Source organism: Mucilaginibacter sp. Mucisp86 (genome assembly GCF_047324315.1).
Taxonomy (GTDB): Bacteria; Bacteroidota; Bacteroidia; order Sphingobacteriales; family Sphingobacteriaceae; genus Mucilaginibacter.
Window position 1 is genome coordinate 288,358 of sequence record NZ_CP168503.1, and the last position, 57,671, is coordinate 346,028.

Annotated in this window: 51 protein-coding genes, 2 tRNA genes and 1 pseudogene (1 of these 54 running past the window's edge); 39 read left to right on the forward strand and 15 right to left on the reverse strand. The window is 41.1% G+C overall.

The window, feature by feature from the left end; translation table 11 throughout:
* The 21 genes from ACEN9X_RS01100 to ACEN9X_RS01200 all read left to right on the forward strand — a co-directional run.
* Positions 1-493: the final stretch of a DegT/DnrJ/EryC1/StrS family aminotransferase gene (locus ACEN9X_RS01100; RefSeq protein ID WP_413668651.1), read on the forward strand. The gene continues 752 nt to the left of window position 1, outside the view; the window shows 493 of its 1,245 coding nt (coding positions 753-1,245); the start codon falls outside the window, past its left edge; it ends in the stop codon at positions 491-493.
* Positions 494-502: 9 nt separating this feature from the next.
* A complete protein-coding gene (locus tag ACEN9X_RS01105; protein WP_413668652.1) occupies positions 503-1,093 on the forward strand; it encodes a sugar transferase in 591 nt (196 codons plus the stop codon).
* An 84-nt stretch (positions 1,094-1,177) separates the two neighbouring features.
* Positions 1,178-2,335, forward strand: coding sequence for an O-antigen ligase family protein (locus ACEN9X_RS01110; protein WP_413668653.1), 1,158 nt, complete (start codon positions 1,178-1,180; stop codon positions 2,333-2,335).
* Between the two features lie 25 nt (positions 2,336-2,360).
* Positions 2,361-3,422, forward strand: a complete 1,062-nt coding sequence (locus ACEN9X_RS01115) for a glycosyltransferase (protein WP_413668654.1) — start codon at positions 2,361-2,363, stop codon at positions 3,420-3,422.
* 30 nt (positions 3,423-3,452) lie between these two features.
* The gene (asnB, locus tag ACEN9X_RS01120) at positions 3,453-5,294 is read left to right on the forward strand and encodes an asparagine synthase (glutamine-hydrolyzing) (RefSeq protein ID WP_413668655.1); all 1,842 of its coding nucleotides are present in this window, start codon (positions 3,453-3,455) and stop codon (positions 5,292-5,294) included.
* Positions 5,295-5,309: 15 nt separating this feature from the next.
* A complete protein-coding gene (locus tag ACEN9X_RS01125) occupies positions 5,310-6,041 on the forward strand; it encodes a hypothetical protein (protein WP_413668656.1) in 732 nt (243 codons plus the stop codon).
* A complete protein-coding gene (locus ACEN9X_RS01130; protein WP_413668657.1) occupies positions 6,038-6,955 on the forward strand; it encodes a hypothetical protein in 918 nt (305 codons plus the stop codon). The genes ACEN9X_RS01125 and ACEN9X_RS01130 overlap by 4 nt, the downstream gene beginning before the upstream one ends.
* Positions 6,956-8,026, forward strand: coding sequence for a glycosyltransferase (locus ACEN9X_RS01135; RefSeq protein ID WP_413668658.1), 1,071 nt, complete (start codon positions 6,956-6,958; stop codon positions 8,024-8,026). It abuts the gene before it with no gap.
* Positions 8,027-8,083: 57 nt separating this feature from the next.
* Positions 8,084-8,524, forward strand: a complete 441-nt coding sequence (locus tag ACEN9X_RS01140) for a hypothetical protein (RefSeq protein WP_413668659.1) — start codon at positions 8,084-8,086, stop codon at positions 8,522-8,524.
* Between the two features lie 211 nt (positions 8,525-8,735).
* Positions 8,736-9,812, forward strand: coding sequence for an NAD-dependent epimerase (locus tag ACEN9X_RS01145; protein WP_413668660.1), 1,077 nt, complete (start codon positions 8,736-8,738; stop codon positions 9,810-9,812).
* A gap of 90 nt (positions 9,813-9,902) precedes the next feature.
* Entirely contained in the window at positions 9,903-11,033 is a 1,131-nt protein-coding gene (locus tag ACEN9X_RS01150; RefSeq protein WP_413668661.1) for a glycosyltransferase family 4 protein, read from the forward strand.
* A gap of 25 nt (positions 11,034-11,058) precedes the next feature.
* Positions 11,059-11,862, forward strand: coding sequence for a phytanoyl-CoA dioxygenase family protein (locus ACEN9X_RS01155; protein WP_413668662.1), 804 nt, complete (start codon positions 11,059-11,061; stop codon positions 11,860-11,862).
* Between the two features lie 31 nt (positions 11,863-11,893).
* On the forward strand, positions 11,894-12,868 hold the full coding sequence (locus tag ACEN9X_RS01160; RefSeq protein WP_413668663.1) for a hypothetical protein: 975 nt from the start codon (positions 11,894-11,896) through the stop codon (positions 12,866-12,868).
* Positions 12,865-13,371: a GNAT family N-acetyltransferase gene (locus ACEN9X_RS01165; RefSeq protein WP_413668664.1), complete on the forward strand. Its 507-nt coding sequence runs from the start codon at positions 12,865-12,867 to the stop codon at positions 13,369-13,371. The genes ACEN9X_RS01160 and ACEN9X_RS01165 overlap by 4 nt, the downstream gene beginning before the upstream one ends.
* A gap of 26 nt (positions 13,372-13,397) precedes the next feature.
* Positions 13,398-14,423: a GNAT family N-acetyltransferase gene (locus tag ACEN9X_RS01170; RefSeq protein WP_413668665.1), complete on the forward strand. Its 1,026-nt coding sequence runs from the start codon at positions 13,398-13,400 to the stop codon at positions 14,421-14,423.
* Between the two features lie 24 nt (positions 14,424-14,447).
* Positions 14,448-16,400 (forward strand): polysaccharide biosynthesis protein, encoded by a 1,953-nt coding sequence (locus ACEN9X_RS01175; protein WP_413668666.1) that lies wholly within the window; start codon positions 14,448-14,450, stop codon positions 16,398-16,400.
* 181 nt (positions 16,401-16,581) lie between these two features.
* The gene (locus ACEN9X_RS01180) at positions 16,582-18,027 is read left to right on the forward strand and encodes a PAS domain-containing protein (protein ID WP_413668667.1); all 1,446 of its coding nucleotides are present in this window, start codon (positions 16,582-16,584) and stop codon (positions 18,025-18,027) included.
* Between the two features lie 600 nt (positions 18,028-18,627).
* The gene (locus ACEN9X_RS01185; RefSeq protein ID WP_413668668.1) at positions 18,628-19,065 is read left to right on the forward strand and encodes a helix-turn-helix domain-containing protein; all 438 of its coding nucleotides are present in this window, start codon (positions 18,628-18,630) and stop codon (positions 19,063-19,065) included.
* Between the two features lie 198 nt (positions 19,066-19,263).
* The gene (locus tag ACEN9X_RS01190; protein ID WP_413668669.1) at positions 19,264-20,715 is read left to right on the forward strand and encodes an MBOAT family O-acyltransferase; all 1,452 of its coding nucleotides are present in this window, start codon (positions 19,264-19,266) and stop codon (positions 20,713-20,715) included.
* Positions 20,716-20,718: 3 nt separating this feature from the next.
* Entirely contained in the window at positions 20,719-21,672 is a 954-nt protein-coding gene (locus ACEN9X_RS01195) for a hypothetical protein (RefSeq protein WP_413668670.1), read from the forward strand.
* Positions 21,673-21,889: 217 nt separating this feature from the next.
* Positions 21,890-23,011 carry an alpha/beta hydrolase gene (locus tag ACEN9X_RS01200; RefSeq protein WP_413668671.1) on the forward strand — a complete coding sequence of 374 codons (1,122 nt, stop codon included), beginning with the start codon at positions 21,890-21,892 and terminating at the stop codon, positions 23,009-23,011.
* Between the two features lie 57 nt (positions 23,012-23,068).
* Here the strand turns inward: ACEN9X_RS01200 and ACEN9X_RS01205 are convergent.
* Both ACEN9X_RS01205 and ACEN9X_RS01210 read right to left on the reverse strand, forming a co-directional pair.
* Positions 23,069-23,142 (reverse strand) — tRNA-Pro (locus ACEN9X_RS01205).
* 97 nt (positions 23,143-23,239) lie between these two features.
* Positions 23,240-23,313, reverse strand: a tRNA-Pro gene (locus tag ACEN9X_RS01210).
* 223 nt (positions 23,314-23,536) lie between these two features.
* Here ACEN9X_RS01210 and ACEN9X_RS01215 point away from each other — a divergent pair.
* The 5 genes and pseudogenes from ACEN9X_RS01215 (at position 23,537) to ACEN9X_RS01235 (ending at position 26,318) form a co-directional block, all read left to right on the forward strand.
* The gene (locus tag ACEN9X_RS01215) at positions 23,537-23,671 is read left to right on the forward strand and encodes a hypothetical protein (protein ID WP_413668672.1); all 135 of its coding nucleotides are present in this window, start codon (positions 23,537-23,539) and stop codon (positions 23,669-23,671) included.
* A 12-nt stretch (positions 23,672-23,683) separates the two neighbouring features.
* Positions 23,684-24,739: pseudogene (locus tag ACEN9X_RS01220) on the forward strand (NAD(P)/FAD-dependent oxidoreductase); the annotation flags it as partial.
* 38 nt (positions 24,740-24,777) lie between these two features.
* Positions 24,778-25,215, forward strand: a complete 438-nt coding sequence (locus tag ACEN9X_RS01225) for an AraC family transcriptional regulator (RefSeq protein ID WP_413668673.1) — start codon at positions 24,778-24,780, stop codon at positions 25,213-25,215.
* Positions 25,216-25,264: 49 nt separating this feature from the next.
* A complete protein-coding gene (locus tag ACEN9X_RS01230; protein ID WP_413668674.1) occupies positions 25,265-25,678 on the forward strand; it encodes a VOC family protein in 414 nt (137 codons plus the stop codon).
* 106 nt (positions 25,679-25,784) lie between these two features.
* Entirely contained in the window at positions 25,785-26,318 is a 534-nt protein-coding gene (locus ACEN9X_RS01235) for a DinB family protein (RefSeq protein WP_413668675.1), read from the forward strand.
* Here ACEN9X_RS01235 and ACEN9X_RS01240 read toward each other — a convergent pair.
* Positions 26,292-27,704: an MFS transporter gene (locus tag ACEN9X_RS01240; protein ID WP_413668676.1), complete on the reverse strand. Its 1,413-nt coding sequence runs from the start codon at positions 27,702-27,704 to the stop codon at positions 26,292-26,294. The two genes, ACEN9X_RS01235 and ACEN9X_RS01240, sit on opposite strands and share 27 nt — an antisense overlap.
* A gap of 125 nt (positions 27,705-27,829) precedes the next feature.
* Between ACEN9X_RS01240 and ACEN9X_RS01245 the strand changes: the two genes are divergently transcribed.
* Positions 27,830-28,318: an Lrp/AsnC family transcriptional regulator gene (locus tag ACEN9X_RS01245; protein ID WP_413668677.1), complete on the forward strand. Its 489-nt coding sequence runs from the start codon at positions 27,830-27,832 to the stop codon at positions 28,316-28,318.
* Between the two features lie 176 nt (positions 28,319-28,494).
* Complete coding sequence (locus tag ACEN9X_RS01250; RefSeq protein ID WP_413668678.1) at positions 28,495-29,586, forward strand: hypothetical protein; 1,092 nt, start codon at positions 28,495-28,497, stop codon at positions 29,584-29,586.
* Between the two features lie 27 nt (positions 29,587-29,613).
* Here ACEN9X_RS01250 and ACEN9X_RS01255 read toward each other — a convergent pair whose 3' ends face one another.
* From ACEN9X_RS01255 to ACEN9X_RS01290, 8 genes are all read right to left on the reverse strand, one after another.
* Positions 29,614-30,330: a LytR/AlgR family response regulator transcription factor gene (locus tag ACEN9X_RS01255; RefSeq protein ID WP_413668679.1), complete on the reverse strand. Its 717-nt coding sequence runs from the start codon at positions 30,328-30,330 to the stop codon at positions 29,614-29,616.
* Complete coding sequence (locus ACEN9X_RS01260; protein WP_413668680.1) at positions 30,327-31,340, reverse strand: sensor histidine kinase; 1,014 nt, start codon at positions 31,338-31,340, stop codon at positions 30,327-30,329. The genes ACEN9X_RS01255 and ACEN9X_RS01260 overlap by 4 nt, the downstream gene beginning before the upstream one ends.
* 55 nt (positions 31,341-31,395) lie before the next feature.
* Positions 31,396-31,815 carry a c-type cytochrome gene (locus ACEN9X_RS01265; protein WP_413668681.1) on the reverse strand — a complete coding sequence of 140 codons (420 nt, stop codon included), beginning with the start codon at positions 31,813-31,815 and terminating at the stop codon, positions 31,396-31,398.
* Between the two features lie 7 nt (positions 31,816-31,822).
* A complete protein-coding gene (locus ACEN9X_RS01270) occupies positions 31,823-32,359 on the reverse strand; it encodes a YceI family protein (RefSeq protein WP_413668682.1) in 537 nt (178 codons plus the stop codon).
* Positions 32,360-32,373: 14 nt separating this feature from the next.
* On the reverse strand, positions 32,374-33,396 hold the full coding sequence (locus tag ACEN9X_RS01275; RefSeq protein ID WP_413668683.1) for a metallophosphoesterase family protein: 1,023 nt from the start codon (positions 33,394-33,396) through the stop codon (positions 32,374-32,376).
* Between the two features lie 264 nt (positions 33,397-33,660).
* Entirely contained in the window at positions 33,661-34,194 is a 534-nt protein-coding gene (locus ACEN9X_RS01280) for an AidA/PixA family protein (RefSeq protein ID WP_413668684.1), read from the reverse strand.
* A gap of 500 nt (positions 34,195-34,694) precedes the next feature.
* Complete coding sequence (locus ACEN9X_RS01285) at positions 34,695-35,495, reverse strand: hypothetical protein (RefSeq protein WP_413668685.1); 801 nt, start codon at positions 35,493-35,495, stop codon at positions 34,695-34,697.
* Positions 35,496-35,544: 49 nt separating this feature from the next.
* Complete coding sequence (locus ACEN9X_RS01290) at positions 35,545-36,252, reverse strand: hypothetical protein (RefSeq protein WP_413668686.1); 708 nt, start codon at positions 36,250-36,252, stop codon at positions 35,545-35,547.
* A gap of 437 nt (positions 36,253-36,689) precedes the next feature.
* On the opposite strand from ACEN9X_RS01290, the gene ACEN9X_RS01295 reads away from it, so the two are divergent.
* Both ACEN9X_RS01295 and ACEN9X_RS01300 read left to right on the forward strand, forming a co-directional pair.
* Complete coding sequence (locus ACEN9X_RS01295) at positions 36,690-36,881, forward strand: hypothetical protein (RefSeq protein ID WP_413668687.1); 192 nt, start codon at positions 36,690-36,692, stop codon at positions 36,879-36,881.
* A 97-nt stretch (positions 36,882-36,978) separates the two neighbouring features.
* Positions 36,979-38,751 (forward strand): ATP-binding protein, encoded by a 1,773-nt coding sequence (locus ACEN9X_RS01300; RefSeq protein WP_413668688.1) that lies wholly within the window; start codon positions 36,979-36,981, stop codon positions 38,749-38,751.
* On the opposite strand, the gene ACEN9X_RS01305 is transcribed toward ACEN9X_RS01300, so the two are convergent.
* Entirely contained in the window at positions 38,746-39,375 is a 630-nt protein-coding gene (locus ACEN9X_RS01305) for a response regulator (RefSeq protein ID WP_413668689.1), read from the reverse strand. The genes ACEN9X_RS01300 and ACEN9X_RS01305 overlap by 6 nt on opposite strands.
* 210 nt (positions 39,376-39,585) lie before the next feature.
* Between ACEN9X_RS01305 and ACEN9X_RS01310 the strand changes: the two genes are divergently transcribed.
* The 4 genes from ACEN9X_RS01310 to ACEN9X_RS01325 all read left to right on the forward strand — a co-directional run bounded on the left by ACEN9X_RS01310 (position 39,586) and on the right by ACEN9X_RS01325 (position 46,354).
* A complete protein-coding gene (locus ACEN9X_RS01310; RefSeq protein WP_413668690.1) occupies positions 39,586-40,017 on the forward strand; it encodes a hypothetical protein in 432 nt (143 codons plus the stop codon).
* 735 nt (positions 40,018-40,752) lie between these two features.
* Complete coding sequence (locus tag ACEN9X_RS01315; RefSeq protein ID WP_413668691.1) at positions 40,753-43,992, forward strand: SusC/RagA family TonB-linked outer membrane protein; 3,240 nt, start codon at positions 40,753-40,755, stop codon at positions 43,990-43,992.
* 30 nt (positions 43,993-44,022) lie between these two features.
* Positions 44,023-45,441: a SusD/RagB family nutrient-binding outer membrane lipoprotein gene (locus tag ACEN9X_RS01320; RefSeq protein WP_413668692.1), complete on the forward strand. Its 1,419-nt coding sequence runs from the start codon at positions 44,023-44,025 to the stop codon at positions 45,439-45,441.
* Between the two features lie 22 nt (positions 45,442-45,463).
* Entirely contained in the window at positions 45,464-46,354 is an 891-nt protein-coding gene (locus ACEN9X_RS01325; RefSeq protein WP_413668693.1) for a BT_3987 domain-containing protein, read from the forward strand.
* A gap of 255 nt (positions 46,355-46,609) precedes the next feature.
* On the opposite strand, the gene ACEN9X_RS01330 is transcribed toward ACEN9X_RS01325, so the two are convergent.
* On the reverse strand, positions 46,610-47,782 hold the full coding sequence (locus tag ACEN9X_RS01330) for a CehA/McbA family metallohydrolase (protein WP_413668694.1): 1,173 nt from the start codon (positions 47,780-47,782) through the stop codon (positions 46,610-46,612).
* A gap of 300 nt (positions 47,783-48,082) precedes the next feature.
* Between ACEN9X_RS01330 and ACEN9X_RS01335 the strand changes: the two genes are divergently transcribed.
* Positions 48,083-49,018, forward strand: coding sequence for a DUF5996 family protein (locus ACEN9X_RS01335; protein ID WP_413668695.1), 936 nt, complete (start codon positions 48,083-48,085; stop codon positions 49,016-49,018).
* A gap of 124 nt (positions 49,019-49,142) precedes the next feature.
* Complete coding sequence (locus ACEN9X_RS01340) at positions 49,143-49,391, forward strand: hypothetical protein (protein ID WP_413668696.1); 249 nt, start codon at positions 49,143-49,145, stop codon at positions 49,389-49,391.
* Here the strand turns inward: ACEN9X_RS01340 and ACEN9X_RS01345 are convergent, their stop codons facing one another.
* Both ACEN9X_RS01345 and ACEN9X_RS01350 read right to left on the reverse strand, forming a co-directional pair.
* Positions 49,392-49,946: a hypothetical protein gene (locus ACEN9X_RS01345; RefSeq protein ID WP_413668697.1), complete on the reverse strand. Its 555-nt coding sequence runs from the start codon at positions 49,944-49,946 to the stop codon at positions 49,392-49,394.
* 145 nt (positions 49,947-50,091) lie between these two features.
* On the reverse strand, positions 50,092-50,655 hold the full coding sequence (locus ACEN9X_RS01350; RefSeq protein WP_413668698.1) for a hypothetical protein: 564 nt from the start codon (positions 50,653-50,655) through the stop codon (positions 50,092-50,094).
* 163 nt (positions 50,656-50,818) lie between these two features.
* Between ACEN9X_RS01350 and ACEN9X_RS01355 the strand changes: the two genes are divergently transcribed.
* The 3 genes from ACEN9X_RS01355 (at position 50,819) to ACEN9X_RS01365 (ending at position 57,644) form a co-directional block, all read left to right on the forward strand.
* Positions 50,819-51,100, forward strand: a complete 282-nt coding sequence (locus tag ACEN9X_RS01355) for a pyrimidine/purine nucleoside phosphorylase (protein WP_413668699.1) — start codon at positions 50,819-50,821, stop codon at positions 51,098-51,100.
* Between the two features lie 544 nt (positions 51,101-51,644).
* Positions 51,645-56,162 (forward strand): glutamate synthase large subunit, encoded by a 4,518-nt coding sequence (gene gltB, locus ACEN9X_RS01360; protein ID WP_413668700.1) that lies wholly within the window; start codon positions 51,645-51,647, stop codon positions 56,160-56,162.
* Between the two features lie 3 nt (positions 56,163-56,165).
* Positions 56,166-57,644 carry a glutamate synthase subunit beta gene (locus tag ACEN9X_RS01365; protein ID WP_413668701.1) on the forward strand — a complete coding sequence of 493 codons (1,479 nt, stop codon included), beginning with the start codon at positions 56,166-56,168 and terminating at the stop codon, positions 57,642-57,644.
* Positions 57,645-57,671: the final 27 nt, after the last annotated feature.

Consider the following 57,671-nt stretch of genomic DNA (forward strand, 5'->3'; position numbering starts at 1 on the left):
TATGGGCCTCAAAATCAACATGCCCGACATTTGTGCGGCAATAGGCCTCGGCCAGCTCAGGAATTATGACGCAAAGCTGCTCCCCATGCGTAAACGTGTTGCATCCATATATTGTGACAGCTTTAAAACAATGGGCTGGTTTATTGAACCGCCATTAAAAAATGATCAAAGAGAATCATCATACCACCTGTTTGCTCTGCGGATCAAAGGCATATCAGAAGCACAACGCGATCAGATAATTGAAAGCATTATGAGTGAAGGAATTATGGCCAATGTGCACTTTACCCCGCTGCCAATGCTTACGCTTTTTAAAGATCTGGGTTATGAGATTTCCCGGTATCCCTCAGCTTACGCGCTTTATGCAAATGAAATCTCGCTGCCCATCTATCCTCAGCTTACTGACGCGCAGATAGATTTCATAGTTACAACTGTGATAAACTCCGTTAACGCTGTATTGGAAGATTATAAAGAACCTGCAAAAGTTGAATTATAAAATACAGTTATGGTCAAAAGGCTTTTTGATATTAGTTTATCATTTATAGCGCTGATAATATTGCTGCCGCTATTTATTTTAATTGCCATAGCTATCAAAGTTAATTCGAGGGGGAGCGCATTTTATAAACAGGCGCGGGTTGGAAAAGATGGAAATGAGTTTGAACTCTTCAAATTCCGGACCATGTATGTAAACTCCGACAGGGCCGGATTATTAACCATAGGCAGTAAAGATTACAGGATCACCGGCGTTGGTTACTGGCTCAGGAAATATAAACTCGACGAACTGCCGCAATTACTGAATGTGTTGATAGGCGACATGAGCTTTGTTGGACCCCGCCCCGAAGTTCGGAAGTATGTGAACCTTTATACACCCACTCAGCTAAGGGTGCTAAGTGTTAAACCAGGAGTAACAGACTGGGCATCTATCAAATACTTCGATGAAAATGATATCCTGGCCGGCAGCGACGATCCTGAAGATATGTATATCAGGGTGATAGTTCCGTCAAAGATCAGCAAAAACCTCGAGTACATTGACAACCAGGATATTTTAATGGACCTGAAAATTATACTATCTACAATAAAACGGATTTTCCAATAGCACAAATTTATTATGTTGCTTAAAAAGTGCCTCTTTTATAGTTTAATGCTCTTTTATCTGTACACACTTGCTTTTAACATTTTCATGACAGATACTTTGAGGATTCCTGCACCTGTAATTTTTTGCATGCTGCTGTTTTTTGTGCAAAAGCCATTGCTGGATTTTGGCTATTACAACGAGATGATGGTTTTTATAACCGGGGTTTTTCTATATCAGGTAGTAGGGATGAGTAATTACATTACATTTTTTGCTATAATCCTTACTATCATACCTTGTTCGTTATACTTTAACTACTTTGTAGGCGCAAGCAGATCACGCTATTATGCTTCAATATTGATGTTCTTTTTCCTGCTCATGTGTTCCATGATCATCATGATACTGGATCACAGCATGGCAGCTACCATTGACCCGATCAGGGGCATGCTATTGGGCGAGCCGGTTAAACAAAGCCCTGCAGGCCTGGCAGTAACGCAATTCAACTTCGGATACCAGGTTGTGGCCATTACTACCTTTGCCTTTATCGCCTCATGTACCACCGGGCAGTACCTTATAATAAGGGTTTTAGTTTTAGCAGCCTGCGTTGCCTGTATTTACCTTGGCATGAACAGGTCGGCATTTATAAGCTTTGGCGCAGGTGTAACACTCTTCCTGTTTATTTACTATCGCTACAAAGCTGTTTTTCTGGTTGCTGCAACAGTAATCATATGCTTTGGTTTGTACACATATGTGTTAAAAGACAACACCGATAATAAAAACAATATCCTGTCAAAAAACCAGGCAAAAGAGGCTAACGATTTTAACAGGGCCGATATGGCTGCCGAAAACCTTAAAATATTTGCCGACTATCCTTTCGGCCTTATATTTTACGGCAAAACCTGGGATGAGGTAACTTACCGAAACCCCTTGTTCACGTTCGGCTTATCATCACACAATGCCTACCTGATGTTTGTGACCGTACTTGGCCCGTTTTTGGGGATAGGGCTGTTATGGGCTATATATTACAAAACCGTTCGCCTGTTTTGGCAAACTATAAAAAACGTAAAGCAAAAAAGCAACGCAATTTACGTAGCTATATTTTTCACTTTTATAGCAATTTCATTAAACGCGCTGTCACATAACGGATGGCTGATGAGCGTAGATGGCCCTACTATATTTATTTATTTCGCAGTGTTACACTACAACAGGCTAAAAGACCCGGTAAAACACACCGAACCAGTGCAGGAAGAATTAGTTGCCGCTTAAACTTGATCCTAATCTTTTATTTATAATGAGAAAGAAGATTTTCCTTGTTCTTAGTTCGCTTGGCGCAGGTGGTTCTGAGCGGGTTTATTGGCTGTTATCTCAATATTTCAACAAACCCGATTATGAGGTAGTTGTAGTTCTTTTAAACGGAAACGAATGCAGTTTCTCTACAGAAATAGCAGGCATCAGGTTTGTAGATCTGAAAACAATAAAAGCTTCGCACTCATTTTTTAAACTCCGAAAACTGCTGAAAGACGAAAAACCATACGCAGTTTTTTCAACTACTGATCATATCAACATCCTGGTAGCACTTGTATCCATGTTTGTTAAGGTGCCTAATTTAATAGCTAGGGCATCTAACAATCCGCAGCAAATGATGCAGTTTTATGGATTTAAAGCACGCTTTTACAATTACTTTTCAAGGTTTTTGTTTGTACGCTTTAACTCAATAGTTTGCCAGTCGGAAGAAATGAAGCAAGCCTTAGCCAGGCTTTATAACATCAACCTCAACAGGCTTATTGTTATTCATAACCCGGTTATTATAACAAGCATAATAAAACCTCAAAATCAGACTTCCGGATTAAAGAGGCTTATCGCTGTTAATCGCCTTATTAAAGAGAAAGGATTATTTCGCCTGTTGGAAGTTATGAAAGCGCTGCCTCAGGACTATGTTTTAACTATAGCCGGCGATGGCCCGCTGATGAATACCTTAAAAGCAGAAGTGCAAAATATCGGTCTCAGCGAACGCGTGAAATTTATAGGCGAGATCAAAAACGTTACCGATGTTATTTCAAAGCACGACTTGCTGGTTTTAAGCTCTTTTACCGAAGGCTTCCCTAACGTAGTGCTCGAATCATTATCGGTAGGTGTTCCGGTAGTTACGTTCAGAGTTGGCGGGGTTAACGAACTGATAAGAGAAGGCTTTAACGGCTTTATAGCCGAGCAAAATGATTTGTGTACACTGCGGCGGCAAATTATCAGGGCATGCAATCAAACCTGGCAGCACCCCCATATCAAAGCCGATATTATTGAACGCTTTGGGCTCGATAAAATAGGCATGGAGTATGAAACCCTGCTCGCTAATTAAACAAAACCACTAACCTATTACCTTTTTTGTATGTGCGGCATATACGGATCAACAGTGAGATATGAGGATGATATCGTATCTCAAAAACTGGCGAGGGCCGATTTCAGGGGCCCGGATTATTCAGGCTTTGAGCGCATCGGTCCGGTTACATTAGGTCATAACCGGCTGGCTATTGTTGATCTGGACCACCGCTCAGATCAGCCATTAACTTACAGTCACCTTAAAATTGTATTTAACGGCGAAATCTATAACTATAAAACCCTACGGGTAAAATTAACAGCCTTAGGTTACCGGTTTTTTACCGATTCGGATACGGAAGTAATTACAGCGGCCTTTCTTGAATATGGCGAAAACTGTGTCAACCATTTCAACGGCATGTTTGCCTTTGTAATTTTTGACACACGCACCCTCCAACTTTTTGGCGCCCGCGACAGGCTTGGCAAAAAACCATTTTATTACGCACACAATGGTTTTGATTTTGAATTTGCCAGTCAACCTTCACAAATATGTTTAGGCAGGGATGTAACTATCAATGAACAGGCAATTAATGAATACTTTATATGGGGATATGTTCCTGAACCCAAATCGGCCTGGAACGAAATCAAAAAACTTGAGGCCGGGCATTCATTTTGTTTTGATTGCAACACCGGCAATTTCAGGACAAAAAAATACTGGGAGCTGGATTTAAACCATGCCGAACGCTATGAAGGATCATACCAGGAAGCACAGGCCGATTTAACCCGGCTGATTACCAATGCAGTTGACATCCGTATGCATGCCGACGTGCCCCTGGGGGTATATCTTTCGGGAGGCATCGACTCATCGCTGGTTGCCGCAATGGCGTCAAAAAACTATAAAAACGTAAAAACATTCTGTATAAAATTCAGGGAGAAGGGCTTTGATGAAAGCGTTTTTGCACAAAAAATTGCCGATCATTTAAAAACAGATCATCACACAATTGAATGTAATAAAGAAGAGGGACTTGAACTGATTGAGAACTTCGGACGCTACTACGACGAACCATTTGCCGATTCAAGCGCCATTCCGTCCCTGCTGTTAAGCAAATACACTAAAAAACACGTTACTGTAGTTTTAAGCGGAGATGGCGGAGATGAAAGCTTTTTAGGGTACAGCCGATACAAATGGTTTACCATGGTTGATCAGCTGTTTAAATGTCCCCTGGCAGTACGTAAAAAAATAGCCGATATAATAAGTATCTCTCCTAACTATCGCCACAAGCTGATTGCGTTAGGGATCTGCAACCCGGAGATCAAATCACTTTACGGACTTATGCTGGGTGGCCTTGAGTACTCCTGGCTCGAAAATCCCAACATCGGCCTGCAGGTTCCGTTCATGGATATCTGGTCGTCAAAGTCAACCAGCATGCTTCAAAAGCTGTCGGCTTTTGATACCAAAACATATTTAAATGGTGATATAAACACCAAGGTTGACCGCGGTACAATGGCCTTTTCTTTAGAAGCAAGGGCACCGCTTATGGATCACCGCGTAGTTGCATTTGCTCAAAACCTACCCGACAGCTACAAATTTAAATACGGTATTCAAAAAAGGATTTTGAAAGATATATTATATCAATATGCTCCGGCACAGCTGTTTGACAGGCCAAAATCGGGCTTTACAATGCCGCTCAACCATTGGTTTAAAAACGAGCTGAAAGATCATGTAATGGATCATCTTTCAATAAGCGAGCTAAAGAACATTCCTGGTATCAACGTACAAAAATCATTTGCCATGATTAACGAACATATGAGCGGCAAATGGAACCGGGCAACGCAGATCTGGAAACTGCTGGTGTTTACACAATGGCTAAAAAATCAGCATTCAAAACCAATTTCAACATACCAGGTAGCTTAAAATATTCTAAACCTTATGATCCAGATTAACAACAGGGCTATGCGTATAGTTCCGTATACAGTTGTGTGGTTTGCTGCTAAACCCAATTTATGGGGTTGCCTGTTAAAATACTATAAGCAAAGTAAAAGCAGTGAAGCTGTTCCGGGATACCGCAAAGAGGATTTTTTTACCAAAGTAATTGACATCAGTGCGCCGGTACCTTCCATTGAAGCTAATTTTGATAAAAACACATCTTACGAAATACGCAGGGCTATTAAAGATGGCGTATCAACCGTAATGGGCACCGGTATCAAACCGTTCATTGACTTTTATAATGCGTTTGCAATTACCAAGGGCCTGAAAAAAATTAATAAAGAGTTTTATAAATACAAGCCGCACCTGTTTATCACCAAGGCGGTTTATCAGAATCAGGATGTTGTTATGCATGCTTACATTCGCGATAATTCATCGCAGAGAGTGAGGCTCTTACATTCAGCTTCCCTGTTCAGAAATGAAAACGACAGCCAGTTAAGGGCTGTTACAGGCAGGGCAAACCGGTTGCTGCATTTTGAAGATATCTGCTTTTTTAAACGGCTTGGCTTCAAAATATATGACCTGGGCGGTTATGCTTACAATACTTCAGATACAGAACTTTTAAAGATCAACAAATTCAAAGATAGTTTTGGTGGAAGCCTGCTGCAAGAAACCGACTATGTACCTATATCACTCACATTCTTGTCACTTCTAAAAAAAGTATTCCGACTATGAAAGATTTTCTCTCTGCACTTAATTCAATGATTCATAAACTATTCTGTTATGATAAATGGAACATAGGTTACATATCACAATCTCCGGAAAACCTTATTCTCACTAAGCAACTAAATGGAAAAATCAACTGGTTGACAGAAGATACAGCAGATTATGCCGCAGACCCTTTTACAGCAAATATCAACGGCCGTGTACATCTCTATTATGAAGAGCTTAATTTTTGGAAGGGCAGAGGAGAAATCATGATGACTGATGACATGCATTTTAAAAACAAGAAAAAAGTAAATGGCATCATGGAAAATGATATCCACCTCTCCTATCCTTATATGTTCACCGATAACGACCAGTTGTATTGCATCCCTGAAACAGGATCGGCCAAGCAAGTTGCACTTTATCAAATAGATATGAACAACCCATATAAATTTGAAAAAATCAGGGTGTTGCTGGAAGGTCAGTCGTTTGTTGACAGCTCTATTATACGGTACAACAACAAATACTGGCTTTTTACAAGTGTATCAGGTCAGCACGGGGTATTGTATTTATTTTATGCCGACAATCTCGACTCGCCATTCAAGGCACATAAACAAAACCCTATAAGGGTGGCTTCAAACGTAAGCCGGTCGGCCGGCAGGTTGTTCATAGTTGGGCAAAAACTTTACATGCCAAGCCAAAACCCCAAAAGATGTTACGGCGGCTCGGTAATGATCAATGAAATAACCACCATAACCGAAACAGATTTTGAATATCATACTGCTTTTGAATTACTACCGCAGGCACCTTATGATGAAGGCTTGCATACCATAAATTTTGAAAGTGGTTTACTGGTTGTTGACGGGAAACGTAAAGTATTTAGCGCGATGGGACCTTTTAAAAAAGTATTCAGGAAGCTAAAGAACCTAAATAAACCTAACTAAATGCAGAATATCAAACCGAAATTACTGTTTGTTTCGATTACCGATAAGGCAAACGGAGCAGAAAATATATTGCTGCAAGCGGCCCATGCCAGTAATGCCGGCCTGCTATTTTTAAAAAAGGTGAACAGCGGTGGCTTAAACATACCGGATGACCTGCACGTTGAATATGTGAGCAACGGAAGCATATCAAGCGGCTTTTCCGGGTTGATAAAGAGCTTAAGCCCATACCGTACAGATCATATTATTTTTAGTACACACCCTTACTTAAATGCTTACCTGGGGTTTTTAAAACGAATTGGATATTTAAAATCAAAACTTATAGTAAGGGAATGCTCATCTGTTTTAACCAGGTACAGTGGTTTAAAGAAAATGAGTTACAAGATCGCATACTGGCTTGGCTACCCTGGTGTAAATTTAGTAGTATGTCAAACCTGCAGCATGCGCGATGCCTTTGTTCAGCACCTCCCTTACATTGACGGACAAAAGGTTATCATTCAGAAAAACCCTATTGATATTGAACAAAACTTAATAAAAGCAGAAGCAGCATTGCCCGTAGCTGATAACAGAGCCGAGTTTATTTGTGCAGCCGGACGGCTGATACCAGAAAAGGGGTTTGACCTGCTAATCATGGCTTTTGATGAAATCAAATCATCCCGCCCCAATCTGAAGCTGTTCATATTTGGCGAAGGCCCGGAGCAAATAGCTCTTGAAAATTTAATCAGTGAATTAAAATTAAATGACAGGGTAATATTAAAAGGGTGGATAGCTAACCCAATGCCTTATTTTAAACATGCAAAAGCCTGTGTGGTATCATCAATAAAAGAAGGTTTTCCGAACGTGTTGCTGCAAATGATGATCCTGAACCCTGTTGTGATCAGCACCAACTGCGCAGGAGGCATCGATGAGATCCCTGGCATTTACCTTGCCGAAGCTGATAACGTCAACTCGTTAACAACGGCCATCAACAATGCACTTAACACCAAAAAACATAACAAAAACCTAATAATGCGATATGTAGAAGATCGCACCCCCGAAATTTTCATCAAATCAATACTGAATGCACTGGTATAAACCGGCCCCCACCTATACAAGTAGCGCAACAACTTTAACTAACTAAAAATAAATTTTATGAAAACAATTATTAAAACCATCCGAAATGTTGTGTTGCCTATTATAACAACCGCAGCTATGGTAGCTGCCTTTAGCAGCTGTAAAAAAGCTGAGCAGCCAACGCCAACTACGCCTACCACTCCCACTGTTACACCACAACCACAAGATGAAACCATCAAAACAATAAGTTTGATAGGGTTGAGAGTTGACAGTGGTTTTTGCTACAAAATTGGCTACGATCTACCCGAAATTGGTGATTCAAACACCTCTCCAACAGTTTCAAAGCTCAGGTTGTTTGAAAATGGTGTTGAACTGGGGCCGGCCCACTCTGTCCACCACGATATCAGGGCATTTGGGCTTGGACAATTTAGCCACTGGGGAAACACACTGTACTTCTCAACGTCAGACAATAGTGACCCGCTTACAAATGGGAGAAAGTACACTTATACCATGAAGTAAAATTTATCTGGTCACACGCTCAAACTCTCGCAATTTGGTACAGTCTCTACTCAGATAAATTTCATTACATCTACCTACCATTCCAGCTTCTATTCTGATTCTTTTTTGTGCAGGCATCTACCTAACCCTGCCTAAGCGTTCGCGCTACTATTTAACCAGTTAATCAACCGCCTTTTCATAAGGCTTCATTTAAACCTAATTTCACTTATTTATGAAAATTTTAATCACCGGCACTGCGGGATTTATCGGCTATCATTTAACCCAAAAACTATTAACACGGGGCGACACCGTTGTAGGCATTGATAATATAAATGATTATTACGATGTAAAGCTAAAGCACGCACGGCTACAGGACGCAGGCATCAAAGTGTCAGAAATTGCGTATAACAAACCGGTTGTGAGCACCAGGTATCCTAACTATACATTCATAAAACTGGATATAACAGACAAAGAGAATCTTGAACAACACTTTCGTGCTCATAAATTCGATGCTGTTTGCAACCTGGCTGCTCAGGCAGGCGTACGTTATAGCCTTACCCACCCCGAAGTTTATATCGACTCTAATATCAAAGGCTTTTTAAATATCCTTGAGTGCTGCCGGCATTTTAGCATCGATCATCTTGTTTACGCCAGCTCGTCAAGCGTTTATGGTTTAAATAAAAAAATGCCTTTCAGCGAACATGAAATCGCCGACCATCCGGTTTCGTTATACGCAGCATCAAAAAAAGCTAACGAAATGATGGCCCACACGTACAGTCATCTATTTAATCTGCGTACTACAGGTTTGCGTTTTTTTACCGTTTATGGACCATGGGGCCGGCCGGATATGGCTTTATTTATTTTCACCAAAGCAATTTTGGAAGGCAAACCTATCCAGGTGTTCAACAACGGCAATATGCTGCGCGATTTTACATATGTTGATGACATTGTTGAAGGCATTATACACACCATTGATAAACCGGCAGAGCGTAACTATCTGTGGAATGCCAAAAACCCCGACCCCGCTACTTCGTCTGCGCCATTCAGGCTGTTTAATATAGGCAGAGGCGCACCTGTAAACCTTCTTGATTTTGTTACCGAAATTGAGAAACAGGTAAACAAAACTGCAATTAAAACATTGATGCCGATGCAAGATGGTGACGTGGCGGAAACCTGCGCTGATGTTTCAAATTTAGATGAAATGCTTAGCTACAAACCACAGGTTTCTGTACCTGAAGGAGTTGAGCGGTTTATTGCGTGGTATAAAATGTACTATAATATTATGCCCGAACCGGTTCTTGTTCATTAAAATGCCTTTTTTATTTGATGTAGTACCATTTGAACAGGGTTAACCTTACCAATTCGATACTCGCTTACAAACATTGCTTATTGTATTGTTATGACAAGCAAAAAAGTGCTGATTGCCTGCGATTCAGCCAAATCTCTTATCGACTTTAGAGGCAAATTAGTTGAACTGATGCGGAAAGATCATACAGTGTATGTTTTTACCCCAACAATACCGCCAGATCAGCGTGCAAAGCTTGCATTGTTAAACATAGTTGTATTTGAAAATAACCTCAATGGCAGCAATGTATCTGTTTTATCGGATCTTAAATATGCCTTAAGGCTTTACCGGCTTATTAAGCAGCTAAAGCCCGACGTTTTTTTCCCCTATACACTTAAACCTGTAGTATACGGAACAATTGCAGCCAAATTGGGCGGTGTAAAAACAATAACCCCTATGCTATCGGGCCTTGGTTACACTTTTGTGGCCGGCAATACTTCCTTAACAAGCAAAATTACCCGCATGCTGCTTAAGTTCAGTCTCAGAAACAGGCCGGGTTTATCTGTTATTTTTCAAAACAAGGATGATGTTCAAACGCTGCTTGATTTTAAGATCATATCGGCAAAGCATCAAACAGCTGTTGTGAATGGTTCGGGTGTCGACTTAAGCCATTATACTCCTACTCAACCAGATACGAATAATATAAGCTTTATTATGGTATCCAGGCTTATCAATGCCAAGGGCATCCGCGAATATTTCGAAGCAGCGCAAATCCTGTTCCTGAAGCATCCGCAGGTAACCTTCAAGCTTATCGGGGCTTATGACGATAATGTTGATGCCATTCACCCCGACTTGTTTGCGGAGATAAAACACAGGAGTGTGATCAATTACCTGGGAGCTGTTGATGATGTAAGGCCATATATAAGCGGCTCATCTGTTGTTGTGCTGCCTTCATATTACCGGGAAGGGGTTCCACGATGTTTGCTCGAAGCCATGGCGATGGGGCGCGCCATCATCACCTGCGATTCTGTTGGTTGCCGGGAAACTGTTGAAACATCGCCTAACAGCAATGGATTTTTAATACCGGTAAAAAACACGGCCGAACTCGTGAACAAAATGGAGTACTTCATAACCAATAACCAGGCTATCAGCAGCTTCGGACAGAACGGCTTGGCCCTGGCAAAGGAAAAATTTGACGTACACAAAGTAAACGCCAGGATGATGCAGATAATGGACCTGAATTAATTAGCCGAAACCAATAATACGATACATGAGAAATATACTTAATTACGGAAACGGGCATTTTGAAGATTTTCGCGTTGCCATGCGTGATTATGGATGGGTTATTTTTGAAAATGCCTTAGACAGCGATTTTGTTGCAACTATTAACGAGGACTTAAAGGAAGCGTACGTTAAACGACGAGCCATACAGGAAAAAAACGGGATAAGTGCTAACATGGCCGGCACGCTTCACCATCTTGTTGAAAAAGACAATTTCAGCCTGCCGTTTATCGAGAAAATGTATTGCGCCGATGAGATAGCTTATTTTTTGAGCGGAAATTATATACTGAATGGCTTTAATGCTGTAATACACACGCAGCAGCAACATCCATACGTAAGTAACATGCACCGCGATGTACGAACCTTTATGGGCGACACCAAATTACTGGTACAAATGATAGTTACCCTTGATGATTTTACTGCAGAAAACGGTGCTACTTATTTCCTGTCCGGATCTCATAAAACAGACATCAAACCCAACGAAACTTATTTTTACGAACAGGCAGACAGAGCGGTAACACCCAAAGGCAGTATTATTCTTTTCGACTCAAACATCTGGCATGCTGCCGGCGAAAATAAAACTATCAAGCAACGCCGCGCATTAACGCTGGGTTTTACACGCCCATTTATTAAACCACAAATGGATTATCCAAGGGTATTAGGATACGACTTTATTGATAGGCTTAGTGCTGATCAGCGGCAGGTATTGGGTTACAATTCGCGTATTCCAGAAAACCTGGATGAATATTATCAGCCCATTCATTTAAGAATGTATAAAAGCGACCAGGGATAACAACTTTATTTTTCACCTTCAATTTACGGTCATGCAAAAAAATAAAGCCGCTTTAAAACCCATAGGCGGGTATTTAGAGCTGGAACTGCCCAAAGGGAACGAATATTACCCCGATTTGGTTCATTTAAACACAGGGCGCAATGCGTTAGAGTACATACTGATACAAAAAAAATACCACAAAATCTATATACCTTATTTCACTTGCGATGTGCTGCTTGAGCCAATTACACGAACAGGCGTACAATACCAGTTTTATCACGTTGACCGGCAGTTAGATCCTGTTATTGATTTTGATATCGAGCATGATGCCTGCTTTTTATACACCAATTATTTTGGTATAAAACAAGCAAAAGTATCAGAGCTCAGCGGCAAAATCAAAAACCTCATCATTGACAACTCGCAGGCCTTTTTTTCAGAGCCCCTTGCCGGTGTTGATACATTTTACTCATGCCGCAAGTTTTTTGGGGTTCCGGACGGCGCTTATTTAAGCATTAAAAGAAAGTTAGCTAAAAAACTCCCCGTAGACACTTCGGTTCACCGGTTTTCGCACCTGATAAAAAGTATAGACTCGGGTATAGAAGCCGGATATTCCGACTACATGAACAACAATAAAGACCTTGAAAACAACGAGATCAGGTCAATGTCTCTGCTAACCCGTAAAATACTCTCAAGCATCAACTACAACGAATGTGTATTTGTGCGGCAACGAAATTTCAATTTTTTACATAAGCACCTCGCCGAATTTAACCTGCTTAAGTTTGATGCCACAGATGAACATACTGTGCCGATGGTTTACCCTTTTTTAACTAACGACCGACATCTGAAGGTCCATTTGATACAGAAAAAAATATACGTTGCAACCTACTGGCCAAATGTATTTAAATGGACCAAAAAAAACACCAACGAAAACTACCTGGCCCAATGCCTGGTGCCATTACCAATAGATCAGCGGTATGATCTTCAGGATATGTTTAATATGTTAAATACGTTAAGACTTTTTTTATGACCATTTCAGTTTACATACGCCCCCTTGTAATAGAAGATGCGTCCACATCTTACGCATGGCGCAATGACCCGCTAATATGGGTATACACCGGCTACAAACCCACACATTACATCAGTTCAGAAATTGAAACAGCCTGGTTGCGTGAAAAACTCGCCAGGACCGACCAGCTCAGATTTGCCATCTGCGTTAAAGAATTGAATACATACATAGGCAACATCCAGTTACTGGATATTACTGATCGTGATGCCGAGTTACACCTGTTTATTGGCAACAAGCTTTACTGGGGTAAAGGCATCGGTTACCAGGCTACAGTACAAATGATACGGTACGGATTTTTGATCAAAGAACTGGAGGAAATTTACTTAAAAGTTCACCCGGCAAACATTGCAGCTATTACCGTTTATGAAAAGGCAGGGTTTGAAATTACAGGTAAGAAAAACGACCTGATCATGATGAGCATCACTAAAAGTAAATTTGTTTGCCTTCAAAATCAAGAGGCATAATTTTCTATCTCCTAAACTTTAATTCAATGATTAAGATTTTTACCCTTCTCAATAAAGAGGAATGGATTTCCTACGTGGGTAATTCTGCCGAATATGATTTTTATCATACGTGGCATTACCATTCACTTGAAACAGCCGGTGATCCTGTTCTTTTTGTATACGAGGAAGCTGGCACTTACATAGGTTTCCCATTGCTGCAGCGAAAAATTCCTGGATCTGATTATAGCGACCTCACCTGTGTATATGGATTTTCAGGCCCTTTTTCAAACCAAAAAATTGATGAGATAGATGAAGCGCTGATGGAAAATTTTAAAACTGCTTTCAGTAATTTCCTGGTAAATGAAAAGTATGTATCTGTTTTTGTAAGGTTGCATCCTTTTTATAAGCAGCAAAAATTATTAGAGAAATTTGGAGGAGTTCACGAAAACGGTAAAACTGTTGTATTTGATTTGTCACTTACTCTTGAAGAGCAGCGTAAAAAGTACAGGCAATCAACCATGGACGCTATTAAGCACGCCTGGAAAAGAGGGTTTAGAGTAGAGGATGAAACCAATGCCGCCGGCTTAAACACTTTTGTTGAAATTTACACCGAAAACATGAAACGTGTAGGCGCCAGCAGTTACTACCTGTTTAATGAAAAATACTTTTCAGAAATATTAAACACTTCTGAATATGAAGCCCGCCTATTAACTGTTTACTATAATGATATCGCAATTGCAAGCACTATAATAGCCTTTACAAACGGCATTATTCAAGCCCATTTAGTAGGTGCCCGTGCAGAATATTTACATCATAGCCCAACCAAATTCCTGGCCGATTCCATAACGCAGATTGGCAGAGAAAAAGGCATGAAATATTACAACCTGGGCGGCGGCCTTGGTTTTAAGAACGACAAGCTCTTTGACTGGAAATGTGCCTTCTCCGACCTTCATCTTGATTTTAAAACGTGGAGATATATTGCCAATCCCGAAATATATCAAAAGCTTTTACAGGATAAGGGCATCGAAGAAAATGCCGAAGTGGATTTTTTCCCGCTGTACAGATACGCTTAAGACGAATACCTAAATAAACCAGTTATGATATACCTCAAAAATTTGTTGTTCCAGGATAAATTCCATTCAAGATGGTTAATCCTGGTAATTGACCTGATGGTAGTTTTGTTATCATTATGGACATCACTATATTTTAAAAACCGGCTTCAGTTTGATCCCATCAGTCTTTATTACATGATGTTTTACTGCGTTAACGCAGTGTTGATTTTTATGATCATGAAAATCCATACCTGCATTATACGCTATTCCAACACGCGGGATATGATGCGGATTTTAATAACTGTACTGGCAAGTAACGTTACGTTCCTGCTATTTTATCATATGTTCTTTGCTTTCTATCTAAAAATAGATGTTAAAGGATTGGTGGATGTACTATTGATCAACTTTTTCATCACCTCTTCTATGCTGATGTGCATGCGTATTATTATCAAGGATGTTTTTAAATACATCGAGGCAACAAGCTATAAAGTTGAAAAAGAGAATGTGCTGATCTATGGCTCTAACGAACCTTCCATCCTCATTAAAAATGCGCTTGAAGCACAAAAAGGATTTATGCTCAATGTTCAGGGCTTTATTGACACCGGGATTGACAGGATAGCAAAGTGCATTGAACAAACGCGGGTTTATCCTATTAAATCAATTGACCTGTTAAAAAGCCGCTTTGATATTAAATCGATGCTGATAACATCTGAGGATATAAAAATCGACGGAAAAAGAAAGGCAGTTGAAAAATGCATTGAGCTTGGTATAAAAGTAATTGTTGTGCCGTCATCTGATCAGTGGATAAATGGTAAACCGAACCCCAATCAGTTTAAAGACTTAAAAATAGAAGACCTGCTTGAGCGCAAACCCATACAGATCTGTAATGAACATATTTTAGATGAAATTAAGGGCAAAAGGATTTTAATTACAGGCGCCGCAGGTTCAATAGGTTCAGAGCTGGTTAGGCAGGTGCTGATGTACAACCCGGAATTTGTTGTGTTATGTGACAGGGCCGAAACCCCGCTGCACGATATACAAATGGAAATTGAAGACGGGTTGTACGGCAACCGTACACGGGTGTTTATTGCTGACATTCAAAACTCCGGACGTATAAAAACGCTATTTAACTTATACAAGCCTCAAATTGTATTTCACGCAGCTGCCTACAAGCATGTGCCCATGATGGAAAACAATCCAACTGAGGCGATTTTAACCAATGTATGGGGTACAAAAAACCTGGCCGATATCTCGATTGAATTTAATGTTGAAAAATTTGTGATGATATCAACAGACAAAGCAGTGCGCCCAACAAATATTATGGGCGCGTCAAAGCGCATTGCCGAAATGTATATCCAATCGCTAAATAACCTGTTGTTTGAAGAACATTTTTTTAACTCCGATCCGTTAAAAGGTAGTCAAACCCGGTTTATCACAACCCGCTTTGGTAATGTTCTGGGCTCAAACGGTTCTGTAATACCCCGTTTTAAAGCTCAAATTGAAAAAGGAGGCCCTGTTACCGTTACCCATCCCGATATCACTAGGTATTTTATGACAATCCCCGAAGCGGTACAACTGGTGCTCGAGGCAGAGGTGATGGGCAAGGGTGGCGAAATATTTTTGTTCGACATGGGCGAACCTGTAAAAATTGCCGACCTGGCGGCCAATATGATTAAAATGGCCGGCCTTGTTCCGGGAAAAGATATACAGATTGTTTATACAGGATTGCGTCCCGGCGAAAAATTGTACGAAGAGCTGCTAAACGCCGAAGAGGAGGTAATACCAACTTACAATAAAGACATTAAGATCTCAAAAAACATCCCTGTTAGCTACACTAAAATCAACAATTTAATAACAGATCTGTTGGAACTTAACCTTCATAATGAGGTTGATTTAGTGGTATCTAAAATGAAAAGCATACTGCCAGATTATATCAGCAATAATTCGCAATATGAAAAGCTTGATATAAAATTGATTGATAAACAGATGGCCAACTGATTTTTTGTAATATTTATATGACCTATCTCATATCTTGTCAATAATAATTTGCAGATTTAAGAAAATTATAACCTAAAAACTCATCCGCCTTAAGATGGGTAAAGCTGATGAGTAATATTTTTTAAGAGGGAATCTTATGTCCTTTGATTTGAATTCTAATTTTTTTGAAATAGCATTCAATGTGTCGGAGCACACAGAGGCTATGCTTGCTTATTGGGATAAAAACCTGATTTGCAGATATGCCAATAAAGCTACGGCCGATTGGTTTGGTATAACACCAGATCAAATGATCAATAAATCTCATCTTTCAGATATTTTAGGTACCTTATTTGATGTTCAACTCCCACATATTAATGGTGCCCTGGCAGGTAAAATACAGGTTTTTGACCAGGTGATCCATTTATATTCGGGCAAAGCGAAAAATGTACGGGTTACCTACCACCCCGACTATATTAATGGCGATGTAAAGGGATTTTACGCACATATGGCTGATATCAGCCCGCTAAACTCCAAATCAGCTGATGATGAAACACGTATTGAAGAACTGCCGGAGTTTGTAACACAGAACGACCAGTTACTTGAAAATGTTGCTAAAACATTAAATGAAAACTTGTTCACCGGGTTTCCAAGCATTTCGGCACTTTCAAAAAAACATTTTGTATCCGAATCGAAATTAAAAAGAGATTTTAAGCAAAGTTTTGGAAGAACTATTTTTTCCTATTACCGGTATCTGCAGATGGAAATAGCCGACAGATATATCAGGGAAAAGCGCTGCAATAAAAATCAAATGGCGGTGATGCTAAATTTTTCCAATCCGTCAAACTTTTCAGCATGTTACCATAAATATCTAGAAGAAAAATCAGCAATTCAGGAGACTGAACAGTCTCAAAAAGAAAACATCAGTCACTATAAAACACTGATTGAAGAGGCTCCTATTACTATAGCCATGTTTAACAGCCAGATGCAGTTTATTGCTGCTTCAAAAAGCTGGATAACCGAATATAATCTCCAAAACACAAATTTTATTGATAAAAGCGTATACGAAATATTGCCATCCACAAAAAAGAAATGCGAAAAGCTGCACCTTCATTGCTTGAAAGGCAATATATATCAATGTGATGGCCTATTATTGAAAAAGAACAATGGTATCCGCTGCTGGCTGAAATGGAATATCTATCCATGGTTTACCCCATCAGGAGAAGTTGGCGGCTTATGCGTACATACCGAAGATATATCCAAAATCAAAGCAATTGAAAAGGAGAATGAACGAGCGGCAAAGCTTCTGAAAAAAGCCGATACCATTTCAAAAATTGGCACCTGGACCCGGGATATGCTTACTCATACCACACAATGGGACAAGGTTATACAAAACATCTTTGAACTGCCGGACCATTTTATACCAAATATGAAGGCTGTTTGGAAATTTGTGAAGGAAGGCAAAAATCGGGTTATAGTAAAAAAGGCGCTGAGAAACTCATTAAAATACGGAAACCCATTTGATATTGAAGTCGAAGTGATAACTGCCGGCGGCAATTTAAAACGAATAAGAATAATTGGTTACCCCGAACTTCAAAACAATAAATGCAAAAAGCTATCAGGCATACTTTTTGACATCACCCCAGTTTAATAAAAAAAACGTTTTATTTATTAAAATTCGCCGGGCGGAATATTTTTAATTTTCAAAATTTCCTGCTCTGCAAAAAAAACTTATCAACATTCTAACATCTTACGAAGAGATTCGTCTTGATAGCGAATAGTTGTAAAATTATCTTATTTTGAAAGTAAATTTACCCAAATGAAACCCCGTTAAAATGATACTATATTGAATGGGCAAAGGTTTAATAACTTAACTATCGCTCACAAAAAAATGAACAAAATGGACAAATAAAAATCTGAAGAGATCGAATTTTTCTTAGAAAACTATTAATTACCACCCTTTACAGGTATAATTTGACCTTTTATAGGTTGAATTAAAAAAGAAGTATACATATTTTTATTAAGTAAACAATAGAACAAAGATTTCAAAAAATTTACTTTTTGTTTATCTGAATAGAAAAAGGTAAGGAATATTAATACCAATGAACAACCTAAATCTGAAATTCATGATTAAAAGCCAAACCGATTATTTGAACCTTAGGCACCGTGAGTACCTGCAATTTACTATACAACCTAAATTTAATATATGCTAACCAATTAAAAGTTGACAACCTAATTTCAATCTAATCTTATGCACAGCAAAGTTTATTACCCTATTAGCTCATATATCAATAATGATCAAAGATCAATTGGTATTAATGACACTCAAGATTTACATTTTGGTAAAATCGTAGAGCGAATTGTTAGACGCGACCATATGGGGATAAGTGAAATCGCCCGGAAGCTCAATGTAAGCAGACGAACCTTGTACAATTGGTTCAATACCAAAAGGCTTAGCTTTGACATCATTTGTCAGATAGGAATTGTCATAGAACATGATTTTTCGAAAGAGTTTCCAAATGAATTTGCATTGAGATTTAACTCTCCCAACGCTGAAAAAGATATTGAAGCCCATGAGGCAAAAGATGCTCCTCTTGATGCTATTTATTATTGGATGGACAAGTATATCAAACTGCTTGAAAAATTCAATGAAGCGTTGCGTAATGAAAATACATTAAAACCCGAGTAACGTAATCCGGGTATAAAAAATTATTTATTATCGATTAAAATCCTGTACTCAATCCTTTAATGCCATTATAAGTTGATTGCTACCAACGGCGATTGACTTTCTTATTGTCTTTTTTTTACATCTACCTATTCCCTGCCTCCACACCTAAAAAACAACCTCAATCAACCTGTTTTAGCTGTTCCTATAATTTTATATGCCATGCTTTTCAATTCGTTTGGGTTCGGAATATTCCTGATCGTAGTTTTTGCGCTTTATTGGTTTGTATTTAACCGGAAACTGCAACAGCAAAACTTATTGCTGATGGCGGCAAGCTATTTCTTCTACGCTTGCTGGGATTGGCGTTTTTTGTTTTTGCTGATATTTTCAACCCTGCTGGATTATTTTACCGGGCTGAAAATGTACCAGGCAAAAAATCAGAAGCTCAAAACCTTTTGGCTTTGGTTAAGCATATCTGTAAATCTGGGATTCTTAGGCGTTTTTAAATATTACAACTTCTTCGCATCATCAATCGCCGCCGTATGCGCAGATATCGGCATTCATTTAAGCCCGTTTACACTAAATGTCATCCTGCCTGTTGGTATTTCTTTTTACACCTTCCATGGATTGTCATACGTAATTGATGTTTATAAAGGCCGTATTAAAGCCGAGCGAAATTTTATCGACTATTCGCTATTCGTAAGCTTTTTTCCACTGTTGGTAGCAGGGCCAATTGAACGGGCCACACACCTGTTACCCCAGGTAAAAGCAGCAAGGAAATTTAATTACCAGGAAGCCATTAACGGCCTGAGGCAAATGCTTTGGGGCCTGTTTAAAAAAGCTGTCATAGCCGATCAATGTGCCGACTACGCCAACCTGATATTTGCCAACAGCGCTCATTATTCGGGAAGTACGCTGGTTTTAGGCGCCATATTTTTCGCATTTCAGATCTACTGCGATTTTTCAGGCTACTCCGACATGGCCCTGGGCATTGCCAGGCTTTTTGGATTTGACTTGCTTAGAAACTTTGCGTTCCCCTATTTTTCGCGGGATATAGCCGAGTTTTGGCGCCGGTGGCATATCTCACTCTCATCATGGTTTAGGGATTATCTGTATATCCCGCTTGGAGGCAGCAAAACCGGGACCTGGCTCAAGATACGCAACACCCTGATCATTTTCCTCGTTAGTGGCTTCTGGCATGGGGCAAACTGGACTTTCATCATTTGGGGACTGCTAAACGCCCTGTTCATCCTCCCCGCAATCCTGTTAAAAACCAACCGTAATCACCTCGAAATTGTAGCTAAAGGCAATGCTTTACCAACACCCCGTGAGTTTATGCAAATGGTACTCACCTTTACACAGGTGATTTTTGCATGGATCTTTTTCAGGGCCGACAGCGTTACACAGGCGTTTAAATACATTGGTGGCATCTTTTCAAAATCACTTTTCTCGGTACCTCAATTGGATGTCAGCAAAGAGCAATTGTTTGAGGTTATCCTCCTTATTATCACTTTTATCATAGTGGAGTGGCAGGGCCGGGAAAACCAATATGCCATTGAAAAATTAACCTGGCTAAGGAAGCGGGGGTACAGGTTGGCATTTTATTACACGCTAATCGTGGTGATATTTTTATTTACAGGTAAAGAGCAGCAGTTTATTTATTTTCAATTTTAAGCCATGCACCGCTTTTTAATCAAGACCCTAACATTTGCCCTGGTGGGCTGCTTGCTCGTATTGGTAATAGCCTTAATTCCGGGCTACATGGTAAGTAAGTTTTCAAAGTTCAGCATAAAAAAAGGCAACACCATTGTCATCTTCGGTCATTCGCATTCTGAGTGTGCTTATGACGATACGCTTATACCTAAGCTTACCAATCTTTCTCATTCGGCCGAATCTTATTTTTATACCTTTCAAAAAGTAAAAAAATACCTATCGCAAAACCCGCAGGTAACAACCGTTTTAATTGAATTTTCAAACAATCAGATTGATCCCAAGATGGACGACTGGACATGGGGATATACTTATATGTCGAACATGTTTCCGCAATACGCACCGTTTATGGGAGTATCCGATTTTAAATTGCTGGCCCGGCACAATTCAAAATACTTTATGAATTGTATAGGCATAGCTGCCCGCAGCAACCTCATCAAGGCCCTTTCATTTAACTATAATTATACCGGAAAAACCGGAGGCTATTTTAAAATAGAAGGCACCAAACCCTTACCCTCAACTAATCCTGCAGGCCAAAACAAGAAAGCCTCCCCCAATGAAAACACTATCTCAACAACTAATATTCAATACCTCAGGAAGATAATAGATTATTGTACCGGCATGCACAAAAACGTCTTCCTGATCAGGAGCCCCCAGCACCCTCTATATGAATACCGAAGTAACGAGGCTGAGTTTTCATTGATCCGCCAACGCTATTTTAGTGATATAAAGTTTCTCGACTTCAATAACTTTCCGCTAAAGAATGATGAATTTGCAGATTTCGGCCATTTAAATTATAAAGGAGCTATAAAGTATTCGACCTATATAAAGCAGCAGATCATGAACGGAATGCTTGCAGCTCCCCCAACACATTCCGTAAAATCATTTGAAAACAAACAGCTGATAACCATTAATCACTAATAACCAATAACAAACAACTAAACTATATTGACGAGCCCGGTACAATTTGCATCGGGCTTTTTTATACGCCCATCTGCTGTTACATGTAACATTATTGCTCAAGTACAGCTTTTGTCGCCTTTACAGAAAGTAAATCAGTAAGTTAATTCGCAATATCCGGTTGCAAATTTTAATTTTAAACGTATCCTAAATAATCACTTCCATAAATCAACCCAAAATGAGGCTAATTAAAATATACAATCGCCCCTGGGTGTTGGGTATATTATTTTGCACAATTTGGTGTGCAAACCCAGTCATAGCCCAGATTCCGGTTCGAGACCCGCATACCCCCGGGTATGTTACCGCTACGGAACTGCCGGATGGAGCCAACCCTTCTCCTAATGTAAATGGCAATTTTATAATCGGCCCTACGCATAATCCGTTGCCGCAATCAATGGTACAAACCAACGCTCCGCAGGGTACGATATACCGGATTACCATGAATTCGAAGGAAAGTAAAATCTATCCTGGCATTGCCAGGGAGCCCAACACCTTCGGAACACCAGATCCGGCTAATCCTGTTAAACTGATCGTTACAACAAGCCACCCTGCCCCGTATACCCGCCAGGTAACCGTATACGTTCCTAAGCAGTATATCCCAGGCACCGAAGCACCGTTTATCATCGGTGCCGACGGCCCGGACGATTTGCTCTTTACCGTCTTAAACAATCTTATTGCCGAAGGAAAAGTACCGCCGATGATCGCTATATCAATCGGTAATGGTGGCGGCGACGCGCAGGGAAGCCAGCGGGGGCTTGAATATGATACGATGAACGGCAGGTATGCCGAATTTGTTGAAAGCGAAGTGTTGCCGCTTGTTGAAAGCAAATGCCTGGTAAAATTAACAAAAGACCCGGATGGCCGCGCTGCCATGGGTGGCAGCTCTGGCGGATCATGCGCGTTGATCATGGCCTGGTTCCATCAGGAATGGTATCACCGGGTGCTCACCTATTCAGGTACCTATATCAACCAGCAATGGCCCTATAACCCGGAAACGCCGCATGGCGCCTGGGAATTTCATCAACACCTGATTGCAAGAAGCCGACCAAAACCATTAAGGATTTGGCTGGAGGTTGGCGACCAGGACCTTTTTAATCCAAACGTTATGCGCGATGGCATGCATGATTGGGTGCTTGCAAACGAAAATATGGCTAAAGAGCTCGCTGCTAAAAATTATCAATACCAGTTTGTTTTTGCCCGAAACGCCCGCCATGTGGATAATAACGTTAAAAAACAAACGCTTCCGGAAGCATTGGAATGGCTTTGGAGAGATTATCATTCAGTAAACGCGGCAAAATAAAGATTTCATAAAACAAAAAAAACCCTGACTTTCGTCAAGGCTTTTTATTACCGGTAGTCGGGATGGCAGGATTCGAACCTGCGGCCTCCACATCCCAAATGTGGCGCGATACCGGGCTACGCTACATCCCGTTTGGCTTTCGCCGGGTATTATGATTCTGCCAATCAGGAAAATAAAACCCTCTAAACTTTCAATTTAGAGGGTTTTTGATACGTGGTATCGCTTTTGTCGGGATGGCAGGATTCGAACCTGCGGCCTCCACATCCCAAATGTGGCGCGATACCGGGCTACGCTACATCCCGTCTTTCTGATTGGGTGTGCAAAAGTAGGATTTTAAATCAAGTTGCAAAATTTTTTTTGAAAGATTTTTCACCTCAGCATATAATTTACTCATTAACAAAATATTGCCTTAAAATAAACTCTTCGTGATTTTTCCAGGCGCTGAACAATCCGTTATTACATCTGATCTCATGCCCAAAACTTAAAGATAGATTTCATGTTGTTCTGTTACATCTGTCGAAATTCATGAATTTATATGAACAACAGCCTTATTGGTTAATGAAAAACGGCATAGTTGCCTCCTACCCTTCTCTTCAAAAAAACCTGAAGCTGGATGTAGCTATTATGGGCTGTGGTATCAGCGCGGCATTAACAGCCTAGCATCTCCGTAATTCGGGTTTAAGTGTGGCCGTTTTTGATCAGCGGCATGTTGGCATGGGCAGTACCGCCGCCAGCACCGCTTTTTTACAATATGAAATTGATACGCCTCTTACCACTTTAAAAAACCTGATTGGCGAAGCTAATGCCGTAAAAAGCTATCAACTTTGCCGCAAAGCCATTTATGACATTGCCGACTTGTGCAAATCATTAAAACCTGCTTTTGACTTTAGCTTGAAGCCAAGCCTGCAGCATGCCAGTTTTAAAACACATACAGCCAACCTGATGCAGGAATATGAACTGCGTAAAAAACATGGATTTGAAGTACAATGGCTTGTGGAGAACGAGATCAGGCAAAAGTTCGGCTTTACGTCTTCAGGTGCAATTTTTTCGGCCGATGGCGGAGAAGTTGATGCCTATTTACTTACCCACGCCCTGCTTAAAAGCTTTGGCGAAGCTGGGCACAAGGTTTATGATAACACGGGGATTAAAACCATCGAACACAACAGGCAGGGGATTACCCTTAATACCGACAATGGCTTAGCTATCCAAGCAAAAAAAATGGTTATTGCCTGCGGTTATGAAAGCCTGAAATACGTACCCAAAAAGGTAGCCGAAATTAACTCAACCTATGCACTGGTTTCAGAGCCATTGCCCGACGTTCATTTTTGGTATAAAGACAGCCTGATTTGGGAAACTGCCGTGCCTTATATGTATTTTAGAGCGGTAAGCGAAAACCGGATCCTGGTTGGTGGTCGGGACGATCCATTCCATCACCCGCATACGCCCCCATCGGTTATTAAGCGCAAGGCTGTAATGTTACAGGAAGCATTTGTTAAGAAAATGCCCCACATCCCTTTAAAAACAGATTTTAGCTGGGCTGGGGCTTTTGCAAGTACTAAAGACGGCTTACCCTATATTGGTAGTATCCCCGAAAGGCCCAATACTTATTTCGCACTTGGCTTTGGGGGCAATGGCATCACTTTTAGTGTAATTGCCGCCGAAATTATCCGCGACCTTGTTACGGGAAAGAAGAATGAGTATGCTCAATTATTCAATTTTAACAGGTAACATATTTCTGAAATAATAAGCCGATATTTATCCCTGAAATGGCCGGTCAATTACCCAAAATATATCTTTACCGCAGGCTTGTACAGGCTAAGTTGTTTATTGATAAAAATTATCATGAAGCCATTGACCTGAACGATATTGCCGACGAAGCATACTTTTCAAAATATCACTTCATAAGGCAGTTTAAACACATCTATGGAAAAACGCCGCATCAGTATCTTATCAAGGTTCGGGTTGAAAATGCCCGGTTATTATTGAAAAAAGGTATTGCCGTTGCCGATGTTTGTTATGCGGTAGGTTTTGACAGCGTTAGTTCGTTCTCGGCTTTATTTAAGAGGGTTACATCCTGTTCGCCGGCAAATTACCAACAGACACAACTTAAACGACAGGCAGCTATGCAGCAATCGCCGCTCAAATTTATACCGGGTTGTTTTGCACAGGAAAAGGAATGGCTGCAAAATCGCAATTTTCAATAAGGAATAACCTGTTTTGATACCGACCTTCAGGCTATCAAAATAAACACAGATGATAACCAAATTAAACCACGTAAGCGTGTTTGTACTTGATCAGGACAGCGCTTGTGATTTTTATGTAAACAAATTAGGCTTTACAGTAAACACGGATGCGGCCATGGGGCCCGGAATGCGCTGGCTTACTGTTTGTCCGCCCGAACAGCCCGAACTGGAAATAGCATTAATGGCTATAAGCGAGGGCATGATGTTCGATGCACAATCAGCGCAACAAATGCGCGGGCTGGTGCAACGCGGCACTTTTGGGTTCGGCGTTTTTGAATGCAACGACCTTATAGCCACTTATGAAGAATTGAAAGCTAAAGGCGTTGAGTTTAGTAAAGCCCCCACCAAAGAGTTTTACGGCTTTGAAGCCTTATTTAAGGATGATTCGGGCAATTGGTTTTCATTGGGCGAAAAGAAAAGTTAAGCCCTCATTTTACCATGGCGCAAAACCACCCTAATTATGGCACAAACGCCAAGGTTTAAACTTTGATTTTGGGCGGAGATTTGTATAAATCAATTTTTAAAACGTCATGCAAAATCAAACCACCACCCATCAAACCGATGCACGCATTAATTTACTGGCAGTATTTGAAGATACTGCCGGTAACCTGTTATCAACCTTTGCTTTATTTAATGAGCAGCAAATTAATATCTCCTTATCTGCCGGCAGCTGGTCTGCGGGGCAGGTTGCCGAACATGTTTTTAAATCAGCAGCACAACTGATTCCGGTACTTAACGGGGCAACAAAACCGGCCGAACGAGACCCGGCCGAAAAGGTAAAAATGATTAAAGATCTGTTTCTTGACTTTGAAGCAAAATTCAAATCCGCACCGGAGATCTGGCCGTCAGACGGGCCTCACAACAAATCTGATGTTATCGAATCATTAGCAAGCGTTATAATACAGGTCAGAGATGTCATTAACTCCAAAGATCTTTACGCTATTTGCACCGACCTGGTAGTGCCCTTTTTTGGTGAACTTACCCGATTGGAGTGGCTGTATCTTATTTGCTACCATACCCAAAAACACATCCATCAATTAAAAAACATCAGGGAGTCTTTGTGATTTACTTAATGATATGTGCGTGTTTTTGGCAGTTGAATTTACTAAGTAAATAACCAGCCATAGCAAACCAATCAAAGCATAACCACTCAGGATAATAAGAGATAAGGCGCTTACTGAAGCTTCGTCCTTACCGTTTTGCATAAACAGCGTGAGTATAGATAAGCCTACACCGGCACCTAAAAAGTAGGTTGTGGTACCAAGACTTGAGGCCAATCCGTAGTGTTGTTTGGGGATACCTTTTACAGCCAATACCGATAAGCTTGTAAAACAGATGGTCATACCCAGTCCGGATATAAATGCGGCGGATAAGAGCAATAAAGGGAGAGAATGGCCTGCAAACACTGCGCAAATTAAAACCAGCCCGCCGGTTAACATGCAGGTCATACCGAGCAAGCCGGTTTGTTCGGTTGTAAGGCGCTTCATGATGCCCGGCAGCATAAACTTAGCTACAATGGCCGATAACAGGCTAAAAGGGACAAGCAGTAAACCGGCTTTGGCCGCGCTATAGTGCATATCCTTTTGCAGCAGTTGGGATATTATAAACAGGTAACCCGTAAAAAAGGCACCCAATAAAATAAATACGCCATTTGCTGTAATAACTGATGGTACCTTAAAAACCAACAGATCGATGAGTGGGTTTGCACGACTTGTTAAACGAACGTGCAGCAACCTTGTACAAACTATTACACCCGCAGCACAAAGCATAATTACAGCGTATTGCTGTTTAATATCTGCAAGCTGATGTACACCATAGCTAAGCATCAGCAAGCCAAGCACCAACACAATACCCGAAAACAGATCGGGAGATGGTTGTTTTTGTTCGGGGGTATCATTAGCCAGGTAAAACCAGCCTGCAATCATGATAAAAGCTAAAATTGGCACATTGATCAAAAACACCCAATGCCAGCCCATATAAGTGCTGATGATACCTCCTATGGAAAGTCCGCTTCCTGAGCCTACTGCCGCAAATGAGCTAAAGATCCCGATGGCTTTGCTCCTCTCCCGTTCTTCGGTGAAAGTATGGGTTACTATGGAAAGTGCCGACGGCATGATCAAAGCCGCCGCCAAACCTTGTATGGCCCTTGATAAACTAAGAAACGCAAAAGTGCCTGCCAAACCTGCTCCTAATGAGGTTAACAGAAACAATGCAGCGCCGGCGATGAAGATCCTTTTTGACCCCATAACGTCAGACAGTTTACCGCCTATGATCAGGAAACCGCCATATAACAATACATAAAGTGTTTGCAGCCATTGCACCTGATCATTACTTACCAAAAACTGCTTTTGAATTGCCGGAATAGTGAGGTTAATAATGGCGATATCCAGTGCTTCCACAAATATGGCCATGGAGGCTATAATGAGGATATTGTTCTTTTTCAATGACATAATTATAAATTTTGTCCTTTCAAAACTATATCAATAGAAATTAATAACACTATTTATTATAATTTTGGAACATAATTTCAATTTAACACCAATTTACAGAACAAGCATTCAGTCAACCTATCAATATGGCACTTCAAACAGAACAAGAAAAAACAATTATCCATCTTGACGAAAAGGATTATGAAATATTACGGCTGATTGAACGGAACGCCAAGCTTACTGTTAGGGAGATTGCTGTTAAAATAAACCTGAGCCCAACGCCCACGCACGAGCGCCTTAAACGCCTTGAAAAGGCCGGGGTTATTAAAAACTACACAGCGATTTTAGATAAGCGGATGTTGAACAAGCGCATTATGGTTATTTGTATGGTAACCCTGCGCGAACACAGCCGTAAAGCAGGAGCCGATTTTATTAATGCCGTGCTGGAGTTTGATGAGGTGATAGAATGTTACAATATATCAGGCGATTTTGATTTTATGCTAAAAATTGTATCTGAAAGCATGGATAGTTACCATTCCTTTTTTGTAAACAAATTAAGCGAGGTAAAAGGTATAGGCCATTCCAAAAGCACCTTTGTAATGGATATCATCAAAGAAACCAATCATTTACTTTAAGCGCAAAACAATAGCGGCGTTCTCAATCCGTTTATATGTCCGGATAATTAATCGGTTCAATATCCTGTTTTATCGATTCATTAACCTGGCTTATAAAATTGTTATCTTATTTTTATTGCCAACTAAAACTGTTATTTTATCGTAATTATTACCACCCGGGTTTATAACGGATATATATGACTACAAAACATTTACTGTTCACATCCAAAATTATTGGCTGCTTTTTAATAGCTTTTGCTTTTTTCGCCTGTAAAAAGGAGAAAACAACGCCTCAAACACAAATAAATCCGGTTACGCTTGGTTTATATGAATATGCTAACGGCGTAAACAAACGGATTTTTTTACCAATTACACAGGTGGGTACAAAAGCTGTGACCTATTATACTGTATTTGATACCGGCTCATCGGGCATGACGCTTGATGCCACAGATATCCTGCCGGCATCAATGATCACCTCGTCGGGTATCCAGGTTACCGGAGATTCGGTAGTGGTAAACGGCATAACAGTAACCAGTACCAAGGGAACCATAAGCTTCGGCGACCAACTAAGCTCCACCAAAGAATATGGTAATTTGGCCTATGCCAACATCACTATAGGCGATGCCCAGGGCAACCTTGCATTAAAAAGAGTGCCGTTCTTTTTATATTACAAAATAATTGACGAAACCGGCGCCAAATTACCGGCCCATGCCAGCGATGTTTTTGGTGTTGGTCCGGGTAACAGCTATGTAACCAGCCTGATTCAAAGTCCATTAAGAGCGTTTGACACAGGTAACAACCTTACAAGCGGGTTTAAACTGGCTACATTAAACAAAAGCATGTTCTCTACCAGCGGCACTTATGTAACCAACCTATTAACCATCGGCCTAAGTAACAGCGACCTTTCTTCGTCGGGATTTATCATGCACCCGCTTTCATATTCAAGCAGCGGCGGATATTCACCCAATATACCGGCAACTATCGCATATAATGGCAACACGATTTCCGGACAGATCCTGTTTGATACCGGAACCCCGTCAACTACCGTTATTGAAGACAGACTGGCAACCACCTCTGTAGGCGACCTTCCTGCAAACTCAACAGTAACTATAACTACCAACAAGGGTTTTGTTTACACGTATACAACATCAAGCACCGGTAACCTTACAGAAGTGCAAAATCCAAATAACACAGGCGATTACCGCACCATTTTCAGTCTCGACTTTTTTCTCAGCAACGAATACTTAACCGATTACAGCAACCACCAAATCGGGTTAAAAAATAATTAATGCTTTAATATGATAAGGGCAGGCAATTTACCTCTTAAAAAACCTGCCCTTTAAAAGCCTATCCATTACTTCGTCATGAAAGCTCAAGCCTATATTGATTTTGGTGCCGTTAATATTTACCATATTACCTTCAATATTGCTGATCATGCCTGTATTAACCACATAGCTTTTATGTACCTGGATAAATTTACCGGCAGGTAGTTTTTCCTGCAAACCTTTAATGGTGAGATAAACGATTAGCCTTTTATGAACAGTATACAGTGTTACATAATTGGCCATAGCTTCTATATAAACCAGCTCATCATAAAGCACCCTTTCAATTTTGCCGTCGCACTTAACATAAAAATGGTCGGCTTCGTTTTTTTCGGGCGATACCTTTTCCCTTAACGTTTTTAACTCCAATGCTTTTTGCGATGCTTTCAGAAAGCGCTCAAGCGAAAATGGTTTTACCAGGTAATCAACCACCGCCATTTCAAATCCTTCAAGTGCATACTCCCCATAAGCCGTTGTCATGATCACCATTGGCAATTTTACCGCCGAACGAAGGAATTGAAAGCCATTCATCTTAGGCATATTAACATCCAGAAATATGAGGTCGATATCCAGTTTATTGATCAGGCCTGTAGCTTTTAGCGGATTTTCGGCAGTGCCTGATAATACTAAAAAATCGGTTTCCTCAATATACTCCTGCAGCAGTTTTCGTGCTATAGGCTCATCATCTATAATAAGGCATTTAAGTATCATATATCCAGTAATACTAAATTTATTTCAAAACTATCGCCACTATCGGTTATCTCAAGCCGGTGCTTTTGGGGATAAAGAATTTCAAGCCGCCGTTTAGTATTTGCAATTCCCAGGCCTGATGAGTGCTCATCCCGACCGGGAAAACTATCCTTAGTATTATAAACCCTGAATTGCAGGTTATCCCCTTCCTGCTTCAGGCTTATATCAACCTTATTTATCCTGCTCTCATTAAATCCCACATACTTAAAGGCGTTTTCTACAAACGTTATAAATAACAGGGGCGCCACATAAATCTGCCCCTTAATATCATCCGCACATAAACTAACCACCACCATTTCGTCAATCCTTCCCTTTTGAATAGCGATGTAATTACGGATATAATTAAGCTCCTTGTTCAGGTCAATTTGTTCAACATTACATTCATATAACTGGTAACGCAGCATCTCTGAAAATACCAGCAACATATCCCGCGCATCCTTATTAGCTTTATCAATATGCCCGTATATGGAATTAATGGAGTTAAACAAAAAATGAGGATTAAATTGCGCTCTTAAAAAGTTAAGTTCATTTGTAGCCCGCTCCTTCTCAATCTGTTCAATATAAACCTGCGAACGCATTTTTTCGATTACCATTTGAGCGCCGAGAATACAAACCACCCAAAAGAGGATATTAATAAATGAATCGGCAAAAACGGAAAGCGCGTTAAACTGCATATTCAGTTTAAAAACATGAATAACAACCCACGCCGATACAGGCACTCTTAAAAGGGCGGTTATCAATATCCCGGTTAAAAAAACAAGACCAAACTTTACATATTGCTTTTTATTGAGGAGATGCGGAATTGCATAAAGCGTATTGAGGTAATAATTTGCCGATATAAACACCAGGTAACAAAACTGGATGGTTATGGCATGAGTTAACACCAGCGTACCGTTCCTGAAAATAAAGATCCAGAAAAGGTACGCCAGCAGCCAAAATGCTATATGATATACTACTTTGTTGAATTTCAATTTTCAGGATTATTTAATCAGGTTGTTATAGGTTGATTTATAAAGCAATTTACAATTAATTATTACCCGCGGCACCATCAGGAAATGCCTGCCCCTTATGACAGGTAGTACAGGAAATCACCAGTGCAGGGTTGCCTATGTTGATATGTTTAAGCTTAAAATACTTTTTGTTGATCCCAATGGTCATCCGCATCATTTGGCGTGCTATCTCTTTTTCGGGCTTCGCATCGCTTACAAAATCAAGCCCGTGACCGTCCTTTGCATTGGCATGGCAAAAACCGCAGGTTACACCAAGGCCGTCTTCAAAATCGTCGGCCATAATACTTTGCAGATCATGCGAACTTATATCCTTTGGCAATACCTTCAGGTTTTGATAATGTGCAGGTTCGGGTTTATTGGCTATTGCCTCGGTACAGGTTACCGAGGCACCTAATACCGCAATAACGCAAATCTTTCTGTTTATTTTAACATTCATAACTTCTCTAACCTTTCCTTGCTATTACACTGATTTCAACCTCAAGTTCATCAGCAATTGTGCTTGCGCCACCTATCCCAAAATCCTTCCGGTTTATTTTAAAGCCACCTTTAAAAATATAACCGTCGGCAGCAGATGTGGCCGAAAAAGGGAATGATACCTGCTTTGCCTTACCTTTTATGGTCAGTACTCCCGTTAGCTGGTACATTCCGCTTTTATTTAATCCGGCCACTTTTCCCGAAACCAACCTAATTTTGGGATAATCCTTTACGTCAAAATAATTTTCTCCGCGCAAATGCTCATCGCGCAGGCTATTATCAGTATTTACTGTTGATGCATTTATAGTTACATCAAAGCTGCAGTTAGCTATATTTTGAGGATCGAAATTGATGATCCCATCAAAGCCACTAAACCTGCCATCAACGCCAAACCCCAGGTTTTTAATTGTAAATTTCAAGTTCGATGCCTGCTCAACAGGCTTATACTGAGCTTTACTTATTTTTACCAGGCAAACCATCAGCAGCATTAACAACATCCTTTTCATATCGCACCCCGCCTTTATTGTTTCTGCCCTGTTACTTTTTCGCCTTCTATTAAAGGTGTATCAGTAATAGCAAGCGAATGATCATGTTCAACATAGTTTACACTGGTAAGCCCTAAAAAGCCACGAAGCTTTTCGGCCGGAACCTTCATCGGTCCGGGCGAAGGTGCGCTGCCTGGTGCAGGCTGAGGGAATGCCGTTGAGTTAGCTGTATGAAAAGTGATGTTCCCCTCCACCTTTTGAATAGCTTGATGGATATGGCCGCTTAACACCGATACCGATCCAAACCGTTTAAGCAGTGCCAAAGCCTGGGCGCTATCATCAGTACCCCAACCCCATTGCGGGTAAATAGCCCAAAGCGGAATATGCGCAAACACTACAATAGGCCTACTATTTGACAAGGGTTTCAAATCGTTCTCCAGCCATTTTAACTGGGCCGGCCCAATGTAACCCAGTCCTCCGTCAACATGATTGGTTACATTCACTAAACCAATAAAATGTACGCCATGCGAGTCAAAACTGTACCAGCCATCGCCTAAAGTACCTTTGCCGTAACGCTCAAGGTACAATTTGCCATTATCGGTTACATCATGTTCGCCGGGCACATAAAATATTTTTTCGGTTTTCACACTTTTTAATGATTGTTCGAGGGTATCAAACTCATCCGCCTGTGCCAGGTGCGAGAGGTCGCCGGTATGCAATACAAACGCCGGCGCGTTGGGCATACTATTTATTTTAGCGATAGCAGCATTAAGCGTACCAACAACATCGGGATTAGCAGCTTTGTTAAACCCGATATGGCTATCGCTGATCTGTACAAAACTAAAATCAGATTTAGGCACTATCAGTCCCTTTTTAAGTCCTCCGGTTGCCCTGTCAATCATCTGGCTCATGCCGTATGATTTAAGTACGCCTCCGGTCATCATCCAAAGTACACCGGTACCTGCCCAGGCCATACATTCAAGAAAACCACGGCGGTCAATCCCATCATTGCCCGCATCGTGGCTGGAGTTTTCATCAGCATGAAAGTGATTCTTCATAACGTTGTTTTTTGTGTTTTAATGAATTACAGCACTAAAAAACACAAACAGCGCCCCCTGCTAAAGTATTTTACATGAACCTGTATAAATACTTGATGAACATCAATTGCAGCACAAAAATCATAAAGGATATGATAAAGTTAAAGTGAAGTAAAATACCTGTTAAAGTTTGGGATGATTGGCATAGCAAAAGGCCGCTACAAGATTTGCAGCGGCCTTTTTATTGAAAGTTTATAGCTGATTGATTTATACGATAACCATGAATTAGTTAACGTTAATAAACGGATCCCAGCTAAAGTATCCAATAATCTGGCCATTTGAGTTGTTAACCAGCACAAACGATAAGGTATATTGAATTTTAACCTTAAGCTGAATAATTGTTCCTGAAACAGTGCTCACCTGGTTAATAAATTGCGTTGGTGTATTTACCGGCGGATTGCCTAAAGCAAGGTAAGAGTAAGCCTGGCCACATGCGTAAGATAGTGGCAGGTTAATAGCTGTCGAAGGATTAAATGAGCCGCCATACAAATATGGGGTTTGATCAAAATTATTATCAAATGAGGTAATAGCCCATTCAACGGTGTCACCGCTGTTGGCGCTGATCTGTAACTCTGAATCGCCCTGGGTACTATTGCTAACGTAGCTGTTTGGAGCAATCATTGCTACATAAACATCTGATGTACCATAAGATCCCAGGTTTGTTGGTGATCCTGCTGTGCCTGCTGAAAGGCTGCCGTCTGCTACTTGTGAAGCTAATTTTGCTGCATCTACTGCGATTAAAACATTAATTGTTGCCATGATTTTAGATGTATTTTTTCCTACTCGTTTGGCTTTTCGGTTTCGCCCCTGCAATATTTGCCTTTACAGGTAGACCCGTTTTTTTAAGTGGTAGCTGAATTCCACCTTTTTAAGCCATTAAATCCTAAGCATATGCATACAGACATATCCTGTTACACAAGTTGTGTTGATCAGTTTTTTTTGATAAACTGTAAACTACATTAGGTTCAATTGCCAAAAAATGAAATTCCCGGGTATCATTTTCAATGTAAAATTAGCAGCCGCGGGCACGCGATTCAAGCGTAGAAATACCTGATTGATATAATGCGTATAAACTCCTGATAAAACGGGGAAGAAAAAAAGAAAAATCCCAAAATGGTTGCGTGTTTGGAAATGCAACAACAAACAGCTTTAAAATGCGGAACTCCCCCGGGATAGCAACAAAGCTTGCGTATATACTATGCAAAACTTCTCCGTCAGCTTACTTCGGTTATTATTACAATAACCTTATATCACGCCCACTATTTCTTATTACATATTTCGGTAACAGCGGTGCGGCGGGTAGCAGTATAAACTATACCGTTAACCATTTCATATCCGGTTGAAACGCTCTGTGAATATCGTTTTAAAATAACCCCGGTATTGTTGTCTATAAGTATTGATCCGTTGATACGGCTATTTAAACTACTGCCTAAAACTGACGTTTTATAGGTAATAACAGTAGTTGGGCCGTTTATAGCATAAACTGTATAATTGGTTTCGGCGGATGAGGTAGCAATTTTCCAGGTATAACCTTTTTTAAGTGTAAGGCTAACCGGAAAGTCAACCATGAACTGCAGCGTGGTGCCGGGCGATAAACGCTCGGGCTGGATGCCTGCAAAAGATAGAAGTGTATCATTAATAACAACAGGGCGTTTCAAACTCAACACCTCGCCTTTGCTATTTATTGATACTATTGATTGATTATTCAGCATCTTCTGCAAACCAACCTGTATAACAGAATTTGGATCGGCCGGTTTGCCTGAATGATACACCAGGTTCTGGTTCATAGCATTTATAGTATCAATAAGCTTATCAGTAGTAATGATAAAAGAGGCACCTTTTTCAGAAGCATCGGTTACTTTGTAGCTTTTAACAACTGTAGAAACCGAACCTACATGCAAAGTTTGGCTGCCGCGTTGTAAAACACAATTTGACTTTGTAACTATCTGCCTTTGAAACTCATCTCCCTGTTTAAACTTAACCTGCGCACAGCTAGTGCCACTTGCAAAGGCTAATATTAAAACTAATATATATTTTAACTCAATTGGGGTACTTTTCATTTTGGTGTTCTTGTTATAATGCCTTTAATAATTTGACATTATGTTACCGCTACTGTTTTTTCCTGTTTGAATGGTGCTTGCCTTTCAACTTTTCGTCCTTAGCTCCGGGCGGCGATATCATTTTAAAATTCTCGCTTTCGGGCATTTCCGGGATATTCCACGGCGTTAAACTTTCCGATGGTTGTAAAAGCAGTACGGTACTTGTTATATCGGGCATTACCGGTATTGGGCCTTTAATAATATTCACCTGTCCTGATATGGTTGGTTCAACCGGCGAAGGAGGCAATTCCGGAGATTCTGGCAAAGGAAGGTCAATAACAGATGTAAATTGAAGGTCCTGAATTGTTTGCTTAGGTAAATGAGGCGTTTCAGGTGCTTCGGGTGATGGAATTTCGGATAGTCCGCTTACCCCGGCGTTAATATTAGGCTGATCGGGAGCATCGACAATTGGTGGTGTTGTACCAATGGCAGCCAGCAAAGGAGCTTCAGTTGCGGAAACAAACGGCTGCGAAACTACCGGGATATCAGTAAGCGTAAGCACAACAGGCTTAGCCACCGAACCATTCCCCTGTGGTGTATTACCTTTATTTATTGTGCCGGGTGTTAACGGAGGAGGCACGTTCCAATCCGACTGATTACTTCTATTTTGAGCTACAGCCTGATATGCACAGCTCCAAACAACTAATAACCACACAAGGCCCGGTATTAATTTATTGCGTTGCCGGTTTTTCTTCTTTTTTTGGACGATGTATGACATTTCCATTTTTTTATCTTTCTGCAGAAAGCGATTGTTTTGAAAACAACCAGTCAGTTTTTATTGATGAATGATATCTTATTATTTTAATCTTTATTGATAAACCCTGGGTAAAACACCCGCTGTATTTGGTTCACCATTTATACATGCAAATCGCTAATAAAGTTAATCCTTTTTATGAATTTGCTTCGTATACCTTTCGATATACCTTATCTGTATGGTACAAAAATAACACATCTGAATAGTATACCTTTTTAATATTCATTTGTAAAACTACGCTTTATCATTGTACACTAAAATACCAACTGCTTTGTATTGTGTGCATTTCTGCTGCTCCCTAAAATTGTACTATTAAACGCAACGATGAAATAAATATAACCAATGCCATTAATGGTTTTGAAACATATCAATTCATCGTGCTTCACCTAAATTAAAAGATCATGGAAAGCAATTTAAATTACCTGGTGGGCTTCATTTCCTTAATTTTTATGGGATTATCAGCCATGTACAAAATTAAACTCAACAAATTGCAGGGAACAGGCCGTATACCCAGCATCATCAGCGCCCGGCAACGGCAAATTTTGTTCCTGATGTTATCGGTATTATCGGCTTTAATCATACTCGTTGCCTGATTTGTAAAACACATTTAACAGGTAACCACCTTAAAAATCGTGGCTTTTGCTGATAAACATCAAATTACTATCTTTAACCGGGACCAAAACCCCGGGTATGAAATACTTTTTGTTTCTTCTGCTTATTGGGGCTGTAGTTCCGTGTTACGGTCAAAATATTGACAGTTTAAAAAAGATTGTCTTCAGCAATTCACCGGCGCAAAACCGTTTAACAGCCGCTACCCGGGTAGCCACCTACCCTGTTGAACAAAACCCCGCTAAAATTATCACCATTGCAAAAGAGGGCTTGACCTTAGCCTATAACTTAAAGCGTAATGAGGCAATTACCCTGCTGTCTCAAGCTTTGGGAAAATGTTACTATCAAACTAACCAATACGATTCCGCGGCATATTACTATAATATTGCCGCGGTTATACTCAATAAAACAAATCAGCAGGATATTTTAACGGATGATTACCGCAGGCTGGCGAAGGGTTACTTCAAAATAAAAAGCTACGATAAAGCCATTGAGTTTAACAACATTGCCATTTCGTATGCCCCCCAAACAGGTGATCGTACTGCGCTAACAGAAGCCTTAAACCAGGGCGGAACATTTTATGAAGCAAAAAACAATTACCAGCAAGCCTTAAATTATTACAGGCAGGCCTTTGATATAAAAGACTCCTTAAACCTTGCCCGGCAAACAAACGGAAATACTTCTGAAACTTACAGCCACCAATTTATGGGGGATGTTATGGGAAGTATCAAACAAAGCCAATCGGAGGAGGAAATTATAAAAACCATCGATATCAAAAAGTCGTTAAATGACACCCTTGCACTCTCAATTAATTACTTTAACCTCGGCGTATTGTATAAAAACAAACGGCTTTATACACAATCGCTCGATGCTTTAAAAAACAGCCTTCAGTTTGCTACCCAGATAAATTATGCCGACATGCAAAGAAGCGCTACAAATGAAATAGCTGATTTGTATGAACAGATGGGGGATTATAAACAATCATTGATTTATTTAAAAAGGCATGCCTCCGTTAAAACCTCGGGTAGTAGTACGATTGATGAGTTACAGGCAAAATACGAAATAAAACAGCGTGAAGACCAGGTACTGCAACAACAGTTTGAAATAACAAAACGTAATTACTGGATGGCAGGTATCTGTATTTTCATTTTATTGATGTTGTTTGGAGGCTTCTTTTATTACAAGCAAAATAAGTTGAAACAGCAAAACACGGCCATGCAAGCTATAATTGCGACCGAAGAAAGTGAAAGACAAAGAATTGCCCAGGATTTGCATGACAGCGTAAGCCAAATAATATCAGCGGCCAAAATCAACCTGGCGGTTATAGGAAGCGAATTGCATTTTGTAAATGAAGATCAAAGAATCCGTTTTGAAAAGGTAATTAATCTTGTTGACTGCGGTTTTAAAGAAGTAAGAACAATATCACACAACATGATGCCCTGGGCCCTTCATAAAACTGGGTTAGCGCAGGTAATCAAACAATTTATTGAAAATATAAAGAACGATAATATCATCATAAACTTTTTTAGCAGTGGCTTCGATTCGCCATTTAATGACACTATCGAGATTATTTTGTACCGGGTATTACAGGAAAGTGTAAACAATGTGATGAAGCACGCCTGTGCTAACAGACTTGATATTTCGCTCATAAGAGGCGAAGAAAGCATCAGCCTTACAATTGAAGACAACGGCCGGGGCTTTGACACAACCAACCCTGACATTTTTAAAGGAATGGGCTTAAACAACCTCCGGTCGCGGATAAATTTCCTAAAGGGCAAAGTTGAATTTGATTCGCAGCTTAACAGGGGCACCCTTGTATCAATTTACATTCCGCTTGCTAATAAACCCTTATAAGTTATATTGCATGATAAACCGGGTAAGTTCTACAGGATTTTTCAGGTTAAGTTTTTGCATAATGTTTTTACGGTGAGTTTCAACGGTATAAATACTCAGGTGAAGATGCTCGGCCATTTGCTGGTTGGTAAAATTTTGTTTTATAAATTGCAAAAGCTCAGTTTCCCTTTTTGTGAGCTGAAATTGCTTTAAAAAAGGATCCGCCTCATTAGGCATAGTATTAACGGCAACCTGCTTACCTGGAAAACACCGTTGCCCCTGCCCTACAGCGCGCATTACCTGCAATAGCTCCGCCTTCTCCACATTTTTAAACAGGTAGCCATCGGCTCCCTCAATTTTTGCCTTTTCAATCAGATGCTCTTCATTATAGGTTGAAAGCATGATTACTTTAATTTTAGGATAGTAATCCTTTATTCGTTTAAGCACTTCAAACCCGTTTATACCGGGCATATTGATATCGAGCAATACCAGGTTAGGGGTGTGGGTATGCAGTAAATGCAACATTTCCTTTCCATTAGCGGCAATGCTTATAACCTCAATATCCGGTTCGCCCTGCAATAACATATACAAGCCGTTTATAAATAAAGTATGATCATCTGCTATTATTACTGATAGTTTTTCCACGACATTTTTAACTTATAAATTCACTATAAAGCTATACTTTATCTTTATTTCAAAAAATACCAACTGCTTTGTATTGTACACATTAATACCGGTGCATAAAATTGTTCATTGTAAATCAGCAGGAAAAAACTAATTCTACGGCTATTTATATGCCAGACTACTGATTGCAGCTATAACCAATGTACCCGGAACCTGTTAACTTCAAAAGTGATGCAATTCTTTATTAGTACTTTTTCAATAATGCTGATTTGTATAATCGCACTACTGCAAAACAAAGCTTATAACGACGGTATAGTTTTATCAAGGCCTCAAAACAAGCGCCCTTATTTAAAAAGAAACCAGTTAGCCCCATGTAATTATGTTCCACACAATATTGCAAAGCTGCCTGCCGGACTTATCATCGATAAAAATGAGTCGCAAACAGAAGTGTTTGCTGCACTATTGACAGATAAGTTGGCCAATCCTTCAACTTTAAACAATCCTGCAGCAACACTCATCAAAGCAAGGCCAACAGAACATTTAAATACTAAAAAGAATCCCAGGAATGAAAATTGGTGCTGTTTTCAATGCGGAATAAACATACTTGCCCCTACCATCTATATTTCAGGTAATATTTTACCAGGCGTCAGGATAAATAGTTAACGGCTTTTGCCATATGTCTTGCCCTATGCGCAAATGCCGAAATAACCTAGACAAATAGATTTTCAAACATTTTCGATTAAAAAACTTTCGAAATCCTGATCAGGGCAAAAAAAATCAATTACTTTTTCATAAAATAAAATACAAAAAATCATAGTCGACCATTATTATTTTGCCTGAATATGTCATCAAAGAAATAAATCATTGCCAGGAATAATAATCCTATGTCACGACAAAGATCATAACATAATGATAAACAAGAATTTAAATATAAATCACATTAACATAGATATTAATGATAAAAGGTTTTACCAAAAAATTATTCATTTCGACCCGCTGTAACTTTTTTTTACAAAAAAATATTATTATTTTTAAAAGCCGAAATAATCAAACTTTTGTTAGACACGTATTTAACAAAAATTGGATTAAAAAGCTTCATTTTTTAAGCTTATTACTCAATTATTTTCGATAATGCGGTATTTATCCGAGATATTGCGTCTTTTTTACCTATATCCTACCTTCACAAATCCCAAAAACTAAAATTCATATAAAATTTACATGAATTTTATATGAAGAATCTAAAAAAATCGACTTTTTATCGATATTGAAACAACGTTTTATCATTTTTTTTATCAATATTTAAATATACATTTGAAATATTAAACTTTTTTCAACTTTTTTTTCATTTTATTACAAAAATTGTAGTTTTGGGTATTAACTAAAACTGATTTTTTAACAATGAAAAAACTCCTACTCGCAAGCTGGTGTTTGTTCATGCTATTTATTAGTGTGGTACATGCACAAAACAAAACGGTTACCGGCCGGGTAACTTCAAAAGACGATGGACTACCGCTGCCAGGCGTGTCCGTGAGAGTTGTAGGTACCACACTGGGTACGCAAACAAATGCAGATGGTAAATTCTCGTTATCTGTTCCTTCATCTGCCAAATCATTAAGCTTTAGCTTTATTGGTTATACTTCCTCAACAGTCGAAATTACTTCGGCTCCCCTGGATGTTAAACTGACCAGCAGCGCCAACAAATTATCTGAGGTGGTAATTACCGGTGCCTACGGTACCAAACAATCATCACGTTCGGCTTCTTACGCAGCGCAGGTTGTAAAGTCAGATGCATTGAATACCATCCGCCAGCCTAACGTTAATAACGCGCTGGCCGGTAAGGTAGCCGGTGTTCAGGTACGTAGCCAGTCGGCTGCAGCACTGGGCCGTAATACCAACATCAGGCTTCGTGGTGCTACAGGTTTCGGCAGCGGCAACAACCCTTTATATGTTGTTGACGGTACCATAATGCCAAACGCCGACGATTTGAGCAATGATGACATCGACAACATCAGTATCCTGAACGGACCTGCCGCATCTGCACAGTTTGGCTCACAAGGTGCTTATGGTGCTATCGTTATTTCGACTAAAAAAGGTAAAAAAACAAAAGGTGTTGGTGTTGAGCTAAACCTTGGCGCCAATTTCGACAAGGCTTACATCCTGCCTAACTACCAAAACAGCTATGGCGGTGGCGCTTCTGCCGATTTTATCCAATACCACTGGAAAGATGGTGACCCTGAAGGATGGAAAGCTTTAGATGGCAAATACTACCCGGATTACACTGACGACAGCAGCTGGGGCCCTAAAATGGTTGGCCAGGAATATATTCCATGGTATGCATGGGCTGCGGGTACCAAATACTCGTTCAAAACTGCAAAATGGACTCCGCAGCCAGATAACGCCAAGGACTTTTTCCGTACCGGCGTTGCCTTAAACAACAGTGTGGCATTCACTAAAGCCGCCGATGATTATAATATCAGGATGTCTTACAACAACCAGCACACTACAGGTATAGTACCTGAAACCTGGTTAAACAAAAACAACTTCACCTTAAACGCTAACTTCGATCTTAACAAACACCTCACTGCAGGTGCAAGCATCAACTTTTCAGGCACGCAACTTCATGGCCAGATCAGTGATGCTTACGCAAGTGCTTCAAGCGGCTCGTTCAATTCATGGTTTCACCGTGATTTGGATATGGGTATCATGAAAGAACTACAAGATCTGAAATCTCCTGACGGTACTTATGTTAGCTGGAATCACCAGAACCCTAACTCATACGATCCGTCAAACCCGGGCTCGTTTTATGCAGGTAACTACTGGTATAACCCATATTTATGGCAAAAACAATGGCAAAACCTTAACACCCGCGATCGTTTGTATGGAAACATCTACTTACAATACAAAATCAATAACGATTTAAGCTTTAAGGTTACCTATCGCCGCAACCAAACCAACACCTGGAACGAAGGCAAAGTCTCGTCTGAAATACAGGCAAGCGGTACTCAAACAGGTCAAAAAGCAGGTTATGGTACTTCAACATCATACTCAAACCGTGAAAACTACGAAACCTTGATTAACTATGATAAGCAGATCAAAGATTTCCACCTGAATGTTAACGCCGGTAGCGATTTTTATAACTGGAGTTATAAAGACAACGGCGCAAATACCAACAACGGCTTAAGTGTTCCGGATTTGTACACTTTGGCGAACTCTGTCGACCCTATCAGTGCCAGCAATACCAGGATCCAGGAGCAATACCGCGCGGTATTTGCAAAAGCTTCTGCCAATTACAAAAGGATTGTATATGCTGATGCAACTTTGCGTAACGACTGGTTCTCAACCATCTCTACAATAAACAATGCAAACTCAGTATTATCAAAATCATTCGGTGGTTCATTCGTATTCAGCGAAGTATTGCCTGAATTTAAAGACTGGTTAAGCTATGGTAAAGTTAGGGGTTCATGGGGCCAGGTACCCTTGGCTTTAGGTACTTCAACCGAAACATTTGGTGCTTACAGAAATAACACCCTTTATGGTATCGCAGCAAACAAATGGAATGGAGCTTTATTGCAAGGCGGCCCAACACAGTTTGTTGACCCCGCATTACATGGAACCACTACCACTTCAAAAGAAGTTGGTTTAGACTTAGGCTTCTTTAACGACCGTTTAACTTTTGGTGCTACTTATTGGGCTGCTGATGATAAAGACATTCCGTTGGGCTTGGCAGTTAACGCCGCCAGTGGTGTTTCATCTATCTTAACCAACGTAGGTTTGATTAAAAGAAGAGGTTTAGAGATCACCGCCAGCGGTACTCCTATCAAATTGCCAAACTTTAGCTGGACAATCAACACCAACTTTGCGCAACTATTGGACAATACCGTTGTTGAAATCAGCAACAAATATGGTGTTGACCGTGTACAGGTTGCCGGTGTATGGGGTACAGACATGCCTTACCTGATTAACCAAAAAGGCAAATGGTGGGGTCAGATCTACGGTAACGGTATTAAACGTAACTCGGCCGGTATCCCGATCTTAACTTCATCTGGTGCCTACATCAACGATCCTAACGTATATTTCGGAAGTGCATTGCCTAAATATACCGGTGGTTTACAAAACACCTTCACTTTGTTTAAAGACTTTGTGCTGAGCGCAAATATCGATTATCAGTTCGGCGGCAAATTCGTGTCATTATCAAACCGTTGGGGCCAGTATAGCGGCTTAACAGCTAATACTGCTGCACTTAATGATAAAGGCATGTCGGTACGTGACCCTGTTGCTGATGGTGGCGGTGTTAAAGTTACCGGTGTTGATGCCGACAATAAACCTGTTACCTACTACGTTGACGCAAAATCATACTACCAGGGTTTAACAAACAACAAAACTTACGATCCCTATATCTACGACTTAACCTTTATCAAACTTCGTGAAGTTGCCGTAGGTTACAACCTTCCGATCAAAAAATGGGGTTTAGGAAATGTTTTCCAATCTGCAAGGATTGATTTAACAGGCCGTAACTTATTGTTGATATATGCTAAATCGAAAGACTTCGACCCGTCTGAGATTAGTGCAACAGAGGGTGAAACTGCTCAATATCCGGGCACCAGAGGTATCGGTTTCAACTTAAAAGTAACATTCTAAGCGATTAAGGATTATTAGATCAAGAACAAAATGAAAAAGATATATCTATATACATTAGCAGGCGCGTTTACCTTTTTAAGCGCGGGCTGCAATAAGCTAAAGGATTTTGGCGACGTAAACAACAATCCGGCTGCAACAGTTACACCTATCCCTTCGGCCTTGTTATCAAACGTCGAAGCAGGTTTAGGCGGCTATGCATCAACAGGTACCGAGGCGATAAGCGGCGGCCAGTATGCTCAGTATTTTACCGAAACACAGTATTCAGGAACGTCATTGTACAACCTGCCGCAAAACTCTTTTACCGGCAACTACGCCGGTAACCTTAATAACCTGCAGTTGATCATTAACCAAAACCCCAATAAAAACATGGTTAATGTTGCTAAAATATTGCAGCAGTATATTTTTTGGATAGTGACTGACTCATGGGGCGATGTTCCTTACAGCGAGGCACTGAAAGGATCATCCAACATATTGCCTAAATACGATACCCAGCAAGATATTTATAAAGGTATCATTACTACTTTAACAGCAGCTATAAACTCATTTGATGCATCAGCAATAAGCGGCGATATCATTTACGGTGGTGATGTTGCATCATGGAAAAGAATGGCCAACTCGCTTAAGCTGCTTGTTGCCATTCAAATGTCGAAAACAACTGAAACCAGCATTGCATCTGCTGCGGCGAAAGAAGCTGTTGCATCAGGTGTTATAGTTAGCACAGATCAAAATTTCATCCTAAAATACCCTGGTGGCAATTACAAAAGTGCATGGTGGAACCTGTATAACGGACGTAAGGATTTTGCAGAATCAAAAACCCTTACCGATTATACTGCAAGCACCAGCGATCCGCGTCAGGCAGCGTTTGGCGGCGAAAGTGAGCAGGCGGGTAATGTTACTACATCAAGTATCGGTGTACCTTACGGTTTAGCCCGCTTAGCTGTAACAGCTTTTACTGATGCCAATCCAAAATGGGCCCGTGTTTTACGCGGTGACTTTAGGCTTGAAAACGGGTCAGTAACCCTGATCACCGCTTCTGAGATATGGCTGGCAAGAGCCGAAGGTGTAACCTTAGGCTGGCTTACCGATGAAACAGCAGCTAATGATTTTCAGACCGGTATAGGTGAATCATTCGTACAGTGGGGGCTAACATCTGCCGCCGGTAAAACTTTCGCGCAGAGCTTAGGCACACCTAACATCCAACTAATTTCAACTCAGCGCTGGGTAGCAAGTTATCCTGATGGCCATATGGCCTGGGATATATGGAGGAAAAGCGGCTACCCTGTGCTTAAACCTGCCCCTGATGCAACAAACTCTTCTAAAGAGATTGTAAGAAGGTTTGTGTACGCCACTTCGGAGTATAACACCAACGGTAAAAACGTGGCCGCCGCAGTAGCCAGGTTAAGTGGTGGTGACAGCCAGGATTCGCGCGTATGGTGGGACGTTAAGTAATTAATTAAAATTAACACACAAGATGAAAAAGAACATATCAAAATATTTACTTCTTGCCGGTATCGCATCTGCGATCGCTTTTTCAGGCTGCCGGAAAGAAACCGCTGCTGATAAAGTTGGCGGGCAGGCTATGGACAATGGCAAGTCGTTTGTCGGATTTCCGGACGGTCTTGAACAGCAGCATTTCTTTGATCCATTCACAAACATTAAAACTGTTGACGTTTTTTCTATCAAACGTGATGCAAAAAGCGCCGCCGATTTGCAAAAAGATCAGACGGTGATCTTGAAAGCAATTCCCGACGCAATTGATAAATACAACGAAAATAATGATACAGAGTATGAGTTACTTCCTACAAGTCTTTATACAATAAGCAGCACCAAAGTTACTGCCGGAACTTCAGGAAACCTTAATGCCAAATTTGCACCCGGGGATTTCCAGAACTATTTCACTATCAAATTGGATGGAAGCAAATTTGATCTGACAAAAAAATATGCGCTTGCATATATAATCAGTGACGCTGCTGGTTTAAACGTACATGCTGAAAGCAAAGATACCTTGTACACCTTCTTTGCTATCAAAAACAAGTATGACGGTGAATATCACTCAACAGGTATTTTCCACCACCCTGTGAATGGCGACCGTGTAATCGACAGGGATAAAACCCTTACTACAGCCGGTGCCACAGCCGTAAGCACGGAGATTGGTGATATTGGCGGATCAATGACCCTGACTGTAAATGAAGCTACAAACGAGGTAACTGTTTCTGGTAATGTTAGTGCAACCCAACCGTTACTACCTGTTGCCGGAAAGAAAAGCGTTTATGACCCGGCTACTAAAAGCTTCATACTAAATTACAGGTACCCAGCCGGTACCGGTGATCGTGTTGTTGAAGAAACAATAAAACACAAATAATCTACCAGCTAATAAAGAGCCGCTTGCATTACACAATGCGGCTCTTTTTATACCCTGTAACATCATGATTATTTAATAACGATGTACTACAACCTTATCTGTAATTAAACAAATCCGTATTGAAGCGGGTGTTTAATGAATTATTATTAGACGCCTATACTTTTAACTGCAGCTTCGTTCTTTTAGTTAATAGTTAAAATAAGAAACCGTACACCGTAAGCTCGTGTGCGGTTTTCCCTATTATATGCGGTACTATCAAAAATTAGGGTCAAAATTAAAGCAGATCGGGTTTGACAACCCTACCATATTCCCGCTTAAAGCTGCTGACTGCGGTACCTGTGGATAAGGTGTTGATGGCCCTTCAACCGTAACCCTGTAATAGGTACGTCCGGCTATTGCCGGTGTATCGGTAAATTCAACCAAAGCAGTTTTTCCATCCATTTTAAGCGTACTAAACGGATTGCCATTTTTTACAATGTTGATGGTGTAAGTAGTATCGCGCACACTGCTTCCGCTTAACTTAACTTCAAATTTAACCGGCTTACCTGTTGCTTTCACATTATCACCCATCATCATATCCATCTTACCATCCCCATTTAAATCAGCATAAAACTCAACACGGGGCGCATAAGGGTTTGAGCTTATTGATACCCGCCCATTGGTTAATGCGTCAATAACAGCTTGTTTAGTACGTGCTGTAGCGAACACCCATGTGGTGGGCGTTCCGGCATAGTTAGCCTTTGCCTGATAGGTATTTGGCCCGGGCTTTTCACCCCCCACAGGAACGCCGTGATGAGCATCGCTTCCTCCCCTGCCGGTTAGCTTTCGGCCTGATGACAACATATCGTCCCAGATCATAATGGCATTAGCATTTTTTGACCAGATAGCCGAATTCCATACTTCGATAGAATTAACCATATCATAAGAATATCCAAAATGATCTTTACCACTTGGGTGGTTAGCCGACAGATGTATACCCAGTTTGTTTTTTATACGGCCAACTACAGTATCACGCTGGTCGCGCACGTCATATAACTGCTGATGATCATAAGGTTTAGCCGAAAAGGCGTTACCGTGACCACGAGTAGTTGTCCATTCGGCAGCATACAGCAGCAATACCGAGTCTGATTTAAATTCAGGATCGGCCCAGGTATTGTGAGCTACATCTCCCTCAACATGGTTGTCATGATCTGTAATAGCAAGAAAATCAATCCCCACCAGCTTACAAAAAGCAATTATTTTACTGATCGAATTATTTGATGATTCCTTACTATGCCGTGAATGCATATGCAGCTCGCCCTTAAGCCAAACGCCGTTACTGAGACTTACCGGAGGGGGCAATGTGCCCAGCGGTTTAGGAGCCCATGGGTTTAGGTGTGCTGTCTGCCCAAATGATGCGGAGCTGATGCAACTTGCTATTATAATCATTAAACCCGTTTTAATTAACAGCCCAATTTTCCTGTTAGTTTGTAGTGCCATAAGTAGTTTTTACAGATCTTTTTATAGTGTACTATTTTGGCAGCCAACTTAGCCTACTCATATTAGCTAACCGTTAACAAGTGCAAATGATATAAAAATGTGACAGTGAAGCAAAAATTGCATACATATGCTTTATAAGGTAAAACATAGCCAAAATCGCCATCTAATTTTTTTTGCAGGGAAGCCAGGGTAACATCTGCAAAAACATTAGTAATTTAGAACTAAACGAATCCGTTTAATTCTACCCTTATGAACAATCCGATAACAACACGCTGGCCAAAGCTTGATTACCACGACCTAAGAGATACCCTTGCAAGTGTCCATATGTGGACTCAAATCATTGGTAAAGTAAGATTACAGCAAATGCCCTGGATCAACCATTCGTGGCAGGTAACATTGTACGTAAGCGCTACCGGCCTTACCACGGGGAGCATGCCGTTTGAGGGCGGCGTTTTCCAGATCGACCTTGACTTTATCGACCATACACTGAATATCTCCACCAGCACCGGCGAAAAGCGGTCATTTGGACTCGGTACGGGCAGTGTGGCTGCTTTTTACAGCTCGCTAATGGATAATCTTAGCTCGGTTAACGCAGATGTAGAAATATACGCCGTACCTAACGAGGTTGAACCGGCCGTTCCTTTTGCCGAAAACCATACACCATGTAAGTATAACGCGTCTGTTATGCATGATTACTGGCAGGCCCTGGTCAGGATTCACAATGTCTTCACCGAATTCAGGGCAGGCTTTCAGGGCAAAAACAGTCCGGTACATTTCTTTTGGGGCGGATTTGACCTGGCTGTTACCCGCTTTTCGGGCAGGAGTGCACCAAAGCACCAGGGCAGTGTTCCTAATATGCCTGCTATAATAATGCAGGAAGCCTATTCACATGAAGTAAGCTCGTGCGGCTTTTGGCCGGGTTCGGATACTTTTCCTCATCCGGTATTTTATTCTTATTGCTACCCCACACCGTCTGATTTTGGCCAGCAACAGGTATCGCCCCCCGAAGCATTTTACAGCGGAGAAATGGGCGAATTTTTATTGACTTACGAAGTTGTTTCCGGATCAGTAAATCCCGAACATACTTTGCTGCAGTTTTTACAATCCACTTATGACGCCGCCGCAAAAACCGGGAACTGGGATAAAGATCTGCAATGTGATTTGTCAGCATTAAAGAACCTTTAATTGAAGATCTTGTATTGTTACGCAAAAAGTAAAAAAGGGATACGGGCCGGCAATCAGGAAACATATTTACATTTGCTTTTATGCCGATAATAACTTAACTTTAATTAGCAATAATTATTTGATTATGAGCCAATTTCCAGACCCAGACGAAACACCTGCTCCCGACGAAGAGAGTGTAAATATCCCTGATATCTGGGATATCAAAACATCAGGCAAAGGCCGTGTGGGCAGGTCAGACCCCAATCTTGATGAGGCTATGCCAGCTGCCGCAGACAGCGAACCTTACCTGGAAGGAGATTCCGATACACCCGGTTTGTGGAACAGTGATGATCTTTCTTCATACGAGCAAGGAGATTACCTTGAAACCGAGTAGTCAGGAAGCTATGTTTGCAATAGCAAATGCGATACTCATAACTATGGGCGAAAAAAATATTGCTCTTAAACAAAGCACATAAATGTTCCACCTATAGTTATTTTTCTTTGTGTTTTGCTCAATCCGTTCCTGGTAATTAATGATTTCCACTTTGTAGAATCTCAAAATCCGTTCGTTATCAGTAATGTCTTTGTGAAAAAACGCGTTATCAAAGTATACCTTAGGCTCTGTACCAGGCAGCAGGTATTCGCTTGGTGTTAAACCCTGTAGTACAAACATCAGCCCCACTATCAAAAAGTAAAATATCCCTACTATGGCTGTAAACAACAAACTATCCATGTGGGGCATATCCTTCCACTTTCCTATGGCATAAGCCACCAAACCGATCAGAATACCGGAAACCAGCGTCAGCAACCCGTTTGATCGTTCATAAATTCCCTTTGCCGTTTCGATGGTGTAACTATATGATTTTTCGGCCTGCTCAAATATAAACTTAGCATCTTCTAAGGTTAATTTGTCAAGCCATTCCTTTCTTTCCTGCCAAAAGTTTTCCATACGTTTACTTTTAACCTAATTTAAACGTATTAGAACTTAATTCCTACAAAATCAATCGAATACAGATATTTTATATATCGACAGATAAAACAAAGCCCCGATTACTTATGCAGTAACGGGGCTTTGCTTATGCAGTTATAATGAATTATTTAGAGCTAAATGTATAAGGCAAATTGGTAAACGTTCCGCCTAAAATTTGAGATGTTTCTATCGAAGCAATGTTTCCGTCATCATCATAGTTAACTTTTTTTGTAGTCATAGAATATGTACCGGTAATTACATTTTTAGATGGATCAATAGATGTAACGATAATGGTACCCGATCCTGGCTCCACTGTTCCTACCTGATCATAATTTATACCGCCTGGCGCGGTATAATACGCCATTTTCACCCTGTCTGTAGCGTCAACCTTGTATGTGCTTAACGGGAAAGTATTTACATTGGTAGCGGATGCAGCATCACTTAAGGTGATTGTCCATTTAACTCTTTTTAAATCGGCGGTACCAACAACATCAAATGATTTTGTTTTAGTAGCAGCGTCATAAGTTATTGTAGCAGTAACATCATCTGGTATCCATGATGTACCGTTTATAGTAGCAGCAAGTATTTGGTCGGAAGTAGTAGAAGCAGAAGTAACAACGTCCTTTTTACAGCCCTGAAATATTATAGCTGATAAAACGAACAGCATTAATAGTTGGATTTTCCTCATATATAAATTTTATGCAAATAACGATGTTTAAGAAGTAATAATCACAACAGATTTACTTTTTTCACATATTTTAACATTCGCCCGCGCGGCGACTTTTAATAGTTAAGCCCCAATTATAATACAAATCATTTTATTTAACCATATTAGGCCGAAATTTTTAAACATGATCAACGTAAACGAATATTTTGAAGGTGCCGTTAAATCACTGGCATACACTACAGCGCAGGGCCGCTCAACCATTGGCGTCATTGAACCCGGCGAATACGAATTTGGCACATCAAGCCACGAAACCATGACTGTAATTGAAGGCAGCCTTGAAGCATTGCTGCCCGGAGCAGACAAATGGCAAACATTTACCAACGGACAAACATTTGAAGTTGAAGCCAACACATCGTTCAAAGTAAAAACACAAGTGCAGAGTTCATATTTGTGTACTTATAGGTAGTTGATTTTGTCTGAACTCGAATTAAACGAATTCTGAGAATTTATAGAATTTGCATAGCATTATATTAATTCCTTAAATTCTATAAATTCGAGTTCAGACAATAATCCGGAATCAAAAGCTATCACATTTTTTTTAGGACCTACCGAGTCCCAGGACTATCTATACCTTGATAGGAAATCTTTCAAAATTCAACTTCCGGACTTGCCGACTTACCGACACCGGACTTCGCCCAGCCAATTCCTACTAATCATATAGAAAAACAACACAAAATTTAATTTGGTTATAGCCAAAAAGTCAGCTTTAATAAATGTATTGCACAAGTTTGGTATAACTTTATATTGATTCTAAATAATTTTTTTCGTACTTTCATTTTGTACATCATAATATTTATCTCATTTTGTTGAGATAATGTTAAATAATTATGATTTAAATAATTGTTTTTTTAGAAATCTTTAAAAATTACCGTAAATTTTATAATTTATTCGAGTTTTGGTAACTTCGTGGTTACACCCCTTATAAAATTGTAAACGGTTTAATTTAAACAATGGATCAAACTGATAGCCACCAGGGTCTTTACAGACCGGAATTTGAACACGATTCGTGCGGAACGGGATTTATAGCCAATATAAACGGTCATAAAACCAACGAAATCATCGATAACGCGTTGACCATGCTTGAAAACATGGAGCACCGTGGTGCGTGCGGATGCGACCCCGAAAGCGGGGACGGAGCAGGTATATTAATACAACTGCCCCATGAGTTTTTAATGGAAGAATGCTCAAACCTCGAAATCAGCCTGCCGGAACCCGGCGAGTATGGTGTGGGTATGATATTTTTACCTAAGGATTCGGCCCAGAAGAAGGCCTGCCGCACTATTATTAACAATGCAATTGAGAAATTAGGTTTGCATAAACTGGGCGAACGTAAGCTTGCTGTTGATTCATCAGTTATTGGTGAAACAGCGCGCCAGGCCGAGCCTGATATTGAGCAAATTTATATTGCCCGCCCGCATCATATTACCAATGCCGATGATTTTGAGCGTAAACTGTTCGTGCTCAGAAGGTATATCAACAAAACCATTACCGAAACCGTAACCGGTGCCTCTGATAACTTTTATTTTACATCATTAAGCTGTAAAACAATTATTTACAAAGGACAGCTTACTACATATCAGCTACGTAAATACTATGCTGATCTTTCTGATCCGCGTATTGCATCAGGCTTTGCTATGATCCACTCGCGTTTCTCAACCAATACCTTCCCTTCATGGAAATTGGCCCAACCGTTCCGCTTAATTGCGCATAACGGCGAGATCAATACGCTTACAGGTAACTTAAACTGGTTTTATGCAGGCTTGAAATCATATGCTTCGTCATACTTTACTGCCGAAGAAATGGAAATGCTGCTGCCGGTGATTGATAACAACCAGTCGGATTCGGCTTGTTTGGATAATATCATCGAAGTATTGCTGCACTCCGGCCGTTCATTACCACACGTAATGATGATGCTGGTACCTGAAGCATGGGATGGCAACGAAGCCATGGATCCGCTTAAAAAAGCATTCTATGAATTCCATGCTACATTAATGGAGCCTTGGGACGGCCCTGCTGCCATCACCTTTACCGATGGTAAACTGGTGGGTGCCCTGCTTGACCGTAACGGCTTACGCCCGCTACGTTTTGTGGTAACTAATGATGGCCGCGTTATAGCTGCATCAGAAGCAGGTACTTTAACTATCGACGAAAGCACCGTTTTACGCAAAGGCCGTTTACAGCCTGGTAAAATGCTGTTGATAGATACTGAAAAAGGGCGCATCATTACTGATGAGGAGATCAAAAAACAAATTGCCTCACAGCAGCCATATGGCCGCTGGTTAGAGAACTATAAAATTAACCTGAGCGAGCTTTCAGAACCACGTTTGGCTTTCGCCAGCCTGTCTGAGGCTTCAGTATACCGTTACCAGCAGGTATTTGGTTATAGCCGTGAGGATATCGATACTATCATTAAACCAATGGCCCTTGACGGCAAGGAGCCTGTAGGTTCAATGGGCACCGATGTACCTTTGGCTATCCTTTCAGATAAACCACAGCACCTTTCAAGCTATTTCAAACAATTCTTCGCCCAGGTAACCAACCCGCCGATCGATCCGATCCGCGAGCGTTTGGTAATGAGCCTTGCTACCTTTATAGGTAACAACGGCAACCTTTTGGACGAAGATAAAATGCATTGCCATTGCGTGGTACTAAAACACCCGATATTGAAAAACCACCAGTTAGAAAAACTGCGTAGTATAGATACCGGCCTGTTCCACGCTAAAACACTGCAAACATACTTTAAGGCTGATGGCCTGCCAGGTTCACTGGAAAAAGGTATCGCCCGCCTTTGCCGCTACGCCGAAGATGCTGTTGATGACGGCTTTGAGGTATTGATCCTTTCGGATCGTGCGGTTGATTCTGAGCATGCCCCTATCCCTACCCTGCTGGCTGTATCTGCAGTACACCACCACCTGATCCGTAAAGGTCGCCGTGGTGCTGTAGGCCTGGTTGTTGAAACCGGCGATGCATGGGAAGTTCACCATTTTGCCTGCTTATTGGCTTTCGGTGCTACTGCTATTAACCCGTACCTGGCGCTTTCAACCATTGAAACACTTAAGGACAATGGCAGCCTTGAAACCAGCTACGATATCAAAAAGCTGCGTAATAACTACGTTAAATCTATTAACGATGGTTTGTTGAAGATATTCTCAAAAATGGGTATCTCAACCTTGCAGTCATACCATGGCGCACAGGTATTCGAAATCCTTGGTTTGAACAAAGCAGTTGTTGACAAATATTTCCACGGTGCGGTTACCCGTATAGGCGGTTTAGGCCTTGACGAAATTGCCCGTGAAGCACTTTGCAAACATAAAATGGGCTTTGAGGCCAAAGGTGCCGATAACCTGTTGCCTGAAGGTGGTATTTACCAGTGGAAACGCCGCGGCGAAGCCCACTTGTTTAATCCTACTACTGTACACCTGTTGCAGCACGCTACACGTACCAACAACTATGAGGTATATAAAAACTATGCTAAAGTAGTTAATGAGCAAACTGAAAAACACTTCACCATCCGTGGCTTACTTGATTTTGCACACCACCGCGAATCAATCAGCATTGATGAGGTTGAACCGGCTGAAAGCATCATGAAGCGTTTTGCTACAGGTGCCATGTCATTCGGCTCTATCTCGCACGAGGCACACAGCACTATGGCTATTGCCATGAACCGCATTGGCGGCAAAAGCAATACCGGCGAAGGTGGTGAGGATGAAATGCGTTACGACAAGCTGCCAAACGGCGATTCGTTACGTTCAGCTATCAAACAGGTAGCATCAGGCCGTTTTGGGGTAACTTCAAACTACCTTACCAACGCCGACGAACTACAGATAAAAATGGCGCAGGGTGCAAAACCAGGTGAAGGCGGTCAGCTGCCAGGCCACAAGGTTGACGACTGGATCGCTAAAACCCGTCACTCTACTCCGGGTGTAGGCTTAATCTCGCCTCCGCCGCACCACGATATTTACTCTATCGAAGATTTGGCACAGCTTATCTTCGACCTTAAAAATGCTAATCGTGCTGCCCGTATCAACGTTAAACTGGTTTCAAAAGCCGGTGTAGGTACTATTGCAGCCGGTGTTGCCAAAGCACACGCCGATGTGATCCTGATTGCCGGTTATGACGGCGGTACAGGTGCATCGCCAATCAGCTCAATCAAACATGCAGGTTTACCATGGGAGCTTGGCTTAACTGAAGCCCACCAAACATTGGTACGTAACAAACTACGCAGCCGTGTGGTATTACAAACAGATGGTCAGCTGAAAACCGGTCGTGATTTGGCAATCGCAGCGCTGATGGGTGCCGAAGAATGGGGTGTAGCCACTGCTGCCCTTGTTGCAGGCGGCTGTATCATGATGCGTAAATGCCACTTAAACACCTGCCCTGTAGGTGTTGCTACCCAGGATCCTGAACTGCGTAAATTATTCTCGGGCAAACCTGAGCATATCGTAAACCTGTTCCGCTTTATGGCCGAAGAGTTACGCGAGATCATGGCCGAGCTTGGTTTCCGAACCATTCATGAAATGGTTGGCCGCGTACAATTCCTGAAAGTAAAAGATAACCTGCAAAGCTGGAAAGCCAAAAAGATTGATCTTAGCGGCATCCTGCATCCGGTTACCAACACCAAAGGCATGACGCTTTACAACAGCGAATCACAGGATCATGGCATGGCTAATATCCTTGACTGGAAACTGGTTGAGGCAGCTAAACCTGCCCTGGAAGATAAAACACCGGTATTTGCATCATTCGATGTAATTAACGTTGACCGTACTATTGGTACCATGCTATCAAACGAGATCTCGAAGGTTTATGGTTCGGCTGGTTTACCTGACAATACTGTTAACTTCAAATTCAAAGGTTCGGCAGGTCAAAGCTTTGCTGCTTTCACAACCAAGGGCGTTTCTTTTGAACTGGAAGGTGAAGCTAACGATTACGTGGGTAAAGGCCTTTCTGGTGCTCAAATAGCCGTTTATCCGGCAGCTAACGCAACATTTGTTCCCGAGGACAACATCATCATCGGCAACGTGGCCCTTTATGGCGCTACATCGGGCGAGTTGTTTGTAGGCGGTATGGCCGGCGAACGTTTCGCGGTGCGGAACTCAGGCGCCACCACAGTTGTTGAAGGCATCGGCGACCACGGTTGCGAATACATGACCGGTGGCCGTGCACTTATCCTTGGTAACACGGGCCGCAATTTTGCAGCCGGTATGAGCGGTGGTATAGCATGGGTTTATAACCCTGAGGGCACTTTTGCAGAAAACTGCAATACCGAAATGGTTGACCTTGACCCGCTAAGTGTACAAGACGAAGAGCAGATCCTCACCCTGTTGCGTAAGCATATCACCTTAACAGGCAGTAAGCTGGCGCAAAAGATACTAAACAACTGGAATGAAGCATCAACCCAGTTTGTGAAAGTATTCCCGAGAGAGTATAAAAAAGTATTAGAGAAATTACAATATCAAACCATAGGCTAAGAAATGGGAAAACCTACAGGATTTCAGGAGTTTAATCGCGAACTGCCATCAAAAGTTCCGGCTGCTGAACGCGTTAAGAACTATAACGAATTTGTGAATTTATACACCGAAGAGAAGCTTAACCAGCAATCGGCAAGGTGTATGAATTGCGGTATCCCTTTCTGCCATTCGGGATGCCCCCTTGGTAATATTATCCCTGAGTTTAACGATGCCGTGTATCGTAAAAACTGGGAAGAAGCTTACCATATATTATCATCAACCAATAACTTCCCCGAGTTTACAGGCCGGATCTGCCCTGCCCCATGCGAATCTGCATGTGTGTTAGGCATTAACAAACCGCCTGTTGCTATTGAGGAAATTGAGCGCCATATCATCGAGATCGCCTACGAGAAAAACCTTGTAAAACCAACTGCTCCGCTTGTTAAAACAGGCAAAAAGGTAGCCGTTGTAGGTTCGGGCCCGGCAGGCTTAGCCGCCGCAGCCCAGCTGGTGAAAGTTGGCCACACCGTTACCGTTTACGAACGTGACGACCGTGCAGGTGGTTTGCTTCGCTACGGCATCCCTGATTTTAAATTAGAAAAATGGGTTGTTGAGCGCCGTGTGGAAGTAATGGAAAAAGACGGCGTTGTATTTAAATACAATAGCGAGGTTGGTGTAAACGTGGCTGCCGAAGAGCTGGTACGCAACAACGATGCCGTGATTTTGGCGGGTGGTTCAACTATCCCGCGTAACCTTAACATTCCGGGCCGCGAGTTAAAAGGGATTCATTTTGCAATGGATTTCCTGAAACAGCAAAACAAACGCGTTAGCAATATCGACGTTACTGCCGAAGAGATCATAGCTACCGGTAAAGACGTAGTAGTAATTGGCGGTGGTGACACCGGATCGGACTGTGTGGGTACTTCAAACCGTCAGGGTGCAGCATCTATCAAACAATTTGAGGTGATGTTCCAGCCACCGGCGCAGCGTACACAGCACATGCCATGGCCTACTTACCCAATGGTATTGAAAACCACCAGTTCTCACGAGGAAGGCGCCGACCGTTTCTGGGGTGTTAATACCTTAGAGTTTTTAGGCGATGAAGAAGGCAACCTGCGTGCCCTGCGAGTAGTTGATGTTGAATGGGAACAGGATTTTATGGGTCGCCCGGTAAAATTCCATGTGGTTGAAGGTTCGGAGCGTGAAATCCCTTGTCAGCGTGTATTCCTGGCTATGGGCTTTTTACACCCACAACATGATACCTTCATCAGCCAGCTTGGCGTTGAACTTGACGACCGTAAAAACGTTAAAGCCAAAGAAGGTGTTTATCGTACCAACGTAAGCAAAGTATTTACAGCAGGCGATATGCGCCGCGGACAATCATTGGTGGTTTGGGCCATATCCGAAGGCCGTGAAGCCGCGCGCAAGGTCGACGAGTTTTTAATGGGCCACTCTCTGCTGGAAAGCAAAGATGCCGTTAACCAATTTGACCAGGTGTTTTAGTGGTAGAGATTGGAGGTTAGAGGTTAG

Coding starts and splice junctions, on each gene's coding strand:
- ACEN9X_RS01350 (WP_413668698.1), bottom strand. CDS start 50,655: ATGAGGAAAATCCAACTATTAATGCTGTTCGTTTTATCAGCTATAATA.
- ACEN9X_RS01200 (WP_413668671.1), top strand. CDS start 21,890: ATGAGGCTAATTAAAATATACAATCGCCCCTGGGTGTTGGGTATATTA.
- ACEN9X_RS01155 (WP_413668662.1), top strand. CDS start 11,059: ATGAGAAATATACTTAATTACGGAAACGGGCATTTTGAAGATTTTCGC.
- ACEN9X_RS01165 (WP_413668664.1), top strand. CDS start 12,865: ATGACCATTTCAGTTTACATACGCCCCCTTGTAATAGAAGATGCGTCC.
- ACEN9X_RS01160 (WP_413668663.1), top strand. CDS start 11,894: ATGCAAAAAAATAAAGCCGCTTTAAAACCCATAGGCGGGTATTTAGAG.
- ACEN9X_RS01190 (WP_413668669.1), top strand. CDS start 19,264: ATGCTTTTCAATTCGTTTGGGTTCGGAATATTCCTGATCGTAGTTTTT.
- ACEN9X_RS01185 (WP_413668668.1), top strand. CDS start 18,628: ATGCACAGCAAAGTTTATTACCCTATTAGCTCATATATCAATAATGAT.
- ACEN9X_RS01135 (WP_413668658.1), top strand. CDS start 6,956: ATGCAGAATATCAAACCGAAATTACTGTTTGTTTCGATTACCGATAAG.
- ACEN9X_RS01175 (WP_413668666.1), top strand. CDS start 14,448: ATGATATACCTCAAAAATTTGTTGTTCCAGGATAAATTCCATTCAAGA.
- ACEN9X_RS01140 (WP_413668659.1), top strand. CDS start 8,084: ATGAAAACAATTATTAAAACCATCCGAAATGTTGTGTTGCCTATTATA.
- ACEN9X_RS01195 (WP_413668670.1), top strand. CDS start 20,719: ATGCACCGCTTTTTAATCAAGACCCTAACATTTGCCCTGGTGGGCTGC.
- ACEN9X_RS01340 (WP_413668696.1), top strand. CDS start 49,143: ATGAGCCAATTTCCAGACCCAGACGAAACACCTGCTCCCGACGAAGAG.
- ACEN9X_RS01125 (WP_413668656.1), top strand. CDS start 5,310: ATGATCCAGATTAACAACAGGGCTATGCGTATAGTTCCGTATACAGTT.
- ACEN9X_RS01330 (WP_413668694.1), bottom strand. CDS start 47,782: ATGATTATAATAGCAAGTTGCATCAGCTCCGCATCATTTGGGCAGACA.
- ACEN9X_RS01300 (WP_413668688.1), top strand. CDS start 36,979: ATGAAATACTTTTTGTTTCTTCTGCTTATTGGGGCTGTAGTTCCGTGT.
- ACEN9X_RS01235 (WP_413668675.1), top strand. CDS start 25,785: ATGCAAAATCAAACCACCACCCATCAAACCGATGCACGCATTAATTTA.
- ACEN9X_RS01320 (WP_413668692.1), top strand. CDS start 44,023: ATGAAAAAGATATATCTATATACATTAGCAGGCGCGTTTACCTTTTTA.
- ACEN9X_RS01355 (WP_413668699.1), top strand. CDS start 50,819: ATGATCAACGTAAACGAATATTTTGAAGGTGCCGTTAAATCACTGGCA.
- ACEN9X_RS01270 (WP_413668682.1), bottom strand. CDS start 32,359: ATGAAAAGGATGTTGTTAATGCTGCTGATGGTTTGCCTGGTAAAAATA.
- ACEN9X_RS01240 (WP_413668676.1), bottom strand. CDS start 27,704: ATGTCATTGAAAAAGAACAATATCCTCATTATAGCCTCCATGGCCATA.
- ACEN9X_RS01150 (WP_413668661.1), top strand. CDS start 9,903: ATGACAAGCAAAAAAGTGCTGATTGCCTGCGATTCAGCCAAATCTCTT.
- ACEN9X_RS01280 (WP_413668684.1), bottom strand. CDS start 34,194: ATGGCAACAATTAATGTTTTAATCGCAGTAGATGCAGCAAAATTAGCT.
- ACEN9X_RS01285 (WP_413668685.1), bottom strand. CDS start 35,495: ATGAAAAGTACCCCAATTGAGTTAAAATATATATTAGTTTTAATATTA.
- asnB (WP_413668655.1), top strand. CDS start 3,453: ATGTGCGGCATATACGGATCAACAGTGAGATATGAGGATGATATCGTA.
- ACEN9X_RS01145 (WP_413668660.1), top strand. CDS start 8,736: ATGAAAATTTTAATCACCGGCACTGCGGGATTTATCGGCTATCATTTA.
- gltB (WP_413668700.1), top strand. CDS start 51,645: ATGGATCAAACTGATAGCCACCAGGGTCTTTACAGACCGGAATTTGAA.
- ACEN9X_RS01345 (WP_413668697.1), bottom strand. CDS start 49,946: ATGGAAAACTTTTGGCAGGAAAGAAAGGAATGGCTTGACAAATTAACC.
- ACEN9X_RS01170 (WP_413668665.1), top strand. CDS start 13,398: ATGATTAAGATTTTTACCCTTCTCAATAAAGAGGAATGGATTTCCTAC.
- ACEN9X_RS01230 (WP_413668674.1), top strand. CDS start 25,265: ATGATAACCAAATTAAACCACGTAAGCGTGTTTGTACTTGATCAGGAC.
- ACEN9X_RS01335 (WP_413668695.1), top strand. CDS start 48,083: ATGAACAATCCGATAACAACACGCTGGCCAAAGCTTGATTACCACGAC.
- ACEN9X_RS01290 (WP_413668686.1), bottom strand. CDS start 36,252: ATGTCATACATCGTCCAAAAAAAGAAGAAAAACCGGCAACGCAATAAA.
- ACEN9X_RS01255 (WP_413668679.1), bottom strand. CDS start 30,330: ATGATACTTAAATGCCTTATTATAGATGATGAGCCTATAGCACGAAAA.
- ACEN9X_RS01215 (WP_413668672.1), top strand. CDS start 23,537: ATGAATTTATATGAACAACAGCCTTATTGGTTAATGAAAAACGGCATA.
- ACEN9X_RS01250 (WP_413668678.1), top strand. CDS start 28,495: ATGACTACAAAACATTTACTGTTCACATCCAAAATTATTGGCTGCTTT.
- ACEN9X_RS01245 (WP_413668677.1), top strand. CDS start 27,830: ATGGCACTTCAAACAGAACAAGAAAAAACAATTATCCATCTTGACGAA.
- ACEN9X_RS01295 (WP_413668687.1), top strand. CDS start 36,690: ATGGAAAGCAATTTAAATTACCTGGTGGGCTTCATTTCCTTAATTTTT.
- ACEN9X_RS01105 (WP_413668652.1), top strand. CDS start 503: ATGGTCAAAAGGCTTTTTGATATTAGTTTATCATTTATAGCGCTGATA.
- ACEN9X_RS01275 (WP_413668683.1), bottom strand. CDS start 33,396: ATGAAGAATCACTTTCATGCTGATGAAAACTCCAGCCACGATGCGGGC.
- ACEN9X_RS01225 (WP_413668673.1), top strand. CDS start 24,778: ATGGCCGGTCAATTACCCAAAATATATCTTTACCGCAGGCTTGTACAG.
- ACEN9X_RS01365 (WP_413668701.1), top strand. CDS start 56,166: ATGGGAAAACCTACAGGATTTCAGGAGTTTAATCGCGAACTGCCATCA.
- ACEN9X_RS01115 (WP_413668654.1), top strand. CDS start 2,361: ATGAGAAAGAAGATTTTCCTTGTTCTTAGTTCGCTTGGCGCAGGTGGT.
- ACEN9X_RS01110 (WP_413668653.1), top strand. CDS start 1,178: ATGACAGATACTTTGAGGATTCCTGCACCTGTAATTTTTTGCATGCTG.
- ACEN9X_RS01310 (WP_413668690.1), top strand. CDS start 39,586: ATGCAATTCTTTATTAGTACTTTTTCAATAATGCTGATTTGTATAATC.
- ACEN9X_RS01315 (WP_413668691.1), top strand. CDS start 40,753: ATGAAAAAACTCCTACTCGCAAGCTGGTGTTTGTTCATGCTATTTATT.
- ACEN9X_RS01130 (WP_413668657.1), top strand. CDS start 6,038: ATGAAAGATTTTCTCTCTGCACTTAATTCAATGATTCATAAACTATTC.
- ACEN9X_RS01325 (WP_413668693.1), top strand. CDS start 45,464: ATGAAAAAGAACATATCAAAATATTTACTTCTTGCCGGTATCGCATCT.
- ACEN9X_RS01265 (WP_413668681.1), bottom strand. CDS start 31,815: ATGAATGTTAAAATAAACAGAAAGATTTGCGTTATTGCGGTATTAGGT.